This is a genomic window from Shinella zoogloeoides (assembly GCF_003574625.1).
Lineage (GTDB): Bacteria > Pseudomonadota > Alphaproteobacteria > Rhizobiales > Rhizobiaceae > Shinella > Shinella zoogloeoides_A.
The window spans coordinates 170,280-225,746 of record NZ_QNUJ01000002.1; the positions used below are offsets into that span (position 1 = coordinate 170,280).

General features: G+C 66.2%; 56 protein-coding genes (1 of these 56 cut by a window edge). 22 read left to right on the plus strand and 34 right to left on the minus strand.

What is annotated here, in order from left to right:
* Positions 1–106: 106 nt before the first annotated feature.
* The gene (locus DSD28_RS04285; RefSeq protein WP_245424743.1) at positions 107–967 is read left to right on the plus strand and encodes a MurR/RpiR family transcriptional regulator; all 861 of its coding nucleotides are present in this window, start codon (positions 107–109) and stop codon (positions 965–967) included.
* Between the two features lie 2 nt (positions 968–969).
* On the opposite strand, the gene DSD28_RS04290 is transcribed toward DSD28_RS04285, so the two are convergent.
* The 5 genes from DSD28_RS04290 to DSD28_RS04310 are packed head-to-tail and all read right to left on the minus strand — an operon-like array spanning position 970 to position 4,754.
* Positions 970–1,749 (minus strand): inositol monophosphatase family protein, encoded by a 780-nt coding sequence (locus DSD28_RS04290; protein ID WP_119255121.1) that lies wholly within the window; start codon positions 1,747–1,749, stop codon positions 970–972.
* 8 nt (positions 1,750–1,757) lie between these two features.
* Positions 1,758–2,495, minus strand: coding sequence for an amino acid ABC transporter ATP-binding protein (locus DSD28_RS04295; RefSeq protein ID WP_119255122.1), 738 nt, complete (start codon positions 2,493–2,495; stop codon positions 1,758–1,760).
* A 4-nt stretch (positions 2,496–2,499) separates the two neighbouring features.
* Complete coding sequence (locus tag DSD28_RS04300; protein ID WP_119255123.1) at positions 2,500–3,192, minus strand: ABC transporter permease; 693 nt, start codon at positions 3,190–3,192, stop codon at positions 2,500–2,502.
* Positions 3,189–3,884 carry an ABC transporter permease gene (locus DSD28_RS04305; protein WP_119255124.1) on the minus strand — a complete coding sequence of 232 codons (696 nt, stop codon included), beginning with the start codon at positions 3,882–3,884 and terminating at the stop codon, positions 3,189–3,191. Before DSD28_RS04305 ends, DSD28_RS04300 begins: the two co-directional genes overlap by 4 nt.
* 57 nt (positions 3,885–3,941) lie before the next feature.
* A complete protein-coding gene (locus tag DSD28_RS04310) occupies positions 3,942–4,754 on the minus strand; it encodes a transporter substrate-binding domain-containing protein (protein ID WP_119255125.1) in 813 nt (270 codons plus the stop codon).
* 188 nt (positions 4,755–4,942) lie between these two features.
* On the opposite strand from DSD28_RS04310, the gene DSD28_RS04315 reads away from it, so the two are divergent.
* The gene (locus DSD28_RS04315) at positions 4,943–6,055 is read left to right on the plus strand and encodes a pyridoxal phosphate-dependent aminotransferase (RefSeq protein ID WP_119255126.1); all 1,113 of its coding nucleotides are present in this window, start codon (positions 4,943–4,945) and stop codon (positions 6,053–6,055) included.
* Between the two features lie 50 nt (positions 6,056–6,105).
* Here the strand turns inward: DSD28_RS04315 and DSD28_RS04320 are convergent, their stop codons facing one another.
* The 4 genes from DSD28_RS04320 to DSD28_RS04330 form a co-directional block, all read right to left on the minus strand.
* Positions 6,106–6,927: a helix-turn-helix transcriptional regulator gene (locus DSD28_RS04320; RefSeq protein ID WP_119255127.1), complete on the minus strand. Its 822-nt coding sequence runs from the start codon at positions 6,925–6,927 to the stop codon at positions 6,106–6,108.
* A gap of 63 nt (positions 6,928–6,990) precedes the next feature.
* Complete coding sequence (locus DSD28_RS04325) at positions 6,991–8,226, minus strand: cysteine desulfurase-like protein (RefSeq protein WP_119255128.1); 1,236 nt, start codon at positions 8,224–8,226, stop codon at positions 6,991–6,993.
* A gap of 94 nt (positions 8,227–8,320) precedes the next feature.
* Positions 8,321–8,488, minus strand: a complete 168-nt coding sequence (locus DSD28_RS25765) for a hypothetical protein (RefSeq protein WP_162911250.1) — start codon at positions 8,486–8,488, stop codon at positions 8,321–8,323.
* A 104-nt stretch (positions 8,489–8,592) separates the two neighbouring features.
* The gene (locus DSD28_RS04330; protein ID WP_119255129.1) at positions 8,593–9,030 is read right to left on the minus strand and encodes an Lrp/AsnC family transcriptional regulator; all 438 of its coding nucleotides are present in this window, start codon (positions 9,028–9,030) and stop codon (positions 8,593–8,595) included.
* Positions 9,031–9,149: 119 nt separating this feature from the next.
* Between DSD28_RS04330 and rocF the strand changes: the two genes are divergently transcribed.
* Positions 9,150–10,070, plus strand: coding sequence for an arginase (gene rocF, locus DSD28_RS04335; protein WP_119255130.1), 921 nt, complete (start codon positions 9,150–9,152; stop codon positions 10,068–10,070).
* A gap of 26 nt (positions 10,071–10,096) precedes the next feature.
* Entirely contained in the window at positions 10,097–11,158 is a 1,062-nt protein-coding gene (gene ocd / locus DSD28_RS04340; protein WP_119255131.1) for an ornithine cyclodeaminase, read from the plus strand.
* An 84-nt stretch (positions 11,159–11,242) separates the two neighbouring features.
* Here the strand turns inward: ocd and DSD28_RS04345 are convergent, their stop codons facing one another.
* From DSD28_RS04345 to DSD28_RS04375, 7 genes are all read right to left on the minus strand, one after another.
* Positions 11,243–12,391 (minus strand): alpha-hydroxy acid oxidase, encoded by a 1,149-nt coding sequence (locus tag DSD28_RS04345; RefSeq protein ID WP_119255132.1) that lies wholly within the window; start codon positions 12,389–12,391, stop codon positions 11,243–11,245.
* A 108-nt stretch (positions 12,392–12,499) separates the two neighbouring features.
* A complete protein-coding gene (locus DSD28_RS04350) occupies positions 12,500–13,291 on the minus strand; it encodes an SDR family oxidoreductase (protein ID WP_119255133.1) in 792 nt (263 codons plus the stop codon).
* On the minus strand, positions 13,291–14,565 hold the full coding sequence (locus DSD28_RS04355; RefSeq protein ID WP_119255134.1) for an L-fuconate dehydratase: 1,275 nt from the start codon (positions 14,563–14,565) through the stop codon (positions 13,291–13,293). Before DSD28_RS04355 ends, DSD28_RS04350 begins: the two co-directional genes overlap by 1 nt.
* A 110-nt stretch (positions 14,566–14,675) precedes the next feature.
* Entirely contained in the window at positions 14,676–15,620 is a 945-nt protein-coding gene (locus DSD28_RS04360) for an ABC transporter substrate-binding protein (protein ID WP_119255135.1), read from the minus strand.
* A 66-nt stretch (positions 15,621–15,686) separates the two neighbouring features.
* Positions 15,687–16,664 carry an ABC transporter permease gene (locus DSD28_RS04365; RefSeq protein WP_119255136.1) on the minus strand — a complete coding sequence of 326 codons (978 nt, stop codon included), beginning with the start codon at positions 16,662–16,664 and terminating at the stop codon, positions 15,687–15,689.
* A gap of 16 nt (positions 16,665–16,680) precedes the next feature.
* Entirely contained in the window at positions 16,681–18,186 is a 1,506-nt protein-coding gene (locus DSD28_RS04370; RefSeq protein ID WP_119255137.1) for a sugar ABC transporter ATP-binding protein, read from the minus strand.
* Between the two features lie 24 nt (positions 18,187–18,210).
* Positions 18,211–18,948, minus strand: coding sequence for an SDR family oxidoreductase (locus DSD28_RS04375; protein WP_119255138.1), 738 nt, complete (start codon positions 18,946–18,948; stop codon positions 18,211–18,213).
* Positions 18,949–19,069: 121 nt separating this feature from the next.
* Between DSD28_RS04375 and DSD28_RS04380 the strand changes: the two genes are divergently transcribed.
* Positions 19,070–19,858 (plus strand): IclR family transcriptional regulator, encoded by a 789-nt coding sequence (locus DSD28_RS04380; protein ID WP_119255139.1) that lies wholly within the window; start codon positions 19,070–19,072, stop codon positions 19,856–19,858.
* 24 nt (positions 19,859–19,882) lie between these two features.
* Here the strand turns inward: DSD28_RS04380 and DSD28_RS04385 are convergent, their stop codons facing one another.
* The 6 genes from DSD28_RS04385 to DSD28_RS04410 are packed head-to-tail and all read right to left on the minus strand — an operon-like array spanning position 19,883 to position 25,809.
* Positions 19,883–20,641 (minus strand): iron ABC transporter ATP-binding protein, encoded by a 759-nt coding sequence (locus DSD28_RS04385; protein WP_119255140.1) that lies wholly within the window; start codon positions 20,639–20,641, stop codon positions 19,883–19,885.
* Positions 20,638–21,579 (minus strand): iron chelate uptake ABC transporter family permease subunit, encoded by a 942-nt coding sequence (locus DSD28_RS04390; protein ID WP_119255141.1) that lies wholly within the window; start codon positions 21,577–21,579, stop codon positions 20,638–20,640. Before DSD28_RS04390 ends, DSD28_RS04385 begins: the two co-directional genes overlap by 4 nt.
* Positions 21,572–22,546 carry an ABC transporter permease gene (locus DSD28_RS04395; protein WP_119255453.1) on the minus strand — a complete coding sequence of 325 codons (975 nt, stop codon included), beginning with the start codon at positions 22,544–22,546 and terminating at the stop codon, positions 21,572–21,574. The genes DSD28_RS04390 and DSD28_RS04395 overlap by 8 nt, the downstream gene beginning before the upstream one ends.
* The gene (locus DSD28_RS04400) at positions 22,546–23,448 is read right to left on the minus strand and encodes a siderophore ABC transporter substrate-binding protein (RefSeq protein WP_119255142.1); all 903 of its coding nucleotides are present in this window, start codon (positions 23,446–23,448) and stop codon (positions 22,546–22,548) included. The genes DSD28_RS04395 and DSD28_RS04400 overlap by 1 nt, the downstream gene beginning before the upstream one ends.
* 33 nt (positions 23,449–23,481) lie before the next feature.
* A complete protein-coding gene (locus tag DSD28_RS04405) occupies positions 23,482–23,778 on the minus strand; it encodes a DUF2218 domain-containing protein (protein ID WP_119255143.1) in 297 nt (98 codons plus the stop codon).
* 57 nt (positions 23,779–23,835) lie between these two features.
* Positions 23,836–25,809: a TonB-dependent receptor domain-containing protein gene (locus DSD28_RS04410; RefSeq protein WP_119255144.1), complete on the minus strand. Its 1,974-nt coding sequence runs from the start codon at positions 25,807–25,809 to the stop codon at positions 23,836–23,838.
* A gap of 332 nt (positions 25,810–26,141) precedes the next feature.
* Between DSD28_RS04410 and DSD28_RS04415 the strand changes: the two genes are divergently transcribed.
* Positions 26,142–26,921, plus strand: a complete 780-nt coding sequence (locus DSD28_RS04415; RefSeq protein ID WP_245424761.1) for a helix-turn-helix transcriptional regulator — start codon at positions 26,142–26,144, stop codon at positions 26,919–26,921.
* Positions 26,922–26,932: 11 nt separating this feature from the next.
* Here DSD28_RS04415 and DSD28_RS04420 read toward each other — a convergent pair whose 3' ends face one another.
* The gene (locus tag DSD28_RS04420; protein ID WP_119255146.1) at positions 26,933–27,658 is read right to left on the minus strand and encodes an endonuclease/exonuclease/phosphatase family protein; all 726 of its coding nucleotides are present in this window, start codon (positions 27,656–27,658) and stop codon (positions 26,933–26,935) included.
* 81 nt (positions 27,659–27,739) lie between these two features.
* On the opposite strand from DSD28_RS04420, the gene DSD28_RS04425 reads away from it, so the two are divergent.
* Positions 27,740–28,672 (plus strand): lysylphosphatidylglycerol synthase domain-containing protein, encoded by a 933-nt coding sequence (locus DSD28_RS04425; RefSeq protein ID WP_119255147.1) that lies wholly within the window; start codon positions 27,740–27,742, stop codon positions 28,670–28,672.
* Here DSD28_RS04425 and DSD28_RS04430 read toward each other — a convergent pair.
* Entirely contained in the window at positions 28,570–30,123 is a 1,554-nt protein-coding gene (locus DSD28_RS04430; RefSeq protein WP_245424744.1) for a phospholipase D-like domain-containing protein, read from the minus strand. The two genes, DSD28_RS04425 and DSD28_RS04430, sit on opposite strands and share 103 nt — an antisense overlap.
* Before the next feature lie 222 nt (positions 30,124–30,345).
* Between DSD28_RS04430 and DSD28_RS04435 the strand changes: the two genes are divergently transcribed.
* Both DSD28_RS04435 and DSD28_RS04440 read left to right on the plus strand, forming a co-directional pair.
* A complete protein-coding gene (locus tag DSD28_RS04435; RefSeq protein ID WP_119255454.1) occupies positions 30,346–31,239 on the plus strand; it encodes a DMT family transporter in 894 nt (297 codons plus the stop codon).
* Between the two features lie 316 nt (positions 31,240–31,555).
* A complete protein-coding gene (locus DSD28_RS04440) occupies positions 31,556–32,086 on the plus strand; it encodes a hypothetical protein (RefSeq protein ID WP_162911251.1) in 531 nt (176 codons plus the stop codon).
* A 9-nt stretch (positions 32,087–32,095) separates the two neighbouring features.
* Here DSD28_RS04440 and DSD28_RS04445 read toward each other — a convergent pair whose 3' ends face one another.
* Together DSD28_RS04445 and DSD28_RS04450 are read right to left on the minus strand one after the other, a co-directional pair.
* A complete protein-coding gene (locus DSD28_RS04445; protein WP_119255150.1) occupies positions 32,096–33,394 on the minus strand; it encodes an alpha/beta fold hydrolase in 1,299 nt (432 codons plus the stop codon).
* Positions 33,395–33,481: 87 nt separating this feature from the next.
* Positions 33,482–34,159, minus strand: coding sequence for a CerR family C-terminal domain-containing protein (locus DSD28_RS04450; RefSeq protein WP_119255151.1), 678 nt, complete (start codon positions 34,157–34,159; stop codon positions 33,482–33,484).
* Between the two features lie 114 nt (positions 34,160–34,273).
* Here DSD28_RS04450 and DSD28_RS04455 point away from each other — a divergent pair, with 114 nt between their 5' ends.
* The 5 genes from DSD28_RS04455 (at position 34,274) to DSD28_RS04475 (ending at position 40,013) form a co-directional block, all read left to right on the plus strand.
* A complete protein-coding gene (locus DSD28_RS04455) occupies positions 34,274–35,254 on the plus strand; it encodes an efflux RND transporter periplasmic adaptor subunit (RefSeq protein WP_119255152.1) in 981 nt (326 codons plus the stop codon).
* Between the two features lie 6 nt (positions 35,255–35,260).
* Positions 35,261–37,024 carry an ATP-binding cassette domain-containing protein gene (locus DSD28_RS04460; RefSeq protein ID WP_119255153.1) on the plus strand — a complete coding sequence of 588 codons (1,764 nt, stop codon included), beginning with the start codon at positions 35,261–35,263 and terminating at the stop codon, positions 37,022–37,024.
* Positions 37,021–38,166 (plus strand): ABC transporter permease, encoded by a 1,146-nt coding sequence (locus DSD28_RS04465; RefSeq protein WP_245424745.1) that lies wholly within the window; start codon positions 37,021–37,023, stop codon positions 38,164–38,166. Before DSD28_RS04460 ends, DSD28_RS04465 begins: the two co-directional genes overlap by 4 nt.
* Entirely contained in the window at positions 38,166–39,284 is a 1,119-nt protein-coding gene (locus DSD28_RS04470) for an ABC transporter permease (protein ID WP_245424746.1), read from the plus strand. Before DSD28_RS04465 ends, DSD28_RS04470 begins: the two co-directional genes overlap by 1 nt.
* Positions 39,285–39,359: 75 nt before the next feature.
* Positions 39,360–40,013 (plus strand): glutathione S-transferase family protein, encoded by a 654-nt coding sequence (locus DSD28_RS04475; protein WP_119255154.1) that lies wholly within the window; start codon positions 39,360–39,362, stop codon positions 40,011–40,013.
* A 9-nt stretch (positions 40,014–40,022) separates the two neighbouring features.
* On the opposite strand, the gene DSD28_RS04480 is transcribed toward DSD28_RS04475, so the two are convergent.
* Positions 40,023–41,642 carry a dihydroxyacetone kinase subunit DhaK gene (locus tag DSD28_RS04480; protein WP_119255457.1) on the minus strand — a complete coding sequence of 540 codons (1,620 nt, stop codon included), beginning with the start codon at positions 41,640–41,642 and terminating at the stop codon, positions 40,023–40,025.
* Between the two features lie 164 nt (positions 41,643–41,806).
* Here DSD28_RS04480 and DSD28_RS04485 point away from each other — a divergent pair, with 164 nt between their 5' ends.
* The gene (locus DSD28_RS04485; RefSeq protein WP_119255155.1) at positions 41,807–42,181 is read left to right on the plus strand and encodes a CidA/LrgA family protein; all 375 of its coding nucleotides are present in this window, start codon (positions 41,807–41,809) and stop codon (positions 42,179–42,181) included.
* A complete protein-coding gene (locus DSD28_RS04490) occupies positions 42,174–42,872 on the plus strand; it encodes an LrgB family protein (RefSeq protein WP_119255156.1) in 699 nt (232 codons plus the stop codon). The genes DSD28_RS04485 and DSD28_RS04490 overlap by 8 nt, the downstream gene beginning before the upstream one ends.
* 6 nt (positions 42,873–42,878) lie before the next feature.
* On the opposite strand, the gene DSD28_RS04495 is transcribed toward DSD28_RS04490, so the two are convergent.
* Genes DSD28_RS04495 through DSD28_RS25770 form a run of 5 tightly spaced genes read right to left on the minus strand, consistent with a single transcriptional unit; the run spans position 42,879 to position 47,232 of the window.
* Positions 42,879–43,907 carry an acyltransferase family protein gene (locus DSD28_RS04495; RefSeq protein WP_119255157.1) on the minus strand — a complete coding sequence of 343 codons (1,029 nt, stop codon included), beginning with the start codon at positions 43,905–43,907 and terminating at the stop codon, positions 42,879–42,881.
* Entirely contained in the window at positions 43,904–45,163 is a 1,260-nt protein-coding gene (locus DSD28_RS04500) for an O-antigen ligase family protein (RefSeq protein WP_119255158.1), read from the minus strand. The genes DSD28_RS04495 and DSD28_RS04500 overlap by 4 nt, the downstream gene beginning before the upstream one ends.
* Positions 45,164–45,177: 14 nt before the next feature.
* Positions 45,178–46,410, minus strand: coding sequence for a polysaccharide biosynthesis/export family protein (locus DSD28_RS04505; RefSeq protein WP_119255159.1), 1,233 nt, complete (start codon positions 46,408–46,410; stop codon positions 45,178–45,180).
* Positions 46,411–46,424: 14 nt separating this feature from the next.
* Positions 46,425–47,102, minus strand: a complete 678-nt coding sequence (locus DSD28_RS04510) for a sugar transferase (RefSeq protein ID WP_119255160.1) — start codon at positions 47,100–47,102, stop codon at positions 46,425–46,427.
* Positions 47,008–47,232, minus strand: coding sequence for a hypothetical protein (locus DSD28_RS25770; RefSeq protein ID WP_162911234.1), 225 nt, complete (start codon positions 47,230–47,232; stop codon positions 47,008–47,010). The genes DSD28_RS04510 and DSD28_RS25770 overlap by 95 nt, the downstream gene beginning before the upstream one ends.
* Before the next feature lie 569 nt (positions 47,233–47,801).
* Between DSD28_RS25770 and DSD28_RS04515 the strand changes: the two genes are divergently transcribed.
* Both DSD28_RS04515 and DSD28_RS04520 read left to right on the plus strand, forming a co-directional pair.
* On the plus strand, positions 47,802–48,095 hold the full coding sequence (locus DSD28_RS04515; RefSeq protein ID WP_119255161.1) for an exopolysaccharide production repressor protein: 294 nt from the start codon (positions 47,802–47,804) through the stop codon (positions 48,093–48,095).
* Between the two features lie 82 nt (positions 48,096–48,177).
* Positions 48,178–49,164, plus strand: coding sequence for a glycosyltransferase family 2 protein (locus DSD28_RS04520; RefSeq protein ID WP_119255162.1), 987 nt, complete (start codon positions 48,178–48,180; stop codon positions 49,162–49,164).
* Between the two features lie 222 nt (positions 49,165–49,386).
* Here DSD28_RS04520 and DSD28_RS04525 read toward each other — a convergent pair whose 3' ends face one another.
* A complete protein-coding gene (locus tag DSD28_RS04525) occupies positions 49,387–50,313 on the minus strand; it encodes a polysaccharide pyruvyl transferase family protein (protein WP_119255163.1) in 927 nt (308 codons plus the stop codon).
* A 17-nt stretch (positions 50,314–50,330) separates the two neighbouring features.
* Positions 50,331–51,290 carry a glycosyltransferase family 2 protein gene (locus tag DSD28_RS04530; protein WP_119255164.1) on the minus strand — a complete coding sequence of 320 codons (960 nt, stop codon included), beginning with the start codon at positions 51,288–51,290 and terminating at the stop codon, positions 50,331–50,333.
* A gap of 122 nt (positions 51,291–51,412) precedes the next feature.
* Between DSD28_RS04530 and DSD28_RS04535 the strand changes: the two genes are divergently transcribed.
* The 4 genes from DSD28_RS04535 to DSD28_RS04550 all read left to right on the plus strand — a co-directional run.
* Complete coding sequence (locus DSD28_RS04535) at positions 51,413–52,891, plus strand: lipopolysaccharide biosynthesis protein (protein ID WP_119255165.1); 1,479 nt, start codon at positions 51,413–51,415, stop codon at positions 52,889–52,891.
* Between the two features lie 361 nt (positions 52,892–53,252).
* Positions 53,253–54,383, plus strand: coding sequence for an acyltransferase family protein (locus DSD28_RS04540; RefSeq protein ID WP_432430839.1), 1,131 nt, complete (start codon positions 53,253–53,255; stop codon positions 54,381–54,383).
* A 2-nt stretch (positions 54,384–54,385) separates the two neighbouring features.
* Positions 54,386–55,171 (plus strand): glycoside hydrolase family 16 protein, encoded by a 786-nt coding sequence (locus DSD28_RS04545; protein WP_119255166.1) that lies wholly within the window; start codon positions 54,386–54,388, stop codon positions 55,169–55,171.
* Positions 55,172–55,184: 13 nt separating this feature from the next.
* On the plus strand, positions 55,185–55,467 hold the start of the coding sequence (locus tag DSD28_RS04550; RefSeq protein WP_119255167.1) for a glycosyltransferase. 920 nt of this gene lie beyond the right edge of the window; only the first 283 of its 1,203 coding nucleotides appear in the window; its start codon is at positions 55,185–55,187; its stop codon lies beyond the right edge, outside the window.

The following is a 55,467-nucleotide window of genomic DNA, read 5'->3' on the forward strand; positions in this document are numbered from 1 at the left end:
AAAACGCCTTGAACCCCTTGTTATCACGGCTATTTCTATCAGCCTTCGCGAAAAGGCAGTTCCCTTCCCGGCCGGCAACGGCTAGAGTTCACGAAAGAAGATTTTCATGGACGCCCTGATGCAGCAGCCCGTTCCCAAGCAGTCATTTCTCCAGCGCATCAGAAACGAGTTGCGCCAGATGCATCCGGCGGAGCGGCGGCTGGCGGATTTCGTACTCAGCTTTCCGGGGGAGCTTGCAAGCTATACCGCATCAGAGCTGGCGCGGCTGGCGAATGTCTCCAACGCCACCGTCTCGCGCTTCGTGCAGCGGCTCGGCTATACGAACTACGAGGAAGCGCGCCGGCATGTGCGATCCGAGCAGATGTCGGGCGCCGCGCTCTACCGCGTCGTGTCGCCCGCCGATCCGCCGGACCAGACGCTGCATGCCCATCTCCAGCAGATTCACGCCAATATCGACCGCTCCTTCGCGGCCATCACCCTGCAGGAGATCGACGACGTCGCGCAGGCGATGCTGTCGGCCCGCCGCGTCTGGATCATCGGCTTCCGCACCAGCCAGTCCTTCGCTACCTACCTGCAATGGCAGGTCCAGCAGATCATCGAGAACACGGTGTCGCTTCCCCATGCCGGCCAGACGATGGCCGAGCATATCGCCAGCATCGGAAGGGAGGATTGCGTCATCGCCTACGGACTGCGCCGTCAGGTCCGCGCCTTCCCGCTCATCCTCTCGCAGATCGTCAAGACCGGCGCGAAGACGATGGTCGTGACGGACGACGACTGCGAGCGCCTTGGCGAGGTGACATGGCATTTCCGCTGCCAGACGGCGGCGGCGGGGCCGCTCTACAGCCATGTCGCCGTCATGGCCCTGACGGACCTGCTCGCGACCCGCGTGATGGAGCTTGCCGGCGCCAAGCGCCGCGGCCGCCTCTCGGCCATCGAGACGCTCCACGACGCGATCGAGGAAATCTAGGCTCAGCCGGCCCCCAGCAGGTCCAGCGCCTTCGCGTGCAGTGCCTCGTCCCCCGCCGCCACGACGCAGCCGCGCCAGGCAAGGTCGAGCGGGCCGCCCCGCCAGTCCGTCACGATGCCGCCGGCGCCCTCGATGATGGCGGTCGGCGCGAAGAGGTCGTAGGCGTCGAAGCCGGCATCGACGGCAAGGTCGGTGCGACCGCGGGCAAGGCAGGCATAACTGTAGCAGCTTCCGCCGTACTGGGTGAACTGCACTGCATCGTTGAGACGCGCGAAGGGTGCGCGGTCCGCTTCCGGAATGAAGCGCGGATTGGAGGATGTCATATAGGCATCGGCAAGGGAGGTGCCCTTGCGACAGCGGATCGCCTTGCCGTTATGCCATGCGCCCCGGCCGGAAATGCCCGTGAGCCGTTCGCCGGTGGCCGGAAGATCGATGACGCCGAGCAGCGGCTTGCCGCCGCGCGCCAGCGAAATCAGCGTGCCGTAGACGGGAATGCCCGCGACCCAGGCCGCCGTGCCGTCGATCGGATCGAGCACCCAGACGAATTCGGCGTCGAGCCGTTCGCTGCCATATTCCTCGCCCATGATGCCGTGGTCCGGGAAGGCCGCGTGGATTTCCTCGCGCAGCCGCGCCTCGACGGCGCGATCGGTGGCGGTCACGAAACTCGCATCCTGCTTGAGGTCGACACGGGGCGCCTCCTGCGCGGCGGCGAGAAGCAGGGCGCGGGAGCTGTCGGCGATCTTTTCGGCGAAGGCGAGGAAGGTTTCGGCAATATCGGTCATGTCGGATCTCAATGGGCAAGAATCTGTCCGAGGAACGTGCGGGCGCGCTCGGATTTGGGGGCTGCGAAGAATTCGGCCGGCGTGGAGACCTCGACGATCTCTCCACGGTCCATGAAGACGATACGGTCGGCCACCGAGCGGGCAAAGCCCATCTCGTGCGTCACGCAGACCATCGTCATGCCCTCGCGGGCAAGGTCGGTCATGACGTCCAGCACCTCCGAGATCATCTCCGGGTCGAGCGCGGAGGTCGGCTCGTCGAACAGCATGACCTCCGGGTTCATGCAGAGCGCGCGGGCTATCGCCACGCGCTGCTGCTGGCCGCCGGAAAGCTGGGAGGGATATTTGTGCGCCTGGTCGGGAATGCGCACGCGGTTGAGGTACTTCATCGCGATGGCCTCGGCCTCGGGCGTCGGCATCCGGCGCACCAGCCGGGGCGCGAGCGTCAGGTTTTCGAGGACCGTCATGTGCGGGAAGAGGTTGAAGCTCTGGAACACCATGCCCACCTCGCGCCGCACGAGGTCGATCTTCTTCTCGTCGTCCGTCAGCTCCTCGCCGCCGACGAGGATGCTACCGCTATTGTGCTCCTCCAGCCGGTTGATGCAGCGGATCATGGTCGATTTTCCCGAGCCGGACGGCCCGCAGACGACGACCTTCTCCCCCTTGGCGATCGTGAGGTCCACGTCCTTCAGGGCGTGGTAGGTGCCGTAGAACTTGTTCATCTTTTCCAGGACGATGATATCCGTCATGGCGTCAGGTCCTTCTTGCATGGCGGTTCGCATAGGTTTCGATCATCGAGAAGCCGGTCTGGATGATCCAGACGAGCACGAGGTAGATGATCGTCGCGGCGATGAAGATCTCGTAGGGGGCGAAGGTGTCGGCGACGATGGTGCGGGCGACGCCCGTCATCTCCATCAGCGTGACGGTGGAGGCGAGCGCGGTCGATTTCAGCATCGACACGATCTCGTTGCTGTAGGCCGGAAGCGCCAGCCGCACGGCGAGCGGCGCCGTGATGCGGCTTGCCCGCTGGAACTTGCTGAGGCCGAGCGCCTTGCCCGCCTCGACGAAGCCCTTGTCGACGCCCAGCACCCCGCCGCGCAGGATTTCCGAGACATAGGCGGCCGTGTTCAGCGAAAGCGCGATGACCGAGCACCAGTAGGGCTCGCGCAGGATCGGCCAGAGGATGCTGTGGCGGATGAAGCCGAACTGCGGCAGGCCGTGATAGATCACGAAGAGCTGCACGAGCAGCGGCGTGCCGCGGAAGAAGTAGATATAGGCCTTGGCCGGCCAGACCAGCCAGGCCCGTTTGGAAAGCCGCATCAGCAGGATGCCGACGGCGAGCGCCAGCCCGATCAGGGTCGAGACGACGAGGAGGTTGAGCGTCAGCCCGAGGCCGTGCAGGATCTTCGGCAGGCTGGTGGCGATCAGCGAGACGTCGAAATTCATCGTGCACCTCTCAGATGGCGGTTGGCGCGCAGTTCGAGCCAGGCGACGATAGAGGTGATGACGGTCGTCACGGCGAGGTAGATCAGGGCCACCGTCATGTAGAGCAGGAAGGGCCGGTGGATGATGGAATTCGCCATCTTGGCGACGAAGAGGATTTCCTCGAGGCCGATGATCGAGACGAGGGCCGTATCCTTCATGATGGACAGCATGTGGTTGCCGAAATTCGGCAGCGCCAGCCGCCACATCTGCGGAAAGCGCACATAGCGGAAGATCTGGTGGCGCTTGAGGCTGAGCGCCCGCGCCGCCTCGACCTGACCGCGGTCAACGCCAAGGAAGGCGCCGCGGAAGGTCTCCGTCATATAGGCGCCGACGATGAGGCCGATCGCAATGGAGCCCGCCCAGAACGGCGGCAGGTCGATGAACTTCACCGACGGATCGAAGACCTGCACGAACCAGGTCAGCGTGATGGCCATGCCGAAATAGAAGAGCAGCAGCACCAGAAGCTCCGGCGCGCCGCGAAAGACGATGGTGTAGGCCTGGGCGATGCCGCGCAGGACGCGGCTGTTCGAAAGCTTGGCCGAAGCGCCGAGCAGCCCGCACACCACCGCAATGACGAGCGCGATGCAGAAGACCTGCAGCACCGTCAGCAGGCCGAAGAAGAAATCGTCCCACCAGCCGTCGAGTAGCGACATGGCGATACCTCCCTAGAGCAAGCCGGGCGCCGCACGGCGCAGCGCCCGCGGGTTCCTTTACTCGCCAACGCCCTTCCAGCCCGACGGCTGGATGGAGAAGGGGAAGTATTTGCTGCTGTACTTTTCGAGCGATCCGTCCTTGATCATGTCTTCCAGCGCCTTGTCGATCTTGGCGAGCAATTCGTCATTGCCCTTGCGCAGGCCGACGCCGACACCCGGACCGAAATATTCGACTTCGTCGATCGGCGGCGAGACGAACTCGAAGCCTGCGCCGTTCTCCTTGCTGAGGAAGTCGAGATAGGCCTTCATGGGGTTGGTGATGGCGATGTCGATGCGGCCGTTCTGCAGGTCGAGCAGCATCGGCTGGGCGCCGTCATAGAGCACGATCTCGGCGCCCGGCAGCTTGGCTTCCACCCACTTGGCATAGGTCGAGGCGCGCTCGACGCCGAAGCGCAGGCCGTTGAAAGCCTCCGGGTTCGGCTTGCCGGCATCGTCGAAGAGCTTCAGCCCGGCATCCTTCGCCCCCAGGATACGGCCGAGCGAGACGCGGTAGGGAATGGAGAAGTCGATCTTCTGCTTGCGCTCCTCGGTGATCGACATGGAGGCGACGATGAGGTCGAACTTGCTGGCGAGAAGCGCCGGCAGCATGCCGTCCCATTCCTGGCAGACATATTCGAGATCCACGCCGATGCGCTCGGCGATGCCCTTGGCGACGTCGACGTCGTAGCCGGCCATCTCCCCCTCGGGCGTGCGATAGTTGAACGGGGCATAGGTGCATTCCATGCCGACGCGCAGGGTTTCCGCATGGGCAGGCATCGCGCCCGCCAAGCCTACAATTGCGGCGGACAACAGACCGATCATGAATTTCATGGCATTCCCCTTTTCTTGTTGGCTCGGGCCTTACGGCGGTCCTCTTCCGCCGGTGGGGAACGATGCGCCTGCACAATGGGGGATGAAATCCACCCAAAGGATGATGGCCGGCATCACCCTCAGGGTGGATGGATTGTGTCGCGCGCTTGATCTAGCCCTTGTCTTCAGAAGGCAAAGGGAGAGCCATCATGAAATATGCACGCATGCCCATCGAGCTGGAATCGCCGGAACAGCTCGGCTACGACACGATCCGCTACAACCTCTCGGAAAGCTCGGTCGCCGACCGCAGGCTCGGCGAGCTGAATCTCAAGCTGGACGATATCCTGCTGTGTTACGGCGACCATCGCGGCGCGCCGGACCTGCGCCGCATGATCGCCGGCACGGGCACCGACCTCTCGCCGGACGACGTGCTGGTGACCGCGGGCGCGGCGGGCGCGCTCTTCATCATCTCGACCTCGATGCTGCAGGCCGGCGACCACATCGTCGTGGTGCGGCCGAACTATGCCACGAACCTCGAGACGCCGCGGGCCATCGGCTGCGACATGAGCATCGTCGACCTCACCTTCGAGACCGGCTACCGGCTCGACCTTGCGGCGCTCGAAGCGGCGACCCGGCCGGAGACGAAATATCTCTCCGTCACCTATCCGCACAATCCGACGGGCGTGATGATCAGCGAGGAGGAACTGAAGGCGCTCGTCGCCCTCGTCGAACGCAAGGGCATTCGCCTGCTCTTCGACGAGACCTATCGCGAGATGACCTTCGGCACGATGCTGCCGGTGGCCGCCAGCCTCTCGGACCGGGTGATCAGCGTCTCCTCGCTCTCCAAGACCTACGGCATTCCGGGCATCCGCATCGGCTGGCTGATCACGCGCGATGCCGCGCTGATGGATACGTTCCTCGCCGCCCGCGAGCAGATCGGCATTTCCGGCAGCACCGTGGACGAATACATCGCCTATGTCGCGCTTCGCCAGCGCGGCGAATGGCTGGCCTTCAACAATGCCCGCATCGCCAGCGCCTTCGCCATCGTCAAGGAATGGATCGCCGCCGAACCGCTCGTCGAGTGGATCGAGCCCTCCGGCGGCTGCGTCTGCTTCCCGCGCATCGTGCCCTCGGCGAATGTCGACCTCGCCGCCTTCCACGAAAGCCTCTACAGCCGCCACCAGGCCTATGTCGGCCGCGGCCGCTGGTTCGAGCAGGACGACCGGCACTTCCGCATCGGCTATGCCTGGCCGACGGAAGACGAGCTGCGCAAGGGCCTTGCCGCGATCTCGGCGGCCATCCGCGAGAGCCTCAAGGGCTGAACAACGCGAAGGGGCGCGGTCGCCGCGCCCCCTACCCGCCGCGAATTCCTCTAAAGATTGAGACTGCGCAGGAAGGCGGAGAACAGTTCCTGCTGGGTCGACAGGTTGAGCTTGGCGTAGAGCTTCTGCCGGTGCGTCTTCACCGTCGCGATCGAGATGCCGAGGTGATAGCTGATCGATTCGCTGGAATGCCCCTTCAGGATGAGAAGCGCCACCTCCCGCTCGCGCGGGCTCAGCAGACCATGGCCGAAATCGCTGAAGAGATGGTCGATGGCGCGGGGCTGCTGGTGATTGCCGCTGCGGCCGAGATGTGCCCATAGCCGCCGGAAGACCGCCGTGATCAGCGGATGCGCCTCCCGCAGCCGCGCCACGGACGCCTCGTCGAAGCCGCCTTCGCTGCGGATGCGCGACAGGCTGATCTCCGCCATGTCGCCGCCCGGCAGGTCCATGGCGATGAGCAATTCCTCCATGCCTTCCGGCCATCCATGGGTGCGATAACCCAGTTCCTCGTCCTCGTGACGGCGGATTTCCAGACCGTGATAGAGACCGGAATCGAGATAATTGTCGGGGGCGAGATCCCGCATCAGGTAGACGCCGGCCGGCAGGCCGGCGAGATAGGCGTTGTAGAAGGGATTGAGCAGATAGGTGCCGGCTATGAAAAACTGGACCGCACGCTTGGCCCGTGGGCCCGAGAACGTATCGAAGACGTAGCTCGGGCCGCCCTCGCGCCGATGCACCACCGAAAGGGCAAGCTGGAAGGGCGCGACCGCCCCGATGGCTGCCAGAAGCGCCGGCGCACCGTCGGGCTGGTCATAGCGGTCGAGCGCATGGGCGAAGGGCGCTACCCAGTTGGCGGCGGGCGATTCTGGCATGGGTCCATCTGCTAAACTCCCGAAGGAAAACGATTACTTTCGCTCCTTTACGACAGGCTGTCGCTAGGCGACAAGCCTTTCGATCGCCGTGAGCGTGCGCTCGATCTCCTCGGCGGAATTGTAGTGGGCGATGCCGATGCGGACGACGCCCTCGTCTTCCGGCAGGCCGAGATGACGGGCGGGCTCCAGCGCGTAATTGTGGCCCGACCAGATATTGATGTCCTCCGCCGCCAGCGCCTCGGCGAAGCGATGCGTCGAGACGCGCTCGTGGGTAAAGGAGATCGTCGGCACGCGGTGGGCGAAGAGGTTGGGATTGGCGATGCCGACCAGCCGGACGCCCGGAAGGGCCGTCAGCCCGCTGATCAGCCGGCGCGTCAGGGCCGCCTCGTAGGAATCGAACGAGTGGTAGGCGCCTGCCATGCGCTCGCGCCGCGTGCCGGCATGGCCATTCGCCTCGCCCGCCCAGGCGAGATAGTCGATCGTCGCGGTGAGGCCGGCGAGAAGCTCCGTCTGCGGCGTCCCCGTGCAGAAACGGTCCGGAATATCGTCGCTCTGGCAGCGCACGCGATGGGGCGGCAGCGCGCGCAGCAACTCCTCCCGTCCCCACAGCACGCCGAGATGCGGGCCGAAGAACTTGTAGGAGGAGCAGACGAGGAAATCGCAGCCGATCGCCCGCACATCCGGCAGACGGTGTGGCGCGAGCTGCACCGCGTCGATCCAGACGAGCGCGCCCGCCGCCTTGGCCAGCGTCGTCAGCGCGGCGACGTCGTTGATGCTGCCGGTCATGTTGGACGCATAGTTGAGCGCGAGGAACTTCGTGCGCGGCGTGAGAAGGGCCGCAAGGTCCTCCGGCTCGATACGCCAGCTTTCCGTGTTGAAGGGAAGCCACTTCACCACCAGCCCGTAGGCTTCGGCCATCGCCAGCCAGGGCGAGACGTTTCCTTCATGGTCCATTCGCGTGACGATGATCTCGTCGCCGGGCGAAAACGTCCTGCCGATGACGCGTCCCATCTGGAAGGCGAGCGTTGTCATGTTCGGGCCGATGATCATCTCCTGCCAGGAGGCCGCGTTGACGAATTCCGCCGCAGCATCGTGCGCCGTCCGCCAGATGGCGTCCGCGCGCTGCGAGGCGGCGAACCGGCCACCGAGATTGGCGGATGCCGTCGCCATCGCATCGGCCACGGCCGCGATGACAGGCCGGGGAACGAGCGTTCCGGCGGGATTGTCGAGATAAGCGGTGCGGGAGCCGTCGAGGGCCGGGAAGGAAGCGCGGATCAGGTCGATGGGATAGGCGGTCATGGTCGGCACCCTTTGCAGAATACTGTATCTGCCTCCTGTGTGCCGCTTTCCGCCGGGCGCCGCCATCCTCCTAGAAGATGAGGGCAAGGTCACCTCAGGTCCGTCCCGCGACCGCAACCGGCGTTGCCGAGGAAAAGGCGCTACCATGCGAGATGACCGGCTTTGCCGCCATTTCCCCTCTTACGTTCCGCAGCGCCATGGCGGAAACGACCGCGGCCAGCAGAATGGCTGTCAGCGACAGGTAGAACACGGCATTGTCCATTTTCCGGTGTGCAGGCATGGCGTGGCGTCCGGCTTGGTGAGGATGGCCTTCCCCGGCAGCTTACGCCGATATCCGCCTCCAAGTCACCCGCCGATGCAATCAGCCTAGAGCTTTGCCCTTGTCGAGCGCGGCGTCGACAGGAGAAGGCTGGTTTCGCTGCCGGTAATGCCGGGCACGAGGCGGATCTTGCGCAGCACGGCGTCGAAATCGGCAAGGCTCGCGGCGCTGAGCTCGACCAGCAGATCCCAGCGGCCGTTCGTTGTGTGGATCTGCGAGATTTCCGGAAAGCCGCCGAGCGTGCGGATCACGCGGTCGGTCACATGGCCCTCGATCTCGATCATCATGACGCCGCGCACGACGTCCTCCAGCGCATCGGCGCGCAGCATCACCGTATAGCCGAGGATGGTGCCGTCCTCCTCCATGCGCTCGATCCGGCCGCGCACGGTCGCCCGCGAGGCGCCGGTTTCGAGAGCAAGGTCCGAGACGGAGCGGCGGCCGTTGCCGCGCAGGAGCGTGACGATCTTCCGGTCGAGGTCATCCATGTCAATCTGGTCTCCTAGCTTTCCAATCTGGCCAATATGCCATTCCGATATGCCAAAATTCAATATTCAGTCTGCCATTTTCGCTTTCTACAATGAGAAAAACGAAACGGGAGTACACCATGGACTGCACGCTGATCGGCGCCCCCTTGCAAATCGGTGCGGGGCAGCTTGGCTGCGAGATGGGGCCGAGCGCCCTGCGCATCGCCGGCCTTCGCACCGCGCTGGAGGAACTCGGCCACACCGTGAAGGACATCGGCAATGTCAGCCCCCGCCCCTTCGCCGAAATGCCGCATCCGAACAAGGCCGTGCACCACCTCGGCGAGACGGTCGCCTGGGTCGAGGCGCTTTCGGCGGCGGCCTACGAGCACAGCAGGGGCGGCATGCCCATCTTCCTCGGCGGCGACCATGCGATCTCCGCCGGCACCGTGCCGGGCCTTGCGCGCCGCGCCGCCGAACTCGGCCGGCCGCTCTTCGTGCTCTGGCTCGACGCGCATACCGACTTTCACAGCCTCGAGACGACCACCAGCGGCAACCTGCACGGCACGCCGGTCGCCTATTACACCGGCCAGGCCGGCTTCGGCAGCTACTTCCCGGATCTCGCCCATGCGGTTCCGACCGAAAACGTCTGCATGATCGGCATCCGCAGCGTCGATCCCGCCGAGCGGGCGGCGATCCGCAGGACCGGCATCACAGTGCACGACATGCGCGTGATCGACGAGCACGGCGTCGCCGTCCTCGTGCGCAGCTTCATCGAGCGTGTCCGGGCCGCAAACGGCCTGCTGCATGTCAGCTTCGACGTCGATTTCCTGGAGCCGGACATCGCGCCGGCCGTCGGCACCACCGTGCCGGGCGGCGCGACGTTCCGCGAGGCGCACCTGATCATGGAAATGCTCCATGACAGCGATCTCGTGACGAGCCTCGACATCGTCGAATTGAACCCGTTCCTCGACGAGCGCGGCAAGACCGCCAAGCTGCTCGTCGATCTCGTTTCCAGCCTGATGGGCAAGCGGGTGATGGATCGCCCGACGCTCGCGGGCTGAATATCGCTGTTCTGGTTGGAGGGAAAATGAACACGGATCCGAAATTGAACGTCGTCCCGTTCGTCAGCGTGGACCACATGATGAAGCTGGTACTGAAGGTCGGCATCGACCGGTTCCTGACGGAGCTGGCGGCCACCATCGAGGAGGATTTCCGCCGCTGGCCGGTCTTCGACAAGACCCCGCGCGTCGCCTCGCATTCGCAGGAGGGCGTCATCGAGCTGATGCCGACCAGCGACGGCACGCTCTACGGCTTCAAATATGTCAACGGCCACCCGAAGAACACCCGCGACGGCCGACAGACCGTGACGGCCTTCGGCGTGCTCTCGGATGTCGGCAACGGCTATCCGATGCTGCTGACCGAGATGACGATCCTGACGGCGCTGCGCACCGCGGCGACCTCGGCCGTCGCGGCGAAGTACCTCGCCCGGCCAAACGCCCGCACCATGGCGATCATCGGCAACGGCGCGCAGAGCGAATTCCAGGCCCGCGCCTTCAAGTCGCTGCTCGGCATCGACACGCTGCGCCTTTATGACATCGACGCCTCGGCGACGAAGAAATGCGCGCGCAACCTTGCGGGCCTCGGCTTCACCATCGTCGAATGCGGCTCGGTCGAGGAGGCTGTCGAGGGTGCGGACATCATCACCACCGTCACGGCCGACAAGCAGTATGCGACGATCCTTTCCGACAACCATGTCGGCCCCGGCGTGCACATCAACGCGGTCGGCGGCGACTGCCCCGGCAAGACGGAACTCAGCAAGGACATCCTGCTGCGCTCAGACATCTTCGTCGAATATCCGCCGCAGACCCGCATCGAGGGCGAGATCCAGCAGCTTGCGGCCGATCATCCCGTCATCGAGCTCTGGGAGGTCATGACCGGCGCAACGCAAGGCCGCAGGAGCGCGGACCAGATCACGCTCTTCGACAGCGTCGGCTTCGCCACCGAGGACTTCTCGGCCCTTCGCTACGTGCGGGAGAAGATCGCCGAACACGATATGTTCACGGAACTCGACCTCCTCGCCGACCCCGACGAGCCGCGCGACCTCTACGGCATGCTGCTGCGCTGCGAGAAGAAGCTCAACGCCGCCTGAGAAGAGCGCCGGTGAAAACGCGACCGCCCGGCTTGCCGAAAGGCAGGCCGGGCGGAATTGCGTTCAATGCGTGGAGCGGATGCGCTACGTGCGGAACCGCAGGTTGCTGGTCGAAAGGCGATCGACGGTGGCGCAGCCCATGAGCTTCATGCCGCGCTCGATTTCCGTTTTCATCAGCGACAGCGACCGCTCGACGCCGGCCCGGCCGGCGGCGGCCAGCGGGAAAAGATAGTAGCGTCCCACGCCGACGGCCTTCGCCCCCAGCGACAGGGCCTTCAGGACATGCGTGCCGCGCTGGACGCCGCCGTCCATCATGACATCGATGCGGTCGCCGACCGCATCGACGATTTCCGCGAGCTGGTCGAACCCGCTACGCGAACCGTCGAGCTGCCGCCCGCCATGGTTCGACAGGACGATGCCGGTGCAGCCGATATCGACGGCACGCCTCGCATCCTCCACCGTCATGATCCCCTTGAGGCAGAAATGGCCGCCCCATTCCTTCACCATCTCGGCGACATCGTCCCAGTTCATCGCCGGGTCGAGCATCTCCGTGAAGTAGCGGCTGATCGACATCGTCCCGCTGCCCATGTCGACATGGCTTTCCAGCTGCGGCAGGCGGAATTTCTCATGCGTGAAATAGTTGAGCGCCCAGCCCGGCTTGACCGCGAACTGCGCCATCCCGGCGAGATTCAGCCGGAACGGGATCGCAAAGCCGGTCCGCTGGTCCCGCTCGCGGTTTCCGCCGGTGATGCTGTCGACGGTCAGCATCATCACCTCGACGCCGGCCTGCTTCGCGCGCGCCATCATGTCCCGGTTGAGACCGCGATCCTTGTGGAAGTAGAATTGATAGACCTGCGGCGCGCTGCTGATGCGCCGCGCCTCCTCCAGGCTGATCGTGCCGAGCGAGGAAACGCCGAACATCGTGCCGAACCTGTTCGCCGCATGGGCGACCGCCCGCTCGCCTTCGTGGTGAAACAGGCGCTGGAGCGCGGTGGGCGAGCAATAGACCGGCATGGCCAGCTTCTGCCCCATCACCGTCACCGACATGTCGACGTCGCTGACCCCGTTGAGGACACTTGGCAGGAGGTCGCAATCCTCGAAAGCCGCCGTGTTGCGCCTGTAGGTGACCTCGTCATCCGCCGCGCCGTCGATATAATTGAAGATCGGGCCGGGAAGACGCTTTTTGGCCAGGCGGCGGAAATCGTGGAAATTGTAGCAATCAGAAACCCGCATGGCCGACCTTGATCATTCCTCGTCATCAAAAGCACGTCATAGCAGCGTGCCGTGTGTCCAACTAGGCCTCCCGCGGCCTTGTGGACAAGCGGGCGGCAATGAAAATCCTCAATCGGTTGCGGGATTTTCCTCCGCATGCCCGCGAATTGCCCTGTCGAGATGCGTATAGCCGCCATCCGGGAAAAGCCACTGCCCCGTCATGTGGCTGGCGCGGCCCGACAGCAGGAAGGCGCAGGTATCGCCGATCTCGCGGGCGGTCGTCATGCGCTGGCCGAGCGGAATGCGCCGGACGATCTCCTTGAGGGCCGCCTCGCCATCCGGCAGGGTATCCAGCCAGCGCCGGTAGAGCGGCGTCATCACCTCGGCGACGACGATGGCATTGACGCGCACGCCGTCGGCCAGGAACTCGACCGCCCATTCGCGCGTGAGCCCGAGTTGCGCGGCCTTGGCTGCGACATAGGCCGAGGTGCCGCCCTGCCCGGTCAGAGCCGTCTTGGAGCTGATGTTGACGATGGCGCCGCGCGCCGCCCGTAGGTCGTCCTGCAACAGATGGACCATCGTGTAATAGTGGACGAGGTTCTGGTTGAGGCTGTCGCGAAAGGCGTCCGGCCCCTTGCCGATGCCGACGCCGTCATTGGCGCCCGCATTGTTGACGAGGCCGTGAACGGCGCCGCACCGCGACCGGACGGTGTCGATCGCGCGCCGGCAGGCCGCGTCGTCGGAAAGTTCCGCCTGCACGAACTCGGCGCCGGTGCGGCGCAGCCAGTCCGCGTCGGGCGCCCGCCGGGCGATAATGACGGGCCGGGCGCCCTCCTCCGACAGCACTTCCGTGATGCCGGCGCCGATACCCGAGCCGCCGCCGGTCACGACGACGACCTTGCCTTGAAGCCCGAGGTCCATCACGCCCCCCGGAAACGGTAGGCTTCGAGGCTGTCCCGCTTCATCTCGATGGAGAAGCCCGGCGCCTGCGGCGGCATATAGGCCGCATCGCGGATGATGCAGGGATCGACGAAATGCTCGTGGAGGTGATCGACGAACTCGATGACCCGCCCTTCCCGCGTCCCGGCAATGCAGAGATAGTCGATCATCGACATGTGCTGGACATATTCGCACAGGCCAACGCCGCCCGCATGAGGGCAGACCTTCAGCCCGTATTTCGCGGCCATCAGCATCACGGCGAGAACCTCGTTGAGGCCGCCCAGCCGGCAACTGTCGATCTGCACGACATCGATGGCGCCGCGCATGATGAACTGCTTGAACATGATGCGGTTCTGGCACATCTCGCCGGTCGCGACCTGGACGGGCGCGACGGCCTCGCGGATCTTTCGGTGGCCTTCCACGTCGTCCGGGCTCGTCGGTTCCTCGATGAACCACGGCTTGACGAAGGCGAGTTTTTTCACCCAGTCGATCGCCTGGTCGACTTCCCAGACCTGGTTGGCGTCGATCATCAGGTTGACGTCGGGGCCTACTTCGTCCCGGGCGATGGTGAGGCGGCGGATATCGTCGTCGAGGTCGCGGCCGACCTTCATCTTGATGTGCTTGAAGCCCGCATCGACGGCTTCGCGGCAAAGGCGGCGCAGCTTGGCGTCGTCATAGCCGAGCCAGCCGGCGGAGGTCGTGTAGCAGGGGTAGCCCTCGGCCTTCAGCGTCGCGATGCGTTCCTGCTTGTCCCTGGCCTGCTCCGTCAGGAATTCGAGTGCCCATTCGGGCGTGATGCAGTCTGTCAGGTAGCGGAAGTCGATGCAGCGCACGAGGTCCTCGGGCGACATCTCGGCGACGAGCTGCCAGACCGGCTTGCCCTCGATCTTGGCCCAGAGATCCCAGACCGCATTGACCACCGCGCCGGTGGCGAGGTGGATGACGCCCTTGTCCGGGCCGACCCAGCGCAACTGGCTGTCGGAGGTGATATGTCGCCAGAAGCGTCCCATGTCCTCCGCCACCCACGCCATGTCGAGACCGACGACGAGCGGGCGCAGCGCCTCGATGGCCGCCACGCAGATCTCGTTGCCGCGGCCGATGGTGAAGGTCAGACCGTGGCCTTCGTGCGGGCCGTCGGACTCCAGGATCACATAGGCCGCCGAATAGTCCGGGTCCGGATTCATCGCGTCGGATCCATCCAGATGCTGGCTTGTCGGGAAGCGCACGTCCATAGTGCGAAGACCGGTAATCTTCATGCCTTCATAACCTTCTGCATTTGTTCGCGGAGTGCTTCGGTGCCGAGCCGGATCGTACGCCGCGTCTCGGAAAGGGCCCGGAGACCTCGGTCCCCGGGCCGGATTTCGGATCAATCGTAGAGAACGGCGGAGATTTCCGGCGAGTCGATATTGGTCTTGTCGTACCAGTAGAAGCCGGTATCGATGTTCTTCTCGACCTTCTCGCCCTTGGCGGCGGCAACGGCGGCCTTGACCGTCTCGTAGCCGATGCCGACCGGGTTCTGCGTGATCGCGCCGGCCATGGAGCCGTCACGGACCGCGTCCTTCTGGGCCTTGCCCGAGTCGTAGCCGACGACCACGACCTTGGCGCCTGCTTCCTTCACGCCGTTGACGACGCCAATGGCCGAGCCTTCGTTGGTGCCGAAGATGCCCTTGATGTCGGGATTGGCGGTCAGGATCGCCTTGGTGATCTCCGTCGACTTCAGATGGTCGCCACCGCCGTATTCGATGGTGACGATCTCGACATTCGGATGGCTCTCCTTCATCCGGTTGACGAAGCCGTCGCGGCGGTCGACGCCGGTGCGCGAGGTCTGGTCGTGGGCGACCACGGCAACCTTGCCGGCATCGCCGATCAACTCGGCGAGCTTGTCGGCGGCAAGCGCGGCCGCCGCGATGTTGTCCGTCGAGGCCGTCGCGACCGGGATGTCGCTATCGACGCCGGAGTCGAAGGCGATGACCGGGATCTTGGCGTCCTGGGCCTGCTTGAGAAGCGGAATGGCCGCCTGGCTGTCGAGAGCGGCAAAGCCGATGGCGGCCGGCTTCTTGGCGAGGGCTGCGGCCAGCATGTCGATCTGCTTGTCGACCTGGCTTTCGTTATCCGGTCCCTCGAACGTCACCTCGACGCCGAGTTCCGCACCGGCCTTGTCGGCGCCGGCCTTCACGGCCTGCCAGAACTGATGCTGGAAGCCCTTCGAAATGAGCGGCACGTAGAGCTTGTCCTGTGCGCCCGCTCCCGTCGCCGCACCGAGCAGCGAGATTGCTGCGACCGCGCCAAGTAGAGTCCGTCTCGTGAACATGTTTTCCTCCTTGTGTTCACACTGCATGAACTTATCGACCGTCCGGAGGCCTCGGCCTCCTTCCGGTTATTTCGCTTCGCGCCGGCGCATCTGGTCGGCATAGACCGCGATGATGATGATGGCGCCGGTGACGACCGTCTGCCATTCCGGCGCGACGGAAAGCACTCGCAGACCGTTGGTCAGAACCGACATGATCAGCGCGCCGATCAGCGTGCCGAGAATGGTGCCGCGCCCGCCCGCAAGGCTGGTGCCGCCGATGACCACGGCCGCGATCGCCTCCAGCTCGTAGCCGAGGCCGAGCGCGGGCTGGGCGGAGTTCAGCCGGCTGGCGATGAGAAGGCCGCCGATGCCGCAGATCGCGCCGGACAGCGTGTAGATGGCGATCTTCCAGAAATTCGTGTTGACGCCCGAAAGCCGCACCGCCTCCTCGTTGGAGCCGAGCGCGAAGGTGTAGCGGCCGAGCACCGTGCGGCTGAGGATCCACGAGGTGATGCCCGCGACGATGAAGAGCACCAGCACCCCGTTCGGCACGGGAAAGGCCGGAACGAGCTGGCCGATCAGAGAGCCTTGCGCGATCAGGGTGAAGCCGGGCGTGTCGTTGAAATAGATCGGCTTGGTGCCCGTGACGATCAGCGACAGGCCCTTGAGCACCAGCATCATGCCGAGGGTGGCGATGAAGGGCGGTATTTTCATGCGGGCGACCAGCCCGCCGGAAACGAAGCCGCAAAAGGCGCCCGTGCCGATTGCCGCCAGCACGCCGAAGGGCAGCGGCATGCCCGCCCAGGTCAGCACCACGCCCGTCATCACCGCGCAGAAGGTCATCAGCGTGCCGATGGACAGATCGATGCCGCCGGTGATGATGATCATCGTCACGCCCACGGCGAGGACCCCGTTGACCGAGGTGGCCTGCAGGATCGCCATGATGTTGGAGACCTGGAAGAAGTTCGGGCTGGCCAGCGAGAAGCCGATCAGCAGCACGATGAGGCTGGCAAAGGCCAGAATTTTCTGCTGCGCGCTGCCGCGCAGGCTTGCCTTTTCACTCATAGTTCCCGTGTCCCCCTCAGGCAGCAGTCTTGCCGTTGCGTTGCGTTGCCAGTTCCATGATCCTCTCCTGCTCCGCCCCGCCGGGCAGGATGCCGGTCAGGCGCCCCTCGCACATGACGGCGATGCGATGGGAAAGCCGCAACACCTCGGGCAGCTCGCTGGAAATGACGATGATCGCCTTGCCGGCGGCGGCCAGTTCGTTGAGCAGCCGGTAGATCTCCGCCTTGGCGCCGACGTCGATGCCGCGCGTCGGCTCGTCGAAGATCAGGATGTCGCAGTCGCGCAGCAGCCATTTCGCGATGACCACCTTCTGCTGGTTGCCGCCCGAGAGCAGCCGCACCTCCTGCCGGTCGCCCGGCGTGCGGATGGCGAGCTTCCGGATATAGTCCTTCGCCACAAGGGCCAGCGCGGCCTCGTCGATCCTGCCGATGGCATCGGAATGGCGCCGAAGGCTCGCCATGGCGATGTTGGCGCGCACATCCATGCCGAGCGCCAGGCCATAATGCTTGCGGTCCTCGGACAGATAGCCGATCCCCGCGCGAACGGCCTCGGCCGGGCTCGTGATGCGCAGGGGCTTTCCGTGGACGCGGATCTCGCCGCTGTCTATGGGCTCGGCGCCGAAGATGGCGCGGGCAAGCTCGGTGCGCCCCGCACCCATCAGGCCGGCAAAACCGAGGATCTCGCCTTTCCTGAGGCTGAAGCTGATCTCCTTCAGTTCGTGCCCGCGGCTGACATTGATCACCTCCAGCGCCGTATCGGCCCCGGAAAGGTCGGGGATCGTCACCGCCTCGTCCGTCAGCTCGCGGCCGACCATCATGGAGATGATCCTGGAGATCGGCGTCTCCTCCGCCGCGACCGTCCCGACATAGGCGCCGTCGCGCATGACCGTCACCCGGTCGGAGATGCGCTTGATCTCGTCCATCTTGTGGCTGATGTAGATGATGCCGACGCCCTCGGCCTTGAGGCGGCGGATGATGGTGAAGAGCTCGGCGATCTCCGCGTCGTTGAGCGCGGCCGTCGGCTCGTCCATGATCAGCACGCGCGAGCGGTAGCTCAGCGCCTTGGCGATCTCCACCATCTGCTGGCGGGCGATGGTGAGGCCGGCGACGGGCGTGCGGGGATCCATGTGGATATTCATGCTTGCGAAGATGGCGGCGGTGTCCGCGTTCAGCTTCGCCTCGTCGAGCCGGCCGAAGGAAAGGCGCGGCTCGCGGCCGATCCAGATATTCTGCGCGACGGTGAGATCGCGCATCAGGGCAAGTTCCTGGTGGATGATGCCGATGCCGAGGTCCTGCGCCGCCCTCGGGGTGGGGATCGACACCTCCTGACCATCGACGAGGATGCGGCCGCCATCGGGCCGGTAGACGCCGGACAGCACCTTCATCAGCGTCGACTTGCCGGCACCGTTCTCGCCCATCAGCGCGTGGACCTCGCCGGTCTGCAGATCGAAATCGACGGCCTTCAGCGCATGCACGCCGGGAAAGCTCTTGTCGATCCCTTCCATTCGCACCAGTTCGCTCATGACGCGCTCCTCCCCGTCAGGCTCTCAGATGGTGACGCCGCCATCCACCAGCATGGCCTGTCCCGAGACAAATCTACTCTCGTCGGACAAAAGGAAAACCACCATCGGAACGATATCGTCGACCGTCGCAAGACGCCCCATCGGCTGGCGCGCGATGAAATCCTTCTCAGCCTGCACCGGATCGGCCGAGGCCGCAATGCGCCCGCGTAGCGAAGGCGTATCGACCGTGCCGGGGCACAGCGCATTACAGCGGATGCCCTGCTTGACGAAATCGGCGGCGATCGCCTTCGTCAGGCCGATGACGGCCGCCTTGCTGGCGCCATAGGCCGTGCGGTTGGCGAAACCCTTTATGGAGGACGCCATGGAGGCCATGTTGAGGATCGAGGCGGTTCCCGTCTTGGCGGCGCGGTCGAGCATGCCGGGCAGGCAGGCGCGTGTCAGGCGCATCATCGCCGTGACGTTGAGGTCGAAGGCGAAGGCCCAGTCCTCATCCCTGATATCGAGAAGCGTGCCGTTGTGCACCACGCCGGCGCAGTTGAAGAGGCCGTCCAGCGGGCCGACCCGGGCCGCGATGGCCTCGACCGCGTCGGGCCGGGTCACGTCGAGCACAGCCGTCTCCACGCCTTCCAGCCCTTCCAGCAACGTCCCGTTGATATCCGTCGCGATCACGCGGGCACCCTCGTCCCGGCATGCAAGGGCGCTCGCCCTGCCGATGCCCTGGCCGGCTGCCGTCACAAGAACGGTCTTGTTTTGCAGGCGCATGGTTTCCTCCCCGCTCCCGTTTGTATATAAAACAATGTTTCACATACAAATCGCTTTGACAAGGTCGCCTCCTATGTCTTTTTTCAACAGGGTCGGTATGAGTGCTGGATCGGAGGGCATAATGGCAAGGAAGACGCTAAAGACGGAATCCGGGGAAGACCTCACTGCGGACGACAAGTACCGCGCGCCGGCGCTCGACAAGGGGCTGGACATCCTCGAAATCCTGGCGAGGCAGAGCGGCGGCATGACCCGAACGGAGATCGTGCGCGAGATGGGGCTCAGCCCCTCGCAGATTTTCCGCATGCTGGAGCGTCTGGTCGCGCGAGGCTATGTCGCCCGGTCGGAAGGTGGCGACCGGTACTCGCTGTCGATGAAGATGTTCGTCCTCGCCAACCACTATCCTCCCTATCGGCGGCTGGCGGCCAGCGCGCAGCCGCTGATGGACGACTTCGCGCGCCAGACGGACCAGTCCTGCCACCTCGTCATCCCGGAATTCGGAGCCGGCCTCATCATCGCCCAGGCGAGCCCCGTCTCCCATTGGGAATTCCGGGCCCGGGTCGGCAGCCAGCTCGATCTCTTCACGACGGGTTCGGGAATAGCCCTGGTCGCCTTCCAGGCGCCCGAGCGCGTGGAGGAAACGCTTCGCCAGTGGGGCGTCGCCTCCGCCGCCGCGCTCGCCGGCATCCAGGACCAGATCGATGCGGCCCGCCGGCAGGGCTATCGTCTGGGCGCTTCCGGCCAGTTCGTCGGCGTCACCGATATCAGCGCGCCCATCTTCGGCCCCGACGGCGACGCGACCGCCGTCCTGACCTGCGCCTTCATCCAGCATGTCGACGACACCAGAGCGCAGAAGCTGGACGACGCGCTGGCGCGCCTGCTGGCCCTCACGGACACGCTCAGGCTTCCCTGAAACGCGGCCCGCAAGCTTCGCCTGTCAGAGTTGATGCAGCACCAAAGGCTTGCCGTCCTTCATCTCCACCCGCATGCGGAAGCCGAAGACGGCTTCGAGGATGTCGGGCGTCAGGGTTTCGGCGGGCGCACCGTCAGCGACGACGCGGCCCTCCTTCATGGCGACGATACGGTCGGCATGGACGCTGGCATGGTTGATATCGTGCAGAACGACGACGATCGTCTTGCCATCCCGGTCGGCGATGGTGCGCAGCGCGCGCATCAGTTCGCGGGCATAATACATGTCGAGATTGTTCAGCGGCTCGTCGAGCAGCAGGTAGCCGGTGTCCTGCGCGAACGCCATGGCGACGAGCGCGCGCTGGCGCTGGCCGCCGGACAGCGTCTCGATGAAGCGGTCGGCAAGATCGGTGAGGTCAAAGCGGGCGAGCGCAGCCTCGATAATGGCCCGGTCAGTCCCGGTGAGCCGGCCGCGCCCATGCGGGAAACGGCCGAAGCCGACGAGTTCGCGCACGGTGAGGCGGCTCGCGACCGTCGTGTCCTGCCGCAGGATCGCGACGACCCTGGCGAGTTCCCGACCAGGGGTCCCCTCCACCGGCAGGCCGTCGATCTCGATCGTCCCCGCCTGGAGCGGCTGCAGGCGCGCCATCAGCGAGAGCAGCGTGGACTTCCCCGCGCCGTTCGGGCCGATCAGCGCCACGACGCCGCCCTTCGGGATCGTCAGCGTGATGTCGCTGAGGATCGGCGTCGTCCGGTGCCTGAAGGAAACGTTCTCGATACGGATCATGCGCGGCTCCCGAGGATCAGCAGCAGGAGGAAAACAAGCCCGCCGACGAATTCGATGACGATGCCCAGCGCCGTGGCATTGCCGAGCGCATGCTGGAACAGCGTCTGCCCGCCGACGAGCGTGACGATGCCGGTGAGCGCGGCGGCCGGCAGCAGCATTCCATGGCGGCGGGTGCCGACGATGCGCTCGGCAAGTGTCGCTACCAGCAGGCCGAACAGCGCCATCGGCCCGACGAGCGCGGTCGAAACGGCGATCAGCCCGGAGACGAGCAGCAGCAGGCCGGCCACCGTCGCCATCCAGTTCACGCCGAGGCCCGTTGCGGCATCCGGCCCGAGCGAAATCACGTCGAGCACATGGCGCGCGCGCCAGGCAGCGACCACGCCGGCAAGCGTGAGGATCGCGGCAAAAGCGAGGAGATCGGTCCGCACCGCGTTGAAATTGGCATAACTCATGACTTGCGCCACGGCGAAGTCGTTGGGGCTTATGAGACGGGCAAGCAGGGACTGCAGGCTGCGGAACAGCACGCCGAGCACCACGCCGGCGAGCAGCATCAGCCCCATGTCGAGACGACGCTTCAGCATCGGCAGCAGCAGTGCCGAGGCAAGCGCCATGAGCAGCAGGATTTCCGCACCGAACTTGACCTGCGGGTCGAGCGTCGCATAGCCGACGCCGCCGAGCAGGAAGATCATCGCCATCTGGCCGAAGAGATAGAGCGCATCGAGCCCCATGATCGACGGGGTCAGGATACGGTTTCCGGTGACCGTCTGGAAGATCACCGTGGAGACGGCGACGGCGACCCCCACCTGCACGAGCACGGCGAGTTTCAGGAGGCGCAGCTCGAGCACGAAGGCGATATTGCCCTTGAGGCCGATCGAAAGGAAGGCGACGGCGGCGGCAAGCGCCGCGGCACCGAGGGCGAGCAGGCGGCGGTCAACCATGGCTGCCGCGTCGGAAGAGAAGCCAGAGGAAGAGCGCAGCCCCGACGACGCCCATCACGGTGCCGACCGGAATTTCATAAGGGTAGCGGATGAGCCGCCCGACGATGTCGCAGGAGAGCACCAGTCCCGCCCCGCCGGCCGCCACCCAGCCGAGCGTGCCGCGCACATTGTCGCCCTTCAGGCGCGAGACGATATTCGGCACGGCAAGCCCGACGAAGGGGATCATGCCGACGACGACCACCGAGAGAGCGGTGATGAGGGAGACCAGCACGAGGCCGATCCGCATCATGCGCGCATAGTCGATGCCGAGGCCGATGCTGGCCTCGCGGCCGAGCGCCATGATGGTGAGGCGGTCGGCGACGAACCAGGCGACGGCGACCATCAGCGCGGTGATCCACAGGAGCTCGTAGCGCCCGCGCAGTACGCCGGAAAAGTCGCCATTGGTCCAGATCGAGAGGAATTGCAGGAGATCGGCCTGCCAGGCGATGAAGGTCGCCGCCGCCCCGACCACGCCGCCATAGACGATGCCGAAGAGCGGCACGAGGAAGGGCTGGGTCGGCGGCAGGCGGTGGGCCGTGAACAGGAAGACGGAGGTGCCGGCAAGGGCTGCGATGCCCGCGACCAGCGTCTTCGCCCAGAGGGCCCCGCCGGGCAGGAGAAGCGTCACCACAAGGATGCCGAGTTCGGCGCTCTGGGCCGTGCCGGCCGTCGCCGGCTCGACGAAGCGGTTGCGCGACAGCGTCTGCATGATGAGCCCGGCGATCGCCAGCCCCGCACCGGCAAGCAGGGCCGCGAGCGTGCGCGGCAGCCGGCTGACGAGGAGGAGCTGCAGGGCTTCCGTATCGGACAGCACCCGGCCCGGCGACAACGGGCTGACGCCGACGAAGAGGCTCAGCACGCAGAGGATCGCGAGCCCCAGGCTCGCGATCACGCCGGTCCGCAGGGCTGACGGAGATGCCGCGGTCATCATTTCGCGGCGGAGAAGCCGTCGGTTATCGCCACCAGCACGCGGCCCAGGGACTGTACGCCTCCGTCGGCAATGTAGAATTCCGCGGCGGGCAGGTAGACGATCTGTCCCTTCTTCCAAGCGGTCGTCCCGGCCACCAGCTCGTTGTCGAGCGTGACCTTGGCGGCCTGTTCGCTGGAGGCGACGGCGACAGCGCGGTCGAGCACCAGCAACCAGTCCGGGTTCGCCTCGCGGATGAATTCGAAGGACACCGCCTCGCCATGCGTCGCGGACTGGATATCCTCCATCGCCGGCGGCAGGCCGAGCACGCCATGCACCCAGCCGAAGCGCGAGCCCGGCCCGTAGGCGGAGACCTTTGGACCATTGGTCATGACGATCAGCGCCTTGCCCTTGCCGGCGACGGCCGCCTTTGCCGCGGCGAGTTTGGCGTCCAGCTCCTCTGCGGCGACCTTCGCCTCCTCTGCCTTGCCGAACAGGTCGCCATAGGTGGCAAGCCGCGCCTTGGCGTCGGCGAAGAGGTTGTCGCCGTCGATGGTCATGTCGAGCGTCGGCGCGATCCTGGCCGTTACCTCCGCCTTGGCCGCCGACCGGGACCCGACGATGACGAGATCGGGCGCGAGTGCGCTCAACGCCTCGAGATCCGGCTCGAACAGCGTGCCGACCGCCGTCGCATTTCCCTTCGCCGCTTCCAGCTCCGGCACGTAAAGCTTGTCGGGAACGCCTGCCGGATGGATGCCGAGCCGGTTCAGCGTGTCGATGGCCGCCGCGTCATAGACGGCGATCGTCTTCGGCACGCCTTCGACCGAGACCGTGCCGCGCGCCGTCGAGACATCCATGGCGCTTGCCGAAAGCGCGGAGAGGACAAGCGCGGCGAAGGCGGGGAGGAAACGGGAAAATTTCATGGTTCACCTGTCATGCTGATCGTCCTGAAAAGGTCAGGCGGCCTTTGCCTGCCGCCAGTCGAGCGCCTCCAGCTTCTCGCGGAAGGCGAAGCGCAGCAGATGGGATTCGATGATTGCCTGCGTCTGGGCGAGCCCCTCCTCGTCCGCCGCGCTCACGGCCATGCTGAGGCCGCTCTCGTCTGCCTCGAGAATGGCTTCGCCGCGGGGAAAGCGACAGTCCCCACGGCTCTCCGTATAGGTGACGGCGATCTTGTGGGCAAAATGCTTGCAAAGCTGCACCAGATATTTCCGGCCGCTTGCGGTTTCGAGATAGGCGACGGATTCCTGCACGGACTATCCTTTCAGAACACGAGAACCCCTGCCGCCGAAGCGGCAGGGATCGGGAGATCAGAACTTCACGCCCGCATGCAGCGTGATCGTGCGGCCCGCCGCGTAGACCGGATCGATGCCACCGCGGTTCGAACTCGTGGCATAGCTCGACCGCTCGAAATACTTCCTGTCGAACAGGTTATCGACGCTGAGACGCAGGGTGACGTTCTCATAGGACGGCGGCGTCCATTCGGTATAGATGTTGACCACGGTATAGGACGGCTGGTCGTAGAAGCCGCTCGCCGTCGCCAGCGCGTCGGAGATCTTGCCGGCCCAGGCCACGGTCGTGCCGACCTTCATGTTGTAGTCGGGGATGGCGTGGTCGATGTAGAAGGTCGCCATGTCGCCGACCGGCATGAAGGTTCCGCTGTTCGGCAGGGCCGACTTGCCGCCCGCCGTCACCCTGGCATGGGTGAAGGTCGCGCCGAAGGTGGTCTCCTCCCATGTATAGCTCGCATTGAGCGTGACGCCGCGGCTGCGGTATTCGTTCGGATCGTTGTTGAGCGAGGGCGCGTCGTAGTTCGGCAGGCCGTTGATGCGCGTGTCGAACAGCGTCACCCCGGCATTCCAGTCCTCGCCGCCGAAATTCGCACCGACCTTGAAGTTCTTCGCCGAGCCCGTGTCGAAGGACGGGTCGGTGTAGAACGCGTTGTCGCGCGCATGGACATAGCCGTAATCGCCGATGACGTAGCCGAGCCAGGTGCGCGAAGCGCCGGCGAAGACCTCGAAGCTCTCGGTGAACTTGTAGGCGACCGTCGCGTTCACGCTCGCGCCGCTGTCGGAGAAGCGCTTGTCGTCCCAGTCGTTAAAGCGGTGCGTGTCGTAGCGCGCGCCGGTCGAGACGTTGAAGCCGTTGTCGAATTCGAAGCGGCCCTGCGTGAAGACGCCGACCTGCGTGGTGTCGAAGTCGCGGTAGCGGCGGTTATTGTTGCCGTAATTGTCGGTGTGGTAATCGTGCTGGCCGAAATCGAGGCCGGCGGTGATCTTGCCGGAATCGATCGTGAAGGTGTTCTGGATCTTGCCGCCGTAAAGGTCCTCGTTGAGGATCATGTTGCCGTTCGTGCGGTTCTGGTAGTTGGTCCGCCAGTAGTCGTTCTGGCTGTAATACAGCATGAATTCGGGATCCCAGAGATCCGTCGGGGCGGTCGAGCTGTAGGTCAGCTTGACGGTGTCGCGGGCGACCTCCAGCGGGTGCAGCTCATCGCCGGCCAAGCCCATGTTCATCTTGATCAGGCGATCCGCCTTGTCGCGGCTGCGCTCGTAGCCGAGTTCGAAGCGGTTGTCCTCGATCTCGTAGCCGAGCTTGGCGAGGATGTTGCGGGCGGCCGGTTCCGTGCCCTTCACGACGTCGCCATGGCCGTCCTTGTAGTCCTTGCCCTTCTGGCCGTGAGTCATGACGAACCAGTCGAAGTCGCCGACGCGGCCATAGGCCGCCGCACTGCCCGAAACGCCGCTGCCGTTGGTCCCGACCGAAGTGCCGATCCGCGCGCCAAAATCCTTGCCGTCCTCCAGCAGGTCCTTCGCGCCGACCGTCTCGTAACGCACCGCGCCGGCCGCCGCGGCAAAGCCGGAATCGGCCGCGGCCGCGCCCGCTTCCACCTCGACGCGCTTGAGGAAGGCGGGGTCGATGACGCTGGAGCCCGTATGGTGCCAGCTCGTCGCCGTCTGCGGCACGCCGTCGACAGTCACTGCAAGGTTGGACTGTTCCATGCCGAAGACGTGGATGCGCTTGGACGGCCCGCCACCGCCCGATACCGTGATGGAGGACTGGCGCGAGAACAGCTCGGACACATTGGCCGGCTTCAGCTTCTCCAGTTCGTCCTCCGAGACGACCGTGCCCCCCGTGGCGACCACGTTGTCGCGGCCCTGGTTGATGACGGTGATCGTATCGAGCACGGTCACCTCCTCCTGTTTCTTCTCCTCGGCGTGGAGGGCGGAAGACAAAGCGAGCAGGGAAACGCCGGCAAGCGGCATCAAGCGGGTGAATTTCATCTCGGTACTCCAGCCGGTCGATCGAAGGGGCGGGAAAGCCCCCTGCCTTCGCTTCGGGCGGCGGACTTGTCACCCGCGAGGGAAGGGCATAAACATGATTTCTGAACTCATGTATTAGGGAGCACCCGCCCCTCTGTCGACGCGAAAGGTTTTGTCCGAAATGTCAAAAATTTACGCAGAAACGGCATAGCCGCACAGCACCCGAACCAATCGAATTCTGACTTCAGGGCCATCCCATGCTGTATACGCCGGAAGAACTTTTCGTCGGTTCCGTCGAGAATGTGCCGAATTGCACGCCCTATACGGGCGAGCAGACGATCTGGCCAAAATTCATGCTGATGATCGTGCTGGAGGGGCAGCAGCAGTTCGTCATCGACGACGTCCCCTTCCGGCTGGAGGCCGGCACCGGCAAAAGACGCATGCCGCTGGTCTTCATGCTGAACGTCGCACAGCACAGCACGTTGCGCTTCATCACCAATAGCGGCGCGCCGCTGCGCAAGGTCATGATCGCCGCGCCCCGGCCGTGGCTGAGTCGCCTGATGGAGACGGAGGACCGCGTGCCGACGAAGCCGCTGCACGATTTCTTCGCCCGGCATCTGGCGCATTTCTCCTTCGAGCCGGGGCAACACATCCTGCAGCTCGCGGAAAAGATCGTGCATCCCCCGCCGCTGCTGGAAGGCGAACTCGGCTCCCTTTATCTGAGGGCGCAGGGGCTCGACATCATGTGGCAATCCTGCCTGGCGATGATGGCGGAGGAGATGGAGAGCCCGCCGGCTCCCTCTTTCCTCAGCCTCAGGGCCTGTGAACGCGCCCGCGATTATATCCTGGGCAATCTCGGCAAGGACCTTACCATCGACCTGATCGCCAGCGAGGTCGGCGCCAGCCCCTCCACCGTGCAGCGTCGATTCAAGGAGCATTTCGGCGTGACGGTCTTCGACTTCGTGCGCGAACAGCGGCTGGAGACGGCGCGGGCGGCGCTTGCCAACGAGCGCGTTCCGGTCGGCACCGCCGCCTATCTCGCCGGCTATAACCACGTCTCCAGCTTCAGCACCGCGTTCCGCAAGGCCTACGGGCTGACGCCCAAGCAGGTCCGTAACAGCAGGCAGCCGTAAAGCACCGAAGGCTATTCGATCTCCAGATCGGCCCATAGCGGCAGGTGGTCGGAGGCGCGACGGGCGAGAGGGGTGTCGTGCACCGCCGTGCGGTGGACCCTGACCCCCTCGCCGACGAAGATGTGGTCGAGGCGCAGGAGCGGGAAGCGCGATGGGAAGGTCGGCCGGATCCGGCCGCCGGCCTCGACCTGCGCATCCTTCAGCCGCCGCACGAGAAGTTTGTAGGAGGCCGAGCGCGTCACCGCGTTGAGGTCGCCGGCAAAGAGGATGCGCGCATCCCCGGGCATCGGCGCGCCGAGCCAGTCCGGCCCGATCAGCGCCTCGGTCTGGCGCACGCGCTCGGCGCCGAGAAGGCCGAGATGGGTGACGAAGACCTGAAGCCTCACCTCGCCTGCCGGCACTTCCACCCAGAGCACGCCGCGCGGCTCCCCACGGGACGGCAGCCCCCCGGCCTTCACGAGCCGCGTCGGCAGCGCCGTCAGCAGGGCATCGCCATAGCGCTCCTCCTCGAGATGGAGCGCGGGATGGAAATGCGAGACCATGCTCAGGTGCTTCGCGATGCTTTCGGCCTGGTCGATGCCGCCGCTGCGCGCCCGCGCGACATCCACCTCCTGCAACGCGACGATATCTGCCTCGCATTCGGCGATCACCTCGGCGATGCGGCCGGGATCGAGCCGCCGGTCCGTGCCGAAGCAGCTATGCACGTTGTAGGTCACCAGTCGCAGTCGTCTTCCCATGCCTTCCTCTCAAGCCCCAGACGCCATTGGAACACGGAAGGCGTTGTTTTCGTTCCGTTCCCTCGAACTGAAGGAAAACGCATGAAACGCACCCATATTCTCCACGCGGCCGTCGCCGGCGCCGTTCTCGTCGCCGGCTGGCTGGTCTACCGGACGCTCAGCCAATATTCCTGGGAGGATATCCGCAACTCCGTTTCCGCGATCCCGAAGATGAATTTCGCCCTGGCGCTCGCCTTCTCGGCCGGCTCCTATGTTTGCCTGACCTTCTTCGATTTTCTGGCGCTGCGCTATGTCGGCAAGCCGCTCCCCTACCGGCAGGCGGCGCTCGCCTCCTTCACCAGCCTTTCGATCGGCCACAATGTCGGCATCGCGGCGCTCAGCAGCGGCGCGGTGCGCTACCGCTTTTACAGGCGCTGGGGCCTCGATACGGAGGAGATCGCCAAGCTGATCGTCTTCTGCGGGGTGACGGTCGGCCTCGGGCTGATCGTGCTCGCGGGCATCTGCCTCATCCTGCTTCCCGGCACCGCCGGCAAGGTGGCGGGTCTCGGCAGGGCCGCCTCGCTGGCGCTCGGCCTTGCCTGCCTTGCAGTCGGCGCCGTCTATCTTGCGCTTGCCGCCTTTCTGCGCAGCGAGCTGCGTGTCCGGCACTGGCGCTTCGCGCTGCCTTCGCCGGGGCTGGCGGCCCTGCAACTGGCTGTCGGCACGGCGAATTTCGCCTTCGTCGCGGCGTGCCTTCACCAGCTCCTGAACGGTGACGGCGGCTATATGGAAACGACGGCGGCCTATGTGATGGGCAACCTCACGGCCCTCGTCAGCCACGTGCCCGGCGGGCTCGGCGTCATGGAGGCCGCGATCGTCTTTCTTCTCGGGAGCTCGGCCTCGATCGGCGCGCTGATCGCGTTCCGGGCGGCCTATTTCTTCATTCCGCTTCCGCTCGGGGTGGTCTGCCTGCTCGCCAGCGAAGCCTTGCTGGATGCCAACGGCGAGGAAGCCCTGCGCAAGAATCCCGGCTGACGGCCAGGCAGCGCCCGCCAGCCGGCAAACCAGCCGGACAGCGGCCACCAGGGCGCCACCGGATCGACGAGCGCGGTGCCCGGAACGGGCGCCGTCGCCCGGCCGCCCTTCGCGTCGCGGAACGGCCGCAGCCCCCGCGCCTTGCCATTGAAAGCATCGATCACCGTGCCGAGACGCCCTTCCGCGCGCACGGCAGCGCCGAATGTCCCGGCATCCGCATCGAGATGCTCGGCCAGCAGCCGGTCGCGCAACGCGACGATACCGCGCCGCTCCGTATCGGTCTGCGCCTCAACGGCGATATCCAGCTCGGTATCCATTCCCTCGCTGCGCTGGTTGAGATTGGAGGAGCCGATGCGCAGGAAGGCATCGTCGACGATGACCAGCTTGGAATGGATGATAATCTCCTGCTCCGAACCGTCGGCCTTCGGCACGACGGGATAGAAGGCGCGCATCCGCCCGTGCCGGTCGCACTGCGCAAGGCGGCGGATGAAGCGGTCGCGGTTGGCCCCGAGCACCAGACGCTCGATCATGCCGTGGGAACTCAGGGTCGAGACGATGACGACCTCGGGCCCATCCGGCTCGGCAAGCCTTTCGCACAGCACGTCGCAAACCCGCACCGAGGCGAAATACTGGCTTTCGATATAGATCTGGCGGCGGGCGCCCTTGAGGGCCGCGATGGTGAGCTCCACCGCCTCGGCGATGCCCTCGCGCCCGCGGATCGCCGGCTCCGTGCGGGCGAAGGCGACGCCGACCGCCGTCATGTCGGCGACCTGCCCGTCGAGACGGATATCGGCCGGGATTTTCAGCGCCGGGACAGCCTCGTCCGTGGCGAGAAGCCAGCGATGGCGCGCCGTGTCGCCGGCAAGCCGGGCCGCCTCGCCCTCCAGCCCCACCTGCATGTCGTGCACCGGCTCGTAGCGCTTGCCCGAGGGCATCGTGCGGCGGGGATCTTCGGCGCGGTGGGCGCTCGTATCCCAGCGCTTGGCCGTGAGGTCGATGCCGCCGACAAAGGCGACCTGGTCGTCAATGACGACGAGCTTCTGGTGGTGCGATCCCCGCAGCGGATGGCGGCTGTCGAAGGCCAGCATGATGCGCGGGTGGGACGACCAGCGGCGCTTGCGGAACATCTTCAGCGATTTGCCGGAATAGACCGGCCCCATCGCCCAGACCAGCACGCGGATCGTCAGCGCCGGCCGCTCTTCGACGAGCCGCAGCAGAAAGGCGCCGAGCGTCGGGGATTGCGGATCGCCGGGCCGCAGGCGGATGTCGGGATTGAAATCCCAGCCGACGATCCAGACTTCCTGCCGCGCCTGTTCCAGCGCGCTTTCCAGCGTTTCGAAATAGGCCTCGCCGTCGACGAGCACGCTCAGCCTGTCTGCGCTCGCAACACGCCAGGCGTTGCGGCCGGGCTGGATGATGGAGGAAGGCATGCTGGTTGCTGCCCCGGTCAACGGAAACCCTTCGCTTTGCACTCTCTGCCGCCTTGTTTGCTGACGTCACTGGTTCGCGCGATCAAAATCCCCGGAAGAGCGTTTGGTTCCGCACCCGGCCGACGGGTGCCGCACGAAGCCGCTGTTGATTGCCGGAAACGGCTCTGGACGGGAGCCGCCTGATCGCGCTTTAACGGGATGGACGGCATCCTCGCCGCAAAGCACCTCACCGGGCGGAACCAGATGCCGATCCACGAACTTGCCGCCCTCGGCGCCGCGACCTGCTGGGCCTTTACCGGATTGATCTCGGCGGGGCCCGCCGGCCATCTCGGGGCGCTCGCCTTCAACCGCGCCCGCCAGATCTTCGTCACGGGGCTTCTGGCGCTCTATGTGCTCGCCAGCGGGGCGTGGCATCAACTCGACATGGCCAATGCGGGTCCCCTTCTGCTTTCCGGCCTTATCGGCATCTTCATCGGCGATACGCTGCTCTTCGCGACGCTCAACCGCGTCGGCCCGCGCCGCTCCGGCATTCTCTTCGCGCTCAACGCACCGATTGCCGCCCTGCTCGGCTGGCTGGTGCTCGGCGAATCCCTGCCGCCGCTTGCGATCGCCGGCATCGCGCTGACGGCGGCCGGCGTGTTCCTCGCCATTCTCTTCGGCAAGCGGCGGGCGCAGATCCACCAGTGGGAAACGGTCAAGGGGCCGCTCTGGATCGGCGTGCTGCTGGGCATCGGCGCGGCGACGGGCCAGGCGATCGGCTCCATCATCGCCCGTCCCGTCATGGAGACGGGCATCGATCCCTTCCTCGCCTCGCTCATGCGCGTCGGCGTGGCGGCCTTCTGCCTCAGCATCCTGATCCAGCTGCCCATCCCCTCCGTCAAGCCGAAGGGACCGCTGACGCTGAAGATCGCGGTCCTCACCGCGCTGACCGGCATTCTCGCGCTGGCGATGGGCATGACGCTGCTGCTCTTTGCGCTTTCCGGCGGAAAGGTCGGCATCGTCTCGACCCTCTCGGCCACCTCGCCCGTCATGATCCTGCCGATGCTGTGGCTGCGCACCGGCGAACGGCCCGCCGGCGGCGCCTGGGCGGGCGCGGCCCTCGTCGTCATCGGCATGGCGCTCATTTTCATTCGCTGACAGCCGTCGTCGGCTTTCCGCAAGCCCGCGACCGGCACCAAAGAATTGCAGCACACCTGCCGGGGAACATGGGGCGGGCCAATCCCGTTCGGGGGGCGGAGGAGGCATGCTGTCCGTCTACGGGACAGACCATGCGTCTTTCTCGCCCGCGCTTTTCCGGCACAACGCAGATGATGAAAATTCGATTAAAATCCTTCCCTGCCGGTTTACGGGCCGCATACCAATGCGCCGCTCGCAATCGCCGGTAGGTGGGATCGACCGGACGAGGCGGTACCTTGGCGCCGCTCCATGATGGAGCCCGATTCGAGGAATGACCATGCCCCACCAGCGCCTCCGTCGCCCCTTCCGGGACCACGCGCCCGCCGACCGTCTCGCCCGCGCGATACGCGATATCGACAGGCAGATCGAGGCACACCGGCTTGCCGACGAGCCCGCGCCGCTCAGCGCCTACCGCGCCCGCCTCATCCTCAAGGAAGCCCATGCCCGCTGCCGTGAACGCGTGGAAAGCCGGGCGCCGTCCGTTCCTTTCCTACAAGCTGCGCGGCCCGATGTGATGCCCAAGCCGCATCGGTCACGCAGGGACCCGGTCGAGCGATACGAGGCGCTCCCGGGTCCTCACCATTCCCTTGCCGAAGGACAGGAGACTTGCCTTGTGCCGGCGAGCGAGGCAGATTTGCGTTTCCGCAGATTCACGTGCGGATCGCATGCCTATGAGGGGACGACCATGGCCTATGACTGGACCGGTGAAACGACGCGCAAACGCAATCGCCTGAAACTTGCGACCGCCGTCCTTCTCAGCCTCGTCATCGTTCTCGGCATCCCGGCCGCGCTTTCACCCTTCCTCTGATCGGACCGGTTAACGACCCGCCTTCAGCGGGCCGCCCTTTTCCGCCACCATCGTGACGAGCCGTTCGAAGACGGAAGCCGACTGGCGGATGCCGTCATGTTCGAATTCGTTGGTGATCCAGATATCCACGTTGCCGACAGTACGGGCCGTCTCCAGCGAGAGGCCGGCATCGACATACATGTCGTCATGATAGACGACCGCCGAGACGGGCACGGCGTTCTCGGCCAGGCGGGCCCTGTCGTAGAGGCGACTGTGGCGCGGGCGGCGGGCAAGCGCCTCGGCAGCGGCCCGGAAGGGCCGCAGCAAGGCGATCTCCTCGAACATCCACGGATAGATCATCTCGCCGGTGAAGAGGAGCGGCCGCGCCCTGGCGTCGAATTCCGGGAATTCGCCGAGCAGCCGCTCGGCCGCCCAGCCGGTCGCCCCCTCGCCCTGTCCGTAGATCGCCTCGTGGATCGCGGCGAAAAGCGGATTGCCGCTATAGGCGGTCTGATGCATCACCGAGCCGAGGAACTGGTCGGAGAGGCGATCCGGCGCGGCGAAGGCCTCGTCGAGCAGCCAGTGGATATTCTCGTGGCCCGGCCCCATTCCCAGGTCGAGGCCGAGGCTCTGGAAGCGGCGCACCGAGAGGCGGTCGCCATCGGGCAGCATCACCGGATTGGCTTCAAGGACATCGGCGATGCGGGCGACCAGCGCCCGATCGCCCGGATAGCGCTTGTAGAACAAATCGTTCTTGGCGCGCACGCGCGGATAGGTATGGCGATAGACCGTCTCGGCGGAAGGATCGAGGCTCGGAATGCCGCCGGCGACATAGCAGGCCGAAAGGCCTTCCGGCGCACGGCTGAGATAGGTCAGTGTCAGGAAGCCGCCATAGCTCTGGCCGAGCGTCTGCCAGTGCTCGCCGCCGAAAACGGTCTTCCTGAGATGTTCGAGGTCGTCGACGATGGAATCGGCGCGGAAGCAGGCGAGATAGTCGGCGCCGGCCTCGCCGTCGAAATGGGCGATGGTCGCCGCATCGACCGGGGTGGACCGACCGGTGCCGCGCTGGTCAGGCAGGATGATACGGTGCGTCTTCAGCGCCCTGGCGAGCCAGGAAGGGCTGCCCTTCGTCGGGCGCGGCGACTTGCCGCCCGGCCCGCCCTGCAGGAAGCAGAGGAGCGGCAGCGTCTCGTCCTTGCGGGCCGGATCGACCACCTCGCGGGCGAAGAGTTCGATGGTCTCGCCCGCGGGCTTCGACCAGTCGAGCGGCACCCTCACGACATGGTCGCGCACATGGAGGCCGGGAATGGTGTATTCGGAAACGATCATGGAGAAGTCCTCCTTCAGTGCACGGCGCTGACGCAACCGGAATCGAGCAGCACCTAAAGCAGGTCGGCCACCGTGTTGGCAATGCCCTCAAGCTTCGCCCTCGCCCGACGCGAGCTGCGCGATACCACCGAGCGCGAAGGCCGCCAGGCGGGCGGCGAGCCGCTCGTTGCTCACATGGCCGCGGCCGAGCGGGGGCATCACTTCCGAGAGGCGCTTTTCGGCGATCAGCAGCATGAAGCAGGGCGCCATGATGGAAAGGGCGGCCTGGGCGACGAGGGGATGATCGGTGGAAACGCCCATGATCTCGGCGATGACGCCGAAGACCAGCGCCTTTTTCGGCTCCAGCTCCTCGCGCCGCAGCCTTTCGAAATGCGGCGTCGGGGAGACGAGCTCGCGCGCGATCAGCTTCGCCGGCCAGGAGGCATCGCCCTGCGAGCGCACCACGCGCACGAGGAGGCCGATCAGGCGCCGCAGCCTGTCCTTCGGGTCCGTGTCGACCGACGCGGCGCGCGCCAGCGCCTGATAGTTGACGAGGCGGCGATGCGCCTCGGCGAGCACTTCGGCATAGAGCGGCGCGATGCCGCCGAAATGATAGTTGACCGCCGCCGCATTCGCCCCGGCGCGGAGCGCGATCTCCTTGGCGGTCGCCCGGTCGAAACCGTGCTCGGCGAAGACCGGCCCGGCGGCCTCCAGCAGGCTGGCGCGCGTGGCGGCGCCATCCGGCCGCGGGCCGGAGACAGACGATCGTCTTGCGCCTCGCGCCATGTCGGTCTCCCTTTCAGAATTCAAATCTAGATTTCAAATTTGGATTTGACAATCCCTTCCGATCGTCCTTAGCTGGAAAGGCTCGCCCCAGAGCACCCGCGGAGTCGAACCGGCATGAAGCGCATCCTCCTCATCGTCCTCCTTCTCGCCGCCCTTGCCGCCGGCGCCTGGTGGTACCGGCACCGCGACAGCGGCCCGGCCGAGCTCGTCCTTTACGGCAATGTCGATTTCCGCCAGGTGACGCTCGCCTTCAACGGCAACGGGCCGGTCGCCGAGGTGCTCGTCGAGGAAGGCGCGGCCGTGAAGAAAGGCGAGGTCATCGCCCGGCTCGACACCGGCAGGATCCGTCCGCAGATCGACCAGGCCGTGGCGCAGGTCGAGGCCCAACAGGCGAACCTGACCCGCCTGAAGAACGGCAACCGGCCGGAGGAGATCGCGCAGGCGCGCGCCAATCTCGCCGCCGCCGAGGCGGAAGCGGCCAATGCCCGCCTGCAACTGGAGCGCCAGAGCGCGCTCGTTCCCCGCGCCGCCGTCAGCCAGCAGGCGCTCGACAATGCCCGCTCCGCCTCGGCGGTGGCGGAGGCGAAGGTAGATGCCAGCCGCAAGGCGCTCGACCTCCTCGTCGCCGGCACGCGCGCCGAGGACATCCAGCAGGCCGCCGCCCAGTTGCGGGCCGCCGAGGCGCAGGTCGCGTTCCTGAGGGCGGAACTCGACGATACCGACCTCAAGGCCCCGGCCGATGCGACCGTGCGCTCCCGGCTGATCGAGCCGGGCGAGATGGCCTCGCCGACGCGCGCCGCCTTCTCGCTGGCCACCAACAGCCCGAAATGGGTGCGCGCCTATGTCTCGGACATGCAGCTCGGCCGGATCAAGCCCGGCATGAAGGCGGAAGTGCTGGTCGATTCCCTGCCCGGCCGCACGATCCCGGGCTGGATCGGCTTCATCTCCTCTGTGGCGGAATTCACGCCCAAGACCGTGCAGACCGAGGAACTGCGCACAAGCCTCGTCTATGAGGTGCGCGTCTTCGTCGACGACCCCGACAACGTGCTGCGCCTCGGCATGCCCGCCACCGTCCGGCCAGGGAAGGAAGGATGAGCCGCCATGGAGGATCGTCCGCTCTGTCTCGCCGCGCATGACCTCAGCAAGCGCTTCCAGCGGGAAACGAAGGAGACCGTGGAGGCGCTTGACGGCATCTCTCTCGCGATCCGCAAGGGCACGCTGACGGCGCTTATCGGCCCCGACGGCGCGGGCAAGACCACGCTTCTGCGGCTTGCAAGCGGGCTGATCGCCCCGGACGGCGGAAGCCTCGAGGTCGTCGGCCTCGACGTGACCGCCGCCCCGCAGGCCGTGCAGGACAGGATCGGCTACATGCCGCAGCGCTTCGGCCTTTACGAAGACCTCAGCGTGCAGGAAAACCTCGACCTCTATGCCGACCTGCACGGCGTTTCCCATGCGGAGCGCCGGACGATCTATCCCCGCCTCTTCGAGATGACGCAGCTCGGCCCGTTCAAGGCGCGGCCGGCCGGCAAGCTTTCCGGCGGCATGAAGCAGAAGCTCGGCCTTGCCTGCACGCTGGTGCGCGCGCCCGAACTGCTGCTGCTGGACGAGCCGACGGTCGGCGTCGACCCTTTGTCGCGACGCGAACTCTGGGAGATCGTGTTCAAGCTGATCCGGGAGGATGGCCTCTCCGTCGTCGTCGCCACCTCCTATCTCGACGAGGCGGAGCGCTGCGAGCATGCCGTGCTGATGCATGCGGGGAAGATCCTCGACGAAGGCCCGCCGGCCGAAATTACGGCGAAGGCGGAGGGCTGCTGCTTTCTTGTCCGGGGGCCGGACGGCGTGCCGGCCCGCTCGTTGCAGGCGCGCCTCTTCGCGCTTCCCGGCGTCGTCGATGCCGTGCCGGAAGCGGGCCGCGTCCGCGTGGTGCGCCGGCGCGAGCAGATGGAGGAACCGCTGGCGCTCGAAGGGCTGCCCCTCGAAACGGAGCCGACTGAGGCCCGCTTCGAGGATGCCTTCATGATGCTGTTCGACCGCGTCGCGGGGGAACGGGAGCATGTGGACCAGGCGACGCTCGCGGCGGGCTCCGGGCAACCGGCGGGCGAAAAGGTCGTGGAGGTGCGCGATCTCGTGCGGATGTTCGGCGATTTCACCGCCGTCGACCATGTCAGCTTCAGCGTGCGGCGCGGCGAGGTCTACGGCCTTCTCGGGCCGAACGGCGCGGGCAAGAGCACGACCTTCCGCATGCTCTGCGGCCTCCTGCCCGCCACCTCCGGGGCGTTGCAGGTCGCGGGCGCCGATCTCCTCAAGGCCGGCGCGAAGGCGCGCGAACGCCTCGGCTACGTCGCCCAGAAATTCTCGCTCTACGGCCAGCTGACGGTCGACGAGAACCTCGAATTCTTCGCCAGCGCCTACGGGCTGCGGGGCGGCCGCAAGAAGGAGAGGATCGCCACGCTGAAGGCGGCCTTCGATCTCGACCGCTTCCGCGACCTGCCGAGCGGGCAGCTCCCCGGCGGCTTCAAGCAGCGCCTTGCGCTGGCGGCCGCGCTTCTGCACGAGCCCGACATCCTGTTTCTCGACGAGGCGACGAGCGGAGCCGATCCGCTCGCCCGCCGCCAGTTCTGGGGCCGGATCACCGCGCTTTCCGAACAGGGCGTGACCGTCATCGTCACCACGCATTTCATGGAGGAGGCGGAATATTGCGACCGGGTGATCATCCTCGATGCCGGCCGCAACCTTGCGGAGGGAACGCCGGTCGACATCCGTGAGCAGGCCGGCACCGCAGCCGGCGCCGCGCCCGGCATGGAGGATGCCTTCATCGCCATCGTCGAGCGGGAACGCCGCAAGCGCACGGAGAAGGCCGCATGAGCGCCCCCCGCGCCATGGCCGGCGGCCTTGCGGGCCTGCTGCGGCGAACGCGGGCCCTGATCCGCAAGGAAACGCGCCAGCTCCTGCGCGATTTCAGCAGCATCGCGATCGGCATCGTCATGCCCGTCACGCTGCTTATCCTGTTCGGCTACGGCATCAACCTCGATGTCCGCAACGTGCCCGTCGCGCTCCTCATGGAGGAAAGCTCCGCGCCGGCGCGGGGCGTTGCCGCGGCCTTCGAGCTTTCGCCCTATTTCTCCACCCGCGGCGTGCGCACGATGAACGAGGCCGAGAAGATGCTGATGAGCGCCGAGGTGCGGGCCATCGTGCGCATCCCCGCCGATTTCGCCCGCAGCATCGATCTCGGCACCGCCGAGGTGCAGGTCATCATCAACGGCGCAGATGCCAACACGGCGCGCATCTCGCTCGGCTACGCGCAGGGCGCGGTCGCCGTCTGGGCGGCCAAGGAGGCCGGGCGCAACGGCGCGGCGGCAGGCGGCGTCACGGTCGAGCCGCGCCTCTGGTTCAACGAGGCCAACGACAGCAGCTACTTCCTCGTGCCCGGGCTGATCGTGCTGGTGATGACGCTGATCGGCGCCCTCCTCACCGCGCTGGTGATGGCCCGCGAATGGGAGCGCGGCACCTTCGAGGCGCTGTTCGTGACGCCGGTGCGCCCGGCCGAGATCCTGCTCGGCAAGACCGTGCCTTATTTCGCCCTCGGGCTGATCGGCCTTGCGCTCTGCGTCGTCGGCAGCAAGCTGCTGTTCGGCGTGCCGCTGCGCGGCTCGCTCGTCATCCTCACAATCGTGTCGATGCTCTACCTGCTCGTCGCGCTGGGGCTCGGCCTCGTCATCTCCTCGGCGACCAAGAGCCAGTTCGTCGCCAGCCAGGTGACGGTGCTGCTCACCTTCTTGCCGGCCATGATGCTCTCCGGCTTCATGTACGATCCGCGCAGCATGCCCTGGATCGTCCAGATGATCACCTACATCTTTCCGGCGCGCTACTTCGTGACCCTGCTGCAGACCCTTTTCCTTTCCGGCAACAACTGGAGCGTCATCCTGCCCAACGCCGCCGTGCTCGCCGGTATGGCGGCGGCGCTGCTGACGCTTTCGGTGCGCCTCACCCGCAAGAGGATCGCCTGATGCCGATGTCCCTCCTGCGCATCCTGACGCTCATCCGCAAGGAACTGCTCGTCATCCTGAAGGACCCGAAGAGCCGGGCGAGCCTCTTCCTGCCGCCGATCCTGCAATGCCTGATCTTCGGCTATGCCGCGACCTACGACCTCAACAGCGTGCCCTATGTCCTCGTCGACCAGGACCGCAGCGCCGCCTCGGTGACGCTCGTCGGGAAGCTGGAGGGCTCCGGCATCTTCCAGCGCCAGGGCACGTTCGCGCAGATCGATCAGGCCGTCCCCCTTCTCGACGCGCGGCGCGCGCTGGTCGTCGTCGTCATCGGCAACGGCTTCGAGCGGGGCCTCGAGGCCGGCGCGCCGGCCCCCGTCCAGGTGATCGCGGACGGCCGCAACTCCAACACCAGCGGCATCGCCGAGGGCTATGCCAATGCCATCATCGGCGATTTCGCCGCCGCCTGGCTTTCGGAGAAAGGCGTCGCGCCCGCCGGGGTGAAGGTCTCGACGCGCGCCTGGTTCAATCCGCAACTGGAAACCCGCTGGAGCATGATCCCCTCGCTGATCGGCACGATCACCATGATGATGACGATGATGCTGACCGCCATGTCGGTCGCCCGCGAACGCGAGGAAGGCACCTTCGACCAGCTTCTGGTGGCGCCCTTCACGCCGACCGAGATCATGATCGGCAAGGCCGTGCCCTCCATGCTCGTCGGCATCACGCAGGCCTCGGTGATCCTGCTCGTCGCGCTCTTCTGGTTCCGCATTCCCTTCGCGGGCTCCTTCCTCACGCTCTATGCGGGCCTTGCGCTGTTCCTTGCCGCCGCCATCGGATTCGGCCTCTTCCTCTCCTCGCTTGCCGGCAACATGCAGCAGGCGATGATCCTCGCCTTCGTCTTCCTGATGCCCTTCATGCTGCTCTCGGGCCTGATGTCGCCGACCGAGAACATGCCCGCGGTCCTGCAATACGTGACCGTCATCAACCCGCTGACCTACGCGATCCGCATCACCCGCGCCGTCTATCTCGAAGGCGGCCGCTTCACGGATCTTCTGCCCGACATGCTCGCCCTCGTCGCCATCGCCGCCGTCACCATGCCGATCGCCGCGTGGATGTTCCGCCACCGGCTGAACTAGTTCGGATTTCGCGGGCGGCCTGTCGGAATCCCGCCCCGCCATCCGTCTTCCATGCACAAGCCAGGGAGAACACCGATGACGATCACCATCACAGCCTTCGAACGATCCCCCGACCGCGGCAGGGGGCTCGCCCGCGACATGCGCGTCCGCTGGGCGCTGGAGGAGGTCGGCCAGCCTTACGATGTCCGCCTGCTTTCCTTCGAGGCGATGAAGCAGCCCGGCCATCTCGCCCTTCATCCCTTCGGGCAGATCCCGACCTACGAGGAGGACGGGCTTTCGCTCTTCGAAACCGGCTCGATCGTCTTCCATATCGCCGAGCGCCATGCCGGCCTGCTGCCCCGCGAGGCGAAGGCCCGGGCGCGCGCCATCACCTGGATATTCGCCGCGCTGAACACCATGGAGCCGCCGATCGTCGAACTGGAGACCGCCGTGCGCGAAGAGCGCGGCAAGACGTGGCATGCTGAGCATCGCGCCGTTCTCGAAGGACGCGTGCGCACCCGGCTCGGCCAGCTTTCCGCACATCTCGGCGCGGCGGAATGGCTCGAAGGCGCATTCAGCGCGGGGGATCTCCTGATGGTCTCGGTGCTGATGCGGCTCGCCTGGTCGGACATTCTGGACGACCATCCGAACCTTGCCGCCTATCTCGCCCGGGGCCAGGCGCGCCCGGCCTACCGGCGCGCCTTCGAGGCCCAGCGCGCCGTCTTCGCCGCTGCCTCGGCGGGAGACTGAAACGACAGCTCAGCCGGCAAGATGCGCGAAGAGCCGGGCGACGGCCTCCGCGCCGGGATCGACATGGCCTTCGAGCTGCCGCGCGTTGACATAGGTCGCGCGGCCGGCTTTCGCCCGCGTCAGCGTCGCGGTGAAATCCGCCCCCTTGCGCGCCGCGGCCGCAGCGGCGGGCAGGCCGGCGCCCAGCGCATCCAGCGCCGGGGAAAGCGCATCCACCATCGTGCGGTCGCCGATCCGCGCGCCGCCCACTTCCTGCATGCGCGAAAGCCCGGCGCGAAGTGCACCATGCAGCGAGGCGCCGCCCGAAGCCGCATCGCCGGCCGCGGCGTAGAAGATCGCCAGCAGCACGCCGGAGGACCCGCCCATCGTCTGGCCGAGTTCCTGTCCGATGGCGCTCAGAAGCCTGCTCGCGTCAGCAAGCGGCAGGCGATCCACGGCCGCTATCAGCGCGCGGGCCGCGCCCGCCAGCGTCGATCCCGTGTCGCCATCGCCGGACTTGGCGTCGAGCGCATTGAGGTCCTGCTCGGCGGCGATCAGCGCGTTGCAGCAGCCGACGAGGAAGGCGCGCGTGGCCGCATCCTCGGACGGCGCCGGGGCAACCGGCGCAAGACCCGACGGCAGGGCCACGACCGCGACCGGCCATACCTCGCAAAGGCCCGGCCAGGCCGGCATCGCGACCGGTGCCTTCAACAATTCTAGCTCCGCCGCATCCGCCGGGAAGACGGAGAGGGAGAAACCCTGCATGTCGAGCGAGGTCATCAGCGGCGCGGGACCGACCACATGCGCGATGCGCGCGCCGAGCGGGGAGGCGAAAAGGTCATGCGCCAGCACCGACATTTCGAGGACGGAGGTGCCGCCGAGATTGTTGATCAGCGCCACATGCGGCCCCTCGCCCATCGCGGCGGCAAGGCGCTCCGCCATGACCGCGACGGCGCCCCGCGCGCCGGCAAAATCGATCTGCTCCACGCCCGGCTCGCCATGGATGCCGAGGCCGAGCTCCGCCTTGGCCTCGGGAATGCGCTCCTCACGTGGCGAACCCGGCACCCGGCAGGTGCCGAGCGACAGGCCGATCGTGCGCGTTGCCGCCGCAACCCGCCTTGCCGCCGCCGCCACGCTTTCGAGGTCGGCCCCGCGTTCGGCGAGCGCCCCGGCGATCTTGTGGACGAAGAGCGTGCCGGCGACGCCGCGCGCCTGCGGCAGGTCCGGCAGGGCGATGTCGTCATCGACGATGACCATGGCGACGTCGAGCCCCTGCGCCCGCGCCCGCTCGGCGGCGAGGCCGAAGTTCAGGCGGTCGCCGGTATAGTTCTTGACGATCAGCAGGCAGCCGGCCGGTCCCGTCACGGCAAGGATGCCGGCGAGCACCGCATCGACGCTCGGCGAGGCGAAGACGTCGCCGCAGACAGCGGCCGTCAGCATACCGCGCCCGACGAAGCCGGCATGGGCCGGCTCGTGGCCCGAGCCGCCGCCGGAGACGACCGCTACCTTCGACCTGTCCCAATCACTGCGCAGCACCACGCGAATATGCGGATAGCCGTCGAGGCGGGCAAGCGTGCCGCCGGAAAGCGCGAGCGCCCCGTCGATGGCCTCGGTGACGACGTCCTCGCGCCGGTTGATGAACTGCGACATGGCGAACTCCCAAAATGAAACGCGGGCCGCAAGGCCCGACGCGGCCATGGATTTAACGGCCGAACCCATTTAATCCTCTCCGCAGGCGCACCGTCGCGGTTCGCCTGGAATGAGGACAAATGGTTTGAACGCCCGTGTCAAGCGCGGGCTCCGGAGTTGCGCCCATGCTCGTCGGAATTACGATCCTGCTTGTTTTTCAGTTGATTGGCGAAATATCCGCCTATTTCCTCGGCGGCTTCGTGCCCGGGCCCGTCATCGGCATGGCGATGGTCGCCGTGGTGTTGACGCTGACCGGCGGCATGACATTCCTGGAACCTGCCCACCGACAGACCGTCGACACGTCCAGGGCGATCCTCGCCAATCTCGGCATCCTCTTCGTGCCGGCCGGCGTCGGCATCATCCAGCATCTCGACCTCATCCGCGACCGCGGCTTCGCCCTGCTCGCCATCGTGCTGCTGTCGACCGTGATCACGCTGGCGGTGACGGTCTGGGTCTTCATCCTCGTCAAGCGGCTGGCCGGGGGATACAGCCATGACTGAGGGGCTCTGGGTCTATCTCGCTACATCGCCGCTGCTCTGGCTCGCCGGCACGCTGGTCGTCTGGCTGGCCGCGAACGGCATTGCCGGCCTCAGCCCGGGCAATCCGCTGCTGAACCCGATCATGCTCTCCATCGCCGTCATCGCGATCGTGCTGCTCGTCGCCGGGATCGACTACGGCACCTATTTCGAGGGGGCGCAGTTCATCCACTTCCTCATGGGGCCGGCGACGGTCGCGCTCGGCATCCCGCTCTACGAGAAGCTTTCGCTGGTCAAGAGCAACCTCGTGCCGCTGCTCGCCGCCCTCTTCATGGGCAGCCTGACGGCGGTGGGCTCGACGGTCTTCCTCAGCCATCTTTTCGGCTTCACGCCGGCCGTCGTCGCCTCGCTCGCACCGAAATCCACCACCGCGGCCGTCGCCATGGCGATCTCCTCCGGCCTCAAGGGCGATCCGGCGCTGACGGCCGCCGTCGTCGTGCTCACCGGCATCTGCGGCGCCATCATCGTGACGCCGATGATGAACGCCATGCGCATCAGGGACTACAGCGCGCGCGGCTTTGCCGTGGGGCTTACCTCGCACGGCATCGGCACCGCGCGGGCCTATTCGGTGGACCCGGTGGCGGGGCTCTTCTCGGGGATCGCCATGGGGCTCAACGCCGTGCTGACCTCGCTGCTCGTCCACCTGTTCCTCTGAAACGCGTCACGACGGCGTTTCGAGGGAGGCGGGCACGGGCCGGGCCGCAGGCTTCGCCCGCAGGAGCGGCCGCTCGACCAGACGGTAGGCGCAGAGCCCGGCGGCAACGCCGGCGCAGGCCGACAGGAGGAGGACGAGCGATGGCGGGAGGGCGGCCTTCGCCCCGATCTTCGCGACGACCGAGATCGCGAAGGTGTGCCAGAGATAGATCGAATAGGACGCATCGCCAAGCATGGCGGGGACGGTGAACCGCGCTATGCCGCCATGCCTGTCGAGCGCCGCCGTGCCGCAGACCAGCATGCAGGCAAGCGGGCCGCAGGTCCATTCGTCGAAGGGCAGCCGGAAGAGGCCGATGACCGCGAAGCCCGCAAGGCCGAGGCCGATCAGCCCGAGCGCCGCGGAGCGGCCCGGCACGCGCCCGGCAAGCCACAGCCGCCCGATCAGCATGCCGGCCACGAATTCCAGGATGATGGGCCGCGTATAGGTGACGAAGAGCGGTGCGTCGCCGTCGACCGCGAGACCGAACGCCACCAGCAGGCAGAAGCCCGCCGCCATGACGGGAAGCCGCAGCCGCGCCGGCAGGAGGAGGCAGGCGGCGAAGGCGGCGTAGAAGAACATCTCGTAATTGAGCGTCCAGCCTTGCACGAGCACTGGCCAGAGCTCGCCGCTGCTCGGCGAGCGGGCCGGCACGAAGAACAGCGATGCGGCGACATGCCCGGCCGTCAGCACCAGGTTGGGAAAGAGCCCGGCCAGCGCGCCCGCCACCATGACGCCCGTCGCCAGCCAGTAGACCGGCACGATCCGCCGGATGCGCTCGGCGAGGAAGCGGCCCGGCGTCACCGGCCGCCGCTCGACGATCACCCACATGATGAAGCCGCTGATGACGAAGAAGACATCCACCCCCGCCGCGCCGATGGCGAAGGCATGGCCGCTGCGCTCGGCGGCATGGAAGAGAACGACGGCGAGCGCCGCGAGGGCGCGAAGATACTGGATGCCGTAGAGCGTTCCCCGGCTCTTGGCCGGCCCGGCGCTCATGCGGGCACCGCATGGTGGCGGGGCGCCAGCGGCCGCACCGCCCTTCTCCACCGGCCGTCAGCCAGCTTGCCGGCCGAGAAATAGAGGAGGAAGGAGCCGACGTGATAGGGGTTGAGGATGTCGATCTCCACGAAGGTGCGCACCGCGAGCAGCGCGGCGACGGTGAAGAGCACCAATGCCTCGCCGTCCCGCGCCGCCGAGAGGAGCCGGCCGAGATGGCCGGCAAGCGTGACGACGAGCACCATGGTCAGGAGGAAGCAGCCGATCAGGCCCGTTTCCACCGTGGCGGCGATGAAGGTGTTGTGGAAATGGAAGCCGCTGCGGGTGGAGATGAAGAAATCCGCCCAGAGCCGCTCCGCCTCGGCGAAGCCCTGCACCCAGAACGCCTGGTAGCCGATGCCGGCGAAGGGCGCGCCGCCCGCCGCCACAATGCCCTGCTGCCAGAGATAGGTTCGCCCCGTCAGCGTCGCATCCTTGCCGAAGGCGCCGAGGACCATTGCGTAGCCGCCGCCATAGGCGGCGGCAAGGCCGGTGAGCACGATGAGGACGGCGAGCGCCGTGAACAGCATCTTGCGGTGGAAGGGCGCCAGCATCTCGAGCGCCCTGAGCGAGAGGCAGAGGCCGGCGACGGCGGCGGTCGTCAGCACGGAGGTCGCCGATTGCGAGGCCTTCAGGCAATACAGCGCGATGAGCACGGCGCCGACAGCGACAAGCTTCCAGACGCCGCGCTCCACCCCGAGGAAGAGCGCGGCAAAGGCGAAGAGCACGGCGAGCGAGGCATAGAAGCCGAGCTGGTTCTTTGAGGCGAAGGCGCCGACGAAGCTGTAGGTGCCGTCGAGCGGATCGAGATGGTAGACGCCGAAGAGAAGCGAGAAGACAAGCACCAGCCCGGTGCCGACCAGCCCGCCGCGCACCAGGATGCGCGTATCGACGACGCGCACGGCGATCAGCGCGCAGATCACATGGGAAAGGTACTGCACCGCCGCGCGGGCCGTGACGCCCGGCGCCTGCGACCAGAAGACCGACAGGCAGGCGAAGAGCGCGAAGGCGAAGATCCAGAGATAATGCCGGTAATTGCCGAGCACGCGCCTGTAGTCCACCGCGACGAGCGGCAGCCACAGGGCGTAATAGGCAAGGATCGAGGCCTGGCCGAAGCGGAAGGAATAGGCGAAGACGAAGAAGGAGAGCGCCACGGCAACGACGCCATAGGCCTCGTTGCCGGCAGGTCCGATCAGCCGCGCCTTGGCGATCCGCATCGAAGCCTCCCCGTTTACTGGGTCACGGGGAGGTTGACGTCCACCTTCACGACGTCGCCCGGCAGGACCGGCGTCGTCTCGGTGGCGCGGATCTCTTCGGCCTTGCCCTTGACGGTGCGCAGGATCGAATAGCCGATGTTGGCGGCCGAAAGCCCGCCCTTCAGGGAAGCCGCATCGGAGGACTGCATCAGCGCCTCGGACATGAGGTCGCGGCTGGTGCCGAGCTTCAGCGCCAGCGTGTCGAGTTCCTGCTCGGTGTTCTGCAGCTCCTGCGCCAGCTGGGCGTCCCAGTCGTTCTGGAGGTTCGTCTCGTCCTGCCCGGCCTTGTTGATATCCTGCCGCGCCTTCAGCGTGGCCGTGTCGATGTCGAGCAGGGCCGCCTGAAGATCGGCCGTGCGCTGTTCGAGCGCTAGGCGGCGGGAGCTGATGGCAAGGCCCTTTTCGGCCAGCGCATCCATCTTGGAAAGATCGCCGTGGACGAGCTCGAGCTGGCGGGTCTGGGTCTCGGATTTCTTGCCGAGCGAGCCGATCTCATTGTCGAGCAGCGACTTGAGGTCGGCGAGCGCGGTGAGTTGCAGGCGCAGCCGTTTTTCTCGCGAGGTCATCAACGCCTTCTCGCTCTCCATGATCGGGCGCGCCTCCTCGGATTTCTCGAGCTCCTTCGGCATCTCGATGTCCTTGGCCCCACTCATCTCGGCGACGATGCGCGCCCGGCGGATGAGCAGGCGATTGCGTTCGGCGACGTAGACGGCCGCCTCGCCCTCCGACCGCAGGAAATCGCGGGCAAAACGCTGGCCGGGATCGGCCCGGCGCAGCCCGCCGCCGAAACTGACGGCCTTGAGCACCGTCAGCCCCGGCGCATAGGGATAGGCCCCCGGCGTCTGGACCTCGCCGGAGAGATAGACCGGCCGGTATTCGGCGATTTCCACCGAGGCGGAAGGCAGGTCCTTGAGGCCGAAGAGCACCTGCATCTTCTTGCCGATCTCGACGGAAAGCTCGGCGGCGGTGCGTCCGTCCGCCTGCAACTGCCCGATGAAGGGCAGGGACAGCGCACCGTCCGCGCCGATGCTGTAGTCGCCGCTGACGGCGCTCCAGTCGCGGATCGCCCCCTCGGCGGTCTGCCATTCGGCAACGCGGATGCGCAGCTTGTCCATCACGCCGAGCCGGTATTCCTCCGCCGAGGCGGCGGAGACGAACAGCAATGCGACAGTGAAGGCGGCCGATACCGTCTTGGTGATCGTCTTCATGAAGACCCCTCTCTTCAATAGCTGCCGCGCGACAGGCACACGGCCGGAATGGTGCGCGCGACGATGACGAGGTCGGAGGTGAGCGACCAGTTGCGGACATAGTGCGTGTCGAAGGCGACACGGGCGGCATAGGAGACGTCGTTGCGGCCGCTGACCTGCCAGAGGCCGGTGAGCCCGGGACGGCTGCGCAGATAGTAGACGGCGGATGCCTCGTAGAGCTCCAGCTCGTCCTCCACCACCGGACGCGGGCCGACGATGCTCATCTCGCCCCTGAGGATGTTGATGAGCTGCGGCAGTTCGTCGAGGCTGAGCTTGCGCAGCACCGAGCCGACCACGGTGACGCGCGGATCGTCCTGCAGCTTGCGCGTCTCGCGCCACTCCTCCTGCGCCTGCGGGTTCTCGTCCAGATAGCGCTGGAGAAGGGCATCGCCGTTCTCCGCCATGGTACGGAACTTCAGGCAACGGAAGGTCGATCCGTTGTAGCCGATGCGGCGATGGCCGTAGAAGACCCTGCCGCCGTCGGAATATTTCACAAGCGCCATGATCAGCACGAAGATCGGGCTGAGCAGGACAAGGGCGGCGAGCGCCACCAGAATGTCAAAACTGCGTTTCGATATCCCCCCTACCGGCGGCGCGCCGGCTGCGATCGAACTGAAAAACGGCGAACTGGCCGATCTGCTCGCGGACTTCATAGAGATGGCTCCATTGGATTTGCGATATGGTCGGGTCCCTCGGACGCGTTCCGACATCCAATGCCGAGTGTATGGTCACAGTTTGTTTTTCGAAGCGTGATCGGCTGAATTGTTTGCCCATCTCTGGCATTTAAGAAATTCTTAATATCCGAAAATCTCTCGGATGAAAGTATCCGCCAAGTAACGGATCGCGCCTTTCGAAAAGAAATCTCCTGAACCGCCAGCGGTTTTGTGTTTGGCCGCTCGCCGATCACTTCTTTTGAACGGCAAGCCATGGCCCGATTTACGTATCTATACGGGACCCCGCCGCCGGCGCGCGGCCGGGATAGGCATGGATACCTGAAAACAGGGCATTATTTTGCAGTGCAATATTATCTTGCGCTGCACATTTTTTCCATGCAGGATCGCTCATATTGTAACAAAGTGTGATCGGGCCATTCGGGAGCCGCAACCCATCGGCTGCGGCCACGAAGGGCGCACTCGCCCATACGGCGCATTTTCAGGCATCGGTGACGAAATCGCGGCAAGAAGGAGGCCGACGCGATTCTCCCGGCAGCCACAACCGGCTTAACGGAAGCGCAACACAAATGGACAAGGATCGGAACAGCCCTGCGGCGCACTGGTTAATCCTGATGATTGCACGGCCCCGTGCCGCACCCTATAGTCCTGAGCGAGCCTGAAGGAGAAGGCGACCCACCGATGAAACCTGCGCCCGAAACGAAATGGCGGGAGAGCCCGGCCTACGCGCCGCGCTTCTTCCTGAGTATGGCGATCGCGCTCATCGTCTTCGCCGTGATCAGCTATGCCAGCACGGGCTCCATCGCGACCACCGCGCTGCGCACCGTGGTCTGCGGCGTTCTCATCCAGGTCGGCTATTTCCTCGCCACGCTCTTTCTCGTGCGCCGCGCCGCGCGGGCCCGCCAGGCGGATCTCGAAAAGACCAAGCCCAAGGTCTCCGTCTCGATGAACGAACCCGGCCACTCCAAGCCCTGACCACGGTCTCCGGCAGGCCGTTTTTGTGCCCCCTTTCCCTTTCATGCTGCATTGCAGCGCAAACGCATGAAAGAGGTATGCCGTGATCCAGGATGAGAAGGTCTGCGTCATCATCGCCGCCAAGAATGCGGAAAAGACGATCGGCCGGGCCGTGCGCTCGGCACTCGCCGAGCCCGAGGTCGACGAGGTCGTGGTGGTGGACGACGGCTCGGACGACCGCACCATGGCGGCGGCGGCCGCCGCCGACGACACGACCCGGCGGCTCGACATCATCCGCTTCCGCGCCAATCGCGGGCCGTCCGCCGCGCGCAACCACGCCATCGCCGTTTCCCGCGCGCCGCTGATCGCCATCCTCGACGCGGACGACTTCTTCTTCCCCGGCCGCTTCCGGCGCATGCTCGCCTGCCCGGACTGGGACTTCATCGCCGACAACATCGCCTTCATGCAAGAGGCCGACACGGCCCCGCAGCCGGAGGACTTTCCGCCGCATCCGCACCGGCTCGATCTGAGGGACTTCATCCTCGGCAACATCTCGCGCCGCGGCGCCCCGCGCGGCGAGCTCGGCTTCCTGAAGCCCGTCATGCGCCGCGCGTTCCTCGGCGCCCACGACCTGCGCTACCGCGAGGACATGCGGCTCGGCGAGGATTACGAGCTCTATGTGCGGGCGCTCCTTGCCGGGGCGCGCTATACCGTCATCGAAAGCTGCGGCTACGGCGCGGTGGTGCGCGCCGATTCGCTGAGCGGGCAGCACCGGACGAAGGACCTGGCGGCACTGCACGAGGCCGAGCGCACGATCCTCGCGGCCGGCAACGTGCCCTCGGAAGCAGCCGAAGCCATGCGCCGCCACTGCCGCCAGGTCGGCCAGCGCCACGCGCTGCGCCATTTCCTAGACCGCAAGCGCGAGGGCGGCGCGGGCGCGGCGCTGGCCTTTGCCGCCGCGAACCCCGCCACCCTACCCGCCATCGCCGGCGGCATCCTGCGCGACAAGCTGGACGCGGCGCGGAGGCGGATGCGCACGGAACCGGCGCCACAGGAGGGATTGCGCTATCTGCTGCCCGCAGGGCGGTAATTCTCCTTGCTCTATGAAGGAAACCCGCGCCGTTCTGCCCCTTCTCCCCGCTTGCGGGGAGAAGGTCGCGGCAGCGGGATCGGGGCGGCAGTAAAAAATCCTCAGCCATAGCGGGTAGGTGAGCACAGCAAACGCCCCTCATCCGCCTGCCGGTACCTTCTCCCCGCAAGCGGGGAGAAGGGAGATGGGGCGAGGTCGTGCCTCAAGGGCCCGTCTTATTCCTCAAAGATAATCCCGCCGCACGCCTTCCAGCACCGCGTAAAGCCGCGCCTTCCGTTCCGAAAGACGCGCATCCGTGCTGAGTTGCGGCTCTGCCCGGCTCGCCTGCCACAGCGCCAGCGTCGAGGGCGCGGCAAGGACCTGCTTGGCGGCGCTGCGCAGGCCGGAGCTGGGCGCGGCCTGCGCGACGGCGACTGCACCGCGGCCTGCGGCCTGCTCCGCGCCCTCGTAATCGACGCCCCAGAAGCGAGCGCCCTTGATGATGGCCTCAGCGCGGGTGGAGATCGGGATGCGCCGGGCGGTCGGGTCGACGCCGACCGTCGTGGCCCAGTCGCGCCACTTGAAGCCGTTGATATTGGCCGAGGTACTGACTGCCACCCAGGGCACGCGGAAGGCATCGGCGAGGATCGCGCCGTGCATGGATTCGGCGACGATCAGCTCGCAAGCGGCGATCTCGCCGATCACGTCCTTCGCCTCGCCGCGCGGGTCGATATAGTGAATGCCCGCCGTCGCGCAGACGACCGGCCACAGCCCGGCCACCGCCGATTCCCAATGGGGCACGAAAGCGCATTTATGCCGCTTCGGCTGGTTCGCGAATTCCGGCATGTCGGCGACCAGCACCGCCGGATCGACGATGCCGAGTTCCTCCGGCACGCCGACCTTCCCGGCGGTCAGCGGACCGCGCACGCAGCGCACGTCCCAGAGGTCCCGGTCGCGCATGTCCGGCAGCGTGCCGTAGCCGAAGCCGCTGCCGAGCACGAGCTTGCGGCCCTCCTTCGGCAGGAGCGCGCTGTTCAGCACCGTGCCGACGCCGACGAGCAGCACGTCCTGATGCGCCTCACGGAACCCCGGCAGCAGGAAATCCCAGAGCCAGAGATTGAGGTCGTCACCGAAATTGCCGTGCTGCGATTCCCAGTAATAGGGCTTCATCCAAAACTCCTGTCAGTTCAGCGGGAGAACTTGCCGACGGCAAGCCCGACGGCGCTGGCAAGGATGCGCGGATCGCGCATCGCCCAGCGGGCCAGCATGTCGAATTGCGGCAGCTTGCGGTGCCTGACGCGCCGCGCCTGGCTCCAGAGCGCCTGCTGGCGCGCCGTCTGCTTGTAGGAGCGCAGCGAGGCGACCTCGGCGGGGCGCTCGGCGAAGCGGCTCTCCAGCCGGTCGAGCGCCACCCAGGTATTGAACTGCTGGCGCAGGAACTGCGGCGAATCGTTGTCGACGCCGTGGAAGATGTTGATCCCCTCCCCGCGCACCGCGCCCGCCGACCCGCTCAGCACCACGCGCCTTGCGGCGAGCACGCAGTCGCAGAAGAACAGCACGTCCTCCGCCGCAAGCCTCAGCGCCGCGTCGAAGCGCACCCGCTCGAAGACCGGCCGGGCGATGACCATGGCGGACAGGTGCAGGAAGCTCCAGTTCTTCAGCATGACCTGCGTGAGGTCGGGAATCTCGATCAGCAGCGGATCGTCGTTGAGACGTACCGTCGCCTCCGTCTTTTCGAGGTCCTCGACGCCGAAATGATAGTAGAAGGCATCGCCCCCGGTGATCGAGGCGAAGTAGCAATCGGCGGAAAAATGCGTCATCGCGGCATGGGCGATCGCGAGGTGATCGGGCGCCCAGGTATCGTCCGAATCGAGGAACGCGACGAAGTCGCTCGCCGCCGGAACGTGGTCGAGCCCGGTGTTGCGCGCGCCGCCCGGCCCGGCATTCTCCTGGCGGATGACGCGCACGCGCGCCTGCTCCGCCTCGGAGAAGGCGATCAAATCGCCATCGGGCGGATAGGGGGATTCGTCGTCGACGACAATGACGTCGAAGTCGTTGAATCCCTGAGCAAAAACGGACGCGAGCGCACGCCTCAGGATGCCCGGCTCCTTCTGGTAGAAGGGGATGATAACTGTCAGCTTCGCCATCTTTTCGTCCCTGTGGTTTCTCTAGAAAGAGGTTCGTCTGGTCTCCTCCCACCGGGGCGCGGCCGTTTCCGGCGCAGGCTTTTCGTCTCGTCTAGGCTCCTTTTGTGAAGCGGAATCCACCCATGTCCCAGTCCGTCAACGCGAAGTCGGTAACGCGAAACGTCGGCTGGAGCGTCCTATCCAAGACAAGCACATTCGGGCTTAAATTTGTCACCGTGCCCATTCTCGCCCGGCTCCTGACGCCCGAAGAGTTCGGCGCGGTGGCCGTCGCGCTCGCCGTCGTGCAGTTCCTCGCCATGATCGGCGGGGCGGGTCTCGCCTCGGCCCTCATCCTCGAACCGAGGGAGGAACGGGAGACGATCCACTCGGTTTTCTGGGCCAATCTCGGCTTCGCCTGCCTGATGGCGGCGGGGCTCTATGTCTTCGCCGAACCGCTGGCCGACTGGTTCGGCGCGGCGGATGCGGCCTGGCTGCTCCGGATCATGTGCCTGCTCATTCCGCTCCAGCTTGCCGGCGACGTCGCCTATGCGCTGGTCGCCCGGCGCATGCAGTTCAGCCGCGACGCGCTGTGGAGCATGATCTCCGAATCGCTCGCCGCCATCGCGGCGGTCATCCTCGCCATCGCCGGCTTCGGCGTCTTCGCGCTGGTCGCCCAACTCTTCGTCGCCGGGGTCATCCGGCTTGCCGGTCTCTTCTTCGTCTCACGCTACCTGCCGCGCTTTCACTTCCATGCGACAAGCGTCGTGCGGCTGACGCGCTTCAGCCTCGGCCTGATGGGCTCGGAGGTCGCCAATTTCGTCACCTTCCAGTCGCCCATGGTGGTGATCTCGCGCTTCCTCGGCCTTGCCGATGCCGGCGCCTATTCCGCCGCCAACCGCTTTTCCAGCATTCCCAACCAGGTGGTGCTGTCCGGCGTCATGGGCGTGCTCTTCCCCGCCTTCAGCGCGATGATGCACGACCGCGAGCGCCGCTCGCAGGCGCTGATGCTCAGCACGCAGGTAACGACGCTCCTGCTCGCGCCGATGATGTTCGGCCTGTGGGCGCTGGCCGAACCCTCGATGCTGCTGCTCTTCGGCCCGCAATGGGCCGCCGCCTGGCCGGTGCTCGGGCTGCTGGCACTCTCCAAGGGGCTGCTGACGCCGTGCAGCACCTTCATCCCCTATCTCAAGGGCTCGGGCCATGGCGGGGCGCTCTTCTGGTGGGCGGTCGGCCGCGCCGTGGCGACCACCGCCGCCGTTGCCTACGGTGCCTATGGCGGCACGCTCATCGAGGCGATGGTCGCCCTCTGCCTCGTCAATGCCGTCGTGCTCGTCGGCTATTCGCAGGTGGTGTTCCGGGCGGACGGAACACCGTTCCTCTTCGGCTTCTACCGCTCGATCCGCCCCATGCTCACCGCCGCGCTGATGGCGCTCGCCGTGCGCTACGCGCTCGACCACTATCTCGCGCCGCATTTCCATCCCGTCCTGCAGGTCGCCATCGGCATCGCGCTCGGCGGCGTGATCTATGCGGTCCTCACCCTTCTCACCGAGCGGCCGCTGCTGCGAAAGCTCCTCGACATGGTGCGCCGTCCCCGCGCCTCCGCCGTCGCCAGCCTGCCTTGAGCCTGCCCCATTTCGGGGCCCGCCGGCCGGAATTGCCGCAGTCTCGCAGAGAATCGGCATGGCAAAGGCAAAAAAATTCGACGACACCTTCACCCATAAATTGCGATTAAATAAGTAGTTTCGAATAGGCCTCAAAGTATTGAAGCGCAGGTCTTCACATTTCCCTCACGCATATGTGAGCGTGTATTTCCGCCGGCATGCAATTCCGCGCGATATGCTGCAATGCAACCGGCCATGCGGATGAATTTGCTGCGTCGCCATATTTTCCGCCGCCCCGTCACCCAAACTCCTCTTCACGGGGCTCACGCCTCATTCGCTTGAAAGCCGCCCGCCGGCGGCCCAACAGAGGGGTGACGGAACCGTGCAGATCGACGCGACCGTTTCGGCACGCATCAACATGATGCGCATCGTGCTGATCACCGGGATCATCTTCGTGCATGTTCCCTACGATCCGGCGACGAGCCCCTATGCGGGCACGTTCGGCGGGCTGGACTGGCTGCGGGTGTTCCTCGCCGATAGCCTCTTCCGCATCGGCGTGCCTTGCCTTTCCGCCATCTCCGGCTACCTGCTCTTCCATCGCGGTATCGAGGCCTTCGATTATCGCCGGACGCTGCGCACCAAGGCATCGACCATCCTCCTGCCCTTCCTCCTCTGGAACACGGCCTTCCTCGCCCTCGTCTATCTGGCGCAGTCGCGCGGCATCGGCTTCGGCTATCTGCCCGATGTCGTCAACGCCACGCCGCGCGAGCTGATGAATCTCGGCCTCGCCGTCGAGAGCTGGCCGATCGACATCCCGCTCTATTTCCTGCGCGACCTCCTGCTCTGCCTCGTCCTGTCGCCGCTGATCGCGCTCGCGGTCCTGCGCTATCCGCGCATCGCGCTCGCCCTGATGCTGGCCTATGCGGTGCTGCCGCTGCCGAACGGTATCTTCCTGAAGAAATCCATTCTCTTCGGCTTCAGCTTCGGCGTCGCAATGGCCCTCCACCGCATCGATATCCGCCGCATGGACCGCTTCGCCCTGCCGGTGACGCTCGCCGTGCTGGCGATGGCGCTGGGGCTGTCGGCCGCGCTCTATGCCTATGGCCCGGATTTCCCGGCCTGGCTCGACATGCTGCGCGGCCTTGCGGCCATCGCCGGCATCTTCGGCGCATGGGCCTTATCGGCACTCCTCATCCGCACGCGCGCCGGAAAGGCGCTCGCGCGGCTCGGCGGGCTCAGCTTCTGGATCTTCTGCGGCCACTATCCGCTGCTCGTCCTGTTCTGGATGATCTGGAACCGGCTCGGCATCGCCCATTACCCGCTGTTCTACGCGGCAAGCCCGGTCCTTGCGCTTGCCATCCTCGTTTCCACCCACGCGGCCACGCGGCGCTTTGCGCCGGCGCTGCACGCCATCCTCACCGGCCGCCGCACGGGCCAGCGCAAGCCGCCCGCGGCCGGACGACACCCGCATCCGGAGATGGAGCCCGCCGGTTCCATCGCCCAAAGGAGGTGACCATGACCGTCTCCCCGAAGATCACCCTCACGGCACCTGTCCTTCTGGCAGCGCTTGCCGCCGCAAGCCCCCTTTCCGCCCAGGACGGTGCGAACGGCACGTCCTTCGTCGAGGAATTCGACCGGCTCGACACGTCCCGCTGGTACGTCTCGGACGGCTGGAACAACGGCGCGCACCAGAACTGCACATGGTCGAAGGATTCCGTGAAGGTGGAGGGCGGCAAGCTCGCGCTCTCCTTCGAGGCCAGGCCCGCCGGCGAGCGCCAATATGCCTGCGGCGAGATTCAGACCCTGAAACGCTACGGCTACGGCACCTATGAGGTGCGCATGAAGTCGGCGACGGGTTCCGGCCTCAACTCGGCCTTCTTCAGCTATATCGGCCCAACCGACAAGAAACCGCACGACGAGATCGACTTCGAGGTCCTGGGCAAGGATACGTCCCGCGTGCAGGTCAACCAGTATATCGCCGGCAAGGGCGGCAACGAGAAGCTGGTCCCCGTTCCGGGCGGGGCCGACGGCGGCTTCAACGACTATGCCTTCGTCTGGCAGCAGCACCGCCTTGCCTACTATGTGAACGGCACGCTGGTGCAGGAGGTGACGGACGCCACGAAGCTCCCCACCCACGCGCAGAAAATCTTCCTGTCGCTCTGGGGCACCGACACGCTGTCCGGCTGGATGGGCCGCTTCGCTTTCGCAGGGCCGACGACGATGGAGGTGGAGCGCATCGCCTTCACCGCCGAGGGCGAGCCCTGCCAGTTCGACGGCTCCATCGCCTGCCTCGTGAACTGAGCGGACGGCGCCGATGCTTCAGGTCCTCTATCTCGTCCACGATCTGTCCGATCCCGCCGTGCGCCGGCGGGTGCTGATGCTGCAGGCGGGCGGCGCTTCGGTGACGCTGGCCGGCTTCCGCCGCGGCGAGAACCGGCTTGCCGAGGTCGAGGGCGTCACGCCCGTACAGCTGGGCGCGACGAAGGATGGCCGCTTCGGCCAGCGCCTCCTGGCGGTCGCCGGCGCGGCGGCGACGCTTTCCCGCAAGCTCGCCGGCATCCCGAAGCCGGACATCATCCTCGCCCGCAACCTCGAAA

Coding starts and splice junctions, on each gene's coding strand:
- DSD28_RS04285 (WP_245424743.1), top strand. CDS start 107: ATGGACGCCCTGATGCAGCAGCCCGTTCCCAAGCAGTCATTTCTCCAG.
- DSD28_RS04290 (WP_119255121.1), bottom strand. CDS start 1,749: ATGACCGATATTGCCGAAACCTTCCTCGCCTTCGCCGAAAAGATCGCC.
- DSD28_RS04295 (WP_119255122.1), bottom strand. CDS start 2,495: ATGACGGATATCATCGTCCTGGAAAAGATGAACAAGTTCTACGGCACC.
- DSD28_RS04300 (WP_119255123.1), bottom strand. CDS start 3,192: ATGAATTTCGACGTCTCGCTGATCGCCACCAGCCTGCCGAAGATCCTG.
- DSD28_RS04305 (WP_119255124.1), bottom strand. CDS start 3,884: ATGTCGCTACTCGACGGCTGGTGGGACGATTTCTTCTTCGGCCTGCTG.
- DSD28_RS04310 (WP_119255125.1), bottom strand. CDS start 4,754: ATGAAATTCATGATCGGTCTGTTGTCCGCCGCAATTGTAGGCTTGGCG.
- DSD28_RS04315 (WP_119255126.1), top strand. CDS start 4,943: ATGAAATATGCACGCATGCCCATCGAGCTGGAATCGCCGGAACAGCTC.
- DSD28_RS04320 (WP_119255127.1), bottom strand. CDS start 6,927: ATGCCAGAATCGCCCGCCGCCAACTGGGTAGCGCCCTTCGCCCATGCG.
- DSD28_RS04325 (WP_119255128.1), bottom strand. CDS start 8,226: ATGACCGCCTATCCCATCGACCTGATCCGCGCTTCCTTCCCGGCCCTC.
- DSD28_RS25765 (WP_162911250.1), bottom strand. CDS start 8,488: ATGGACAATGCCGTGTTCTACCTGTCGCTGACAGCCATTCTGCTGGCC.
- DSD28_RS04330 (WP_119255129.1), bottom strand. CDS start 9,030: ATGGATGACCTCGACCGGAAGATCGTCACGCTCCTGCGCGGCAACGGC.
- rocF (WP_119255130.1), top strand. CDS start 9,150: ATGGACTGCACGCTGATCGGCGCCCCCTTGCAAATCGGTGCGGGGCAG.
- ocd (WP_119255131.1), top strand. CDS start 10,097: ATGAACACGGATCCGAAATTGAACGTCGTCCCGTTCGTCAGCGTGGAC.
- DSD28_RS04345 (WP_119255132.1), bottom strand. CDS start 12,391: ATGCGGGTTTCTGATTGCTACAATTTCCACGATTTCCGCCGCCTGGCC.
- DSD28_RS04350 (WP_119255133.1), bottom strand. CDS start 13,291: ATGGACCTCGGGCTTCAAGGCAAGGTCGTCGTCGTGACCGGCGGCGGC.
- DSD28_RS04355 (WP_119255134.1), bottom strand. CDS start 14,565: ATGAAGATTACCGGTCTTCGCACTATGGACGTGCGCTTCCCGACAAGC.
- DSD28_RS04360 (WP_119255135.1), bottom strand. CDS start 15,620: ATGTTCACGAGACGGACTCTACTTGGCGCGGTCGCAGCAATCTCGCTG.
- DSD28_RS04365 (WP_119255136.1), bottom strand. CDS start 16,664: ATGAGTGAAAAGGCAAGCCTGCGCGGCAGCGCGCAGCAGAAAATTCTG.
- DSD28_RS04370 (WP_119255137.1), bottom strand. CDS start 18,186: ATGAGCGAACTGGTGCGAATGGAAGGGATCGACAAGAGCTTTCCCGGC.
- DSD28_RS04375 (WP_119255138.1), bottom strand. CDS start 18,948: ATGCGCCTGCAAAACAAGACCGTTCTTGTGACGGCAGCCGGCCAGGGC.
- DSD28_RS04380 (WP_119255139.1), top strand. CDS start 19,070: ATGGCAAGGAAGACGCTAAAGACGGAATCCGGGGAAGACCTCACTGCG.
- DSD28_RS04385 (WP_119255140.1), bottom strand. CDS start 20,641: ATGATCCGTATCGAGAACGTTTCCTTCAGGCACCGGACGACGCCGATC.
- DSD28_RS04390 (WP_119255141.1), bottom strand. CDS start 21,579: ATGGTTGACCGCCGCCTGCTCGCCCTCGGTGCCGCGGCGCTTGCCGCC.
- DSD28_RS04395 (WP_119255453.1), bottom strand. CDS start 22,546: ATGACCGCGGCATCTCCGTCAGCCCTGCGGACCGGCGTGATCGCGAGC.
- DSD28_RS04400 (WP_119255142.1), bottom strand. CDS start 23,448: ATGAAATTTTCCCGTTTCCTCCCCGCCTTCGCCGCGCTTGTCCTCTCC.
- DSD28_RS04410 (WP_119255144.1), bottom strand. CDS start 25,809: ATGAAATTCACCCGCTTGATGCCGCTTGCCGGCGTTTCCCTGCTCGCT.
- DSD28_RS04415 (WP_245424761.1), top strand. CDS start 26,142: ATGCTGATGATCGTGCTGGAGGGGCAGCAGCAGTTCGTCATCGACGAC.
- DSD28_RS04420 (WP_119255146.1), bottom strand. CDS start 27,658: ATGGGAAGACGACTGCGACTGGTGACCTACAACGTGCATAGCTGCTTC.
- DSD28_RS04425 (WP_119255147.1), top strand. CDS start 27,740: ATGAAACGCACCCATATTCTCCACGCGGCCGTCGCCGGCGCCGTTCTC.
- DSD28_RS04435 (WP_119255454.1), top strand. CDS start 30,346: ATGCCGATCCACGAACTTGCCGCCCTCGGCGCCGCGACCTGCTGGGCC.
- DSD28_RS04440 (WP_162911251.1), top strand. CDS start 31,556: ATGCCCCACCAGCGCCTCCGTCGCCCCTTCCGGGACCACGCGCCCGCC.
- DSD28_RS04445 (WP_119255150.1), bottom strand. CDS start 33,394: ATGATCGTTTCCGAATACACCATTCCCGGCCTCCATGTGCGCGACCAT.
- DSD28_RS04450 (WP_119255151.1), bottom strand. CDS start 34,159: ATGGCGCGAGGCGCAAGACGATCGTCTGTCTCCGGCCCGCGGCCGGAT.
- DSD28_RS04455 (WP_119255152.1), top strand. CDS start 34,274: ATGAAGCGCATCCTCCTCATCGTCCTCCTTCTCGCCGCCCTTGCCGCC.
- DSD28_RS04460 (WP_119255153.1), top strand. CDS start 35,261: ATGGAGGATCGTCCGCTCTGTCTCGCCGCGCATGACCTCAGCAAGCGC.
- DSD28_RS04465 (WP_245424745.1), top strand. CDS start 37,021: ATGAGCGCCCCCCGCGCCATGGCCGGCGGCCTTGCGGGCCTGCTGCGG.
- DSD28_RS04470 (WP_245424746.1), top strand. CDS start 38,166: ATGCCGATGTCCCTCCTGCGCATCCTGACGCTCATCCGCAAGGAACTG.
- DSD28_RS04475 (WP_119255154.1), top strand. CDS start 39,360: ATGACGATCACCATCACAGCCTTCGAACGATCCCCCGACCGCGGCAGG.
- DSD28_RS04480 (WP_119255457.1), bottom strand. CDS start 41,642: ATGTCGCAGTTCATCAACCGGCGCGAGGACGTCGTCACCGAGGCCATC.
- DSD28_RS04485 (WP_119255155.1), top strand. CDS start 41,807: ATGCTCGTCGGAATTACGATCCTGCTTGTTTTTCAGTTGATTGGCGAA.
- DSD28_RS04490 (WP_119255156.1), top strand. CDS start 42,174: ATGACTGAGGGGCTCTGGGTCTATCTCGCTACATCGCCGCTGCTCTGG.
- DSD28_RS04495 (WP_119255157.1), bottom strand. CDS start 43,907: ATGAGCGCCGGGCCGGCCAAGAGCCGGGGAACGCTCTACGGCATCCAG.
- DSD28_RS04500 (WP_119255158.1), bottom strand. CDS start 45,163: ATGCGGATCGCCAAGGCGCGGCTGATCGGACCTGCCGGCAACGAGGCC.
- DSD28_RS04505 (WP_119255159.1), bottom strand. CDS start 46,410: ATGAAGACGATCACCAAGACGGTATCGGCCGCCTTCACTGTCGCATTG.
- DSD28_RS04510 (WP_119255160.1), bottom strand. CDS start 47,102: ATGAAGTCCGCGAGCAGATCGGCCAGTTCGCCGTTTTTCAGTTCGATC.
- DSD28_RS25770 (WP_162911234.1), bottom strand. CDS start 47,232: ATGCCAGAGATGGGCAAACAATTCAGCCGATCACGCTTCGAAAAACAA.
- DSD28_RS04515 (WP_119255161.1), top strand. CDS start 47,802: ATGAAACCTGCGCCCGAAACGAAATGGCGGGAGAGCCCGGCCTACGCG.
- DSD28_RS04525 (WP_119255163.1), bottom strand. CDS start 50,313: ATGAAGCCCTATTACTGGGAATCGCAGCACGGCAATTTCGGTGACGAC.
- DSD28_RS04530 (WP_119255164.1), bottom strand. CDS start 51,290: ATGGCGAAGCTGACAGTTATCATCCCCTTCTACCAGAAGGAGCCGGGC.
- DSD28_RS04535 (WP_119255165.1), top strand. CDS start 51,413: ATGTCCCAGTCCGTCAACGCGAAGTCGGTAACGCGAAACGTCGGCTGG.
- DSD28_RS04545 (WP_119255166.1), top strand. CDS start 54,386: ATGACCGTCTCCCCGAAGATCACCCTCACGGCACCTGTCCTTCTGGCA.